Source organism: Actinopolymorpha sp. B9G3 (genome assembly GCF_040120725.1).
In the GTDB taxonomy this organism is placed as follows: domain Bacteria; phylum Actinomycetota; class Actinomycetes; order Propionibacteriales; family Actinopolymorphaceae; genus Thermasporomyces.
The window spans coordinates 57,371-115,041 of record NZ_JBEEAB010000001.1 but is presented as its reverse complement, the minus strand read 5'-3'; the positions used below and the strand labels follow the sequence as shown (position 1 = coordinate 115,041).

Here is a 57,671-nt window from a genome sequence, read left to right as displayed (position 1 = left end):
GCACCTCGTCGAACCGCCGCCACACCCGCAGGAACGTCTCCTGCAGCAGGTCGCGGCCCAGCTCGCGGTCGCCGATCCGGCCGAGCAGGTAGGCGTGCACGCTCGCGTGGTACGCCTCGAAGATCTCGGTGAAGGACTCCTCGGCTTCAGTGCTCCGCGTCATCCCCGGCCACCGAGATGTCGCCGTACTTGGCGGTCGCCAGCAGCTGGACGACCGGGATCAGTTCTTTCGGCGCCGCGAGCGAGCCGACCAGGCTGATCGAGGTGACCTTGTCCCGGAGCAGGCCGGCGGGTACGTCGTCGTCGATCCGGAACGACCCGACCAGCAGGAGCCCGAGCGGCTCGTCGACGAGTTCGAAGAACCCTCGGCCGAACGTCTCGTCGCCGAGGAAGCACCGTGGCGACCCGTCGTACCACACCAGCTGGCCGGCTCCGGCGAGCAATGGCGCCAGCACGGACTCGCTCTCGCGTGGGACGATCACCTCTCCGGTGTAGTAGATCTGCTGGAAGCCCACTGCGGTGACCTGCCCGGTGACGATCGTCTGTCCGGTGACGACGAGAACGTCATCGGGTGACCCGCCCTGGTTGGCGAGGGTGCTCCCGCTCAGGGTCTGCTGGCCGGTGAGCGGTCTGAGCTGCTGCCCCTCGGCGTACCGGTAGTAGTGGACCATCCCCGTCATCCGGGTCAGGCCGGCGCCGAGAACCGACTCGCTTCCCCGGGGCGCGAGGACCGTGCCGATGACGATGACCTCGCGGTAGCCGATCCGGGTGAGGGGACTGGTGATGAGCAGCCCGCCTATCACCACGAGGACCTCGTTGTCGCCGCCCGGGTCGGCGAGGGCGTCGCCGCCGAGCGTCATCGTGCCGGTGTGGACCCGCACGTGCGCGCCGGTGGGGACCGGTACGACCGCGCCGACGTTCTGCATCGAGATCCGGGCGAGTGCGTGGGCGAGGTTCTCCGGCACCACGACGGCGCCGACGTTCGCGATCCGGTCGATGCCGGCCAGGTCCTCTTCCCAGGTCGTGTGCGAGAGGTCGAGGACCGGGACGTTCTCCACCACTCCGGTCGCCTGCAGGTCTGTCATGGCGCTCTTCCCTTCACCGTCTGCTCCCCAGAGCGTCGTACGCAAGGAACGTGTCGTACGCAAGGAATTTGTCGTACGCAAGAGGAAGACGGACGGACCGCTCAGGTGTTGGGAAATCGCTGCCGATTTCTGCGATCGATCCGGCCGGGACCACCGTCCGCCGGATCCGTATGACCGGTGAAGCCCATGATCCTGAAGGAAAAGTCGGCCATAGATTGGCAAAGTCCTCATGATCACGATCATGATCACCGTCATGATCACCGGGGAGGTGACGTTCGCGCGGGGGTTGTCGGAGGGGCGCGTTAGTCTTGGTACTTCACCCCGGTCCGCACTGCGAATCGGGGCGTTCGTGTTGCCCCGTCGCCTTTGTCACTGTCCCTCGACATGGCCGTCGCGGGCCACCACTTCTGTTTCTGGAAGGGATCCATGGGCCTCACCGGACTCATCGAACTCGTCGTCGCCGACCCCGCGATCGCGGCCGCGGTCGAAGCGGCACGGGCGAGTGCGGCGGCACCACTCGACCTCACCGCGCCCAAGGCGGTGCAGCCGTTCGCGGTGGCCGCCCTCGCCGCGCCGACCGACACCGGTGGCGCGGACCGCCCCGTCCTCGCGGTCACCGCGACCGGACGCGAGGCCGAGGATCTCACCGCCACATTGCAGAGCCTGCTCGGCGACGACAGCGCGGTGGCCTACTACCCGGCCTGGGAAACGCTTCCGCACGAGCGGCTCTCGCCGCGCTCGGACACCGTGGGTCGGCGGCTCGCGGTGCTGCGCCGGCTGGTCCACCCCGATGCGGAGAACCCACGACCCAAGGTCGTCGTCGCGCCGGTACGCAGCGTGCTGCAGCCGCAGGTCAAAGGCCTGGCCGACCTCGAGCCGGTGTCACTCCACGTGGGCGAGGAGCGTGACCTCGACGAGGTCGTACGCCGGTTGGCCGCGGCCGCCTACCACCGCGTCGACCTGGTGGAGAGGCGCGGCGAGTTCGCGGTGCGGGGCGGGATCGTCGACGTGTTCCCACCGACCGAGGAACATCCGTTGCGGGTGGAGTTCTTCGGCGACGAGATCGAGGAGATCCGGTCGTTCAAGGTGGCCGACCAGCGGTCGCTCGGCACCGCCGACCATGGCCTCTACGCACCCCCATGTCGCGAGCTGCTGCTCACCGCCGACGTCCGCGAGCGGGCGGCCAAGCTCGCCGTCGCGCATCCGGAGCTCGCGGAGCTGTTCGAGAAGCTCGCGCACGGGCACGCGGTCGAAGGGATGGAGTCGCTGGCCCCCGTCCTGGTCGACGAGATGGAACTGCTCCTCGACCTGATGCCCGCCGGCACCCACACGGTCGTGTGCGATCCCGAGCGGGTCCGCAGCCGGTCCCATGACCTGGTGGCGACGAGCCAGGAGTTCCTCGACGCCAGCTGGGCGGCCGCCGCCGGCGGGGGAGAGGCGCCGATCGACCTGGGCGCAGCCGCCTACCGCAGCCTCGCCGACGTACGCCGGCACGCTCTCGCCGCCGGGCTCGCCTGGTGGAGCCTGTCACCGTTCGCGGCCGAGCCCGACAACGCGACGCCCGCCGCACCGCTGCGTACCGAAGCCGGCGAGTTGGTGCAGGTCGACGTCGACGTCGAGCTGGGAGCGGTCGAGTCGCGCACGGTCAGCGCGCAGGCGGCCGACGCCTACCACGGCAACACCGACGCGATGATCACCGACGTACGCCGGTGGATCGCCGACGGCTGGCGGGTCGTCTTCGTCACCGAGGGGCACGGTCCGGCGGAGCGCCTGGTGGAGGTCCTGCGTGGCCAGGACCTGCCCGCCCGGCTCGACGAGCACCTCGAGCAGCTTCCCGAGCCGTCGCTCGTGCACGTCACCCGCGGCCGCGTCGACCACGGTTTCGTCGCACCCGAGGCGCGGCTCGCCGTCCTGGCCGAGGCCGACCTGCTGGGTCGAGGGGGCGCGTCCACCAAGGACATGCGTCGCATGCCCACGCGCCGCCGCCGCACGATCGACCCGCTGGAGCTGAGTCCCGGCGACTACGTCGTCCACGACCAGCACGGGGTCGGCCGGTACGTCGAGATGATGGAACGCACGGTCGGCACCGGCCAGCAGCGCACCACGCGCGAGTACCTCGTGATCGAGTACGCACCCTCCAAGCGCGGCCACCCCGGCGACCGGCTGTTCGTCCCCACCGACCAGCTCGACCTGGTGACCCGCTACGTCGGGGGCGAGCAGCCGAGCCTCGACAAGATGGGCGGCTCGGACTGGGCCAAGCGCAAGGGTCGCGCACGCCGCGCCGTCAAGGAGATCGCCGCCGAGCTGATCAAACTCTACGCCGCTCGGCAGGCGACGAAGGGTCACGCGTTCGGTCCCGACTCGCCGTGGCAGCGTGAGCTGGAGGACGCGTTCCCCTACGTCGAGACCCCCGACCAGCTCGGCACCATCGACGACGTGAAGCAGGACATGGAGAAGTCGATCCCGATGGACCGGTTGATCTGTGGCGACGTCGGCTACGGCAAGACCGAGATCGCCGTGCGGGCGGCGTTCAAGGCGGTGCAGGACGGCAAGCAGGTGGCGATCCTCGTGCCCACCACTCTGCTTGTCCAGCAGCACTACTCCACGTTCGCGGAGCGGTTCGCGCCGTTCCCGGTGACGGTGCGCGCGCTGTCGCGGTTCCAGACCGACCGCGAAGCGAAGGAGACCCTGACCGGTATCGCGACCGGCGCGATCGACGTCGTGATCGGTACGCACCGCCTGCTCGGCAACGAGGTGTCGTTCAAGGACGTCGGCCTGATCGTCGTCGACGAGGAGCAGCGGTTCGGCGTCGAGCACAAGGAGAAGCTGAAGGCGTTGCGGGCGAGCGTCGACGTCCTCACGATGTCGGCGACCCCGATTCCGCGCACGCTCGAGATGGCGATCACCGGCATCCGCGAGATGTCGACCATCATGACGCCGCCGGAGGAACGCCACCCGGTGCTGACGTTCGTGGGTGGCTACGACGAACGCCAGGTGGTCGCGGCGATCCGGCGCGAGCTGCTCCGCGAGGGACAGGTGTTCTTCGTCCACAACCGGGTCAACACGATCGAGAAGGCGGCGGCCCGGATCCGTCAGCTGGTGCCCGAGGCCCGCGTCGTCGTCGGGCACGGCCAGATGCGCGAGCACCAGCTCGAACAGGTGATGGTCGACTTCTGGGAGAAGCGCGCCGACGTGCTCGTCTGCACCACGATCGTCGAAGCGGGGTTGGACATCTCCAACGCCAACACCCTCATCATGGAGCGCTCGGATCTCTTCGGTCTCTCGCAGCTGCACCAGATGCGCGGCCGGGTGGGTCGCGGGCGGGAGCGGGCCTATGCGTACTTCCTCTATCCGCCGGAGAAGCCGCTGACCGAGACCGCGCACGAGCGGCTCGCCACCCTGGCACAGAACACCGAACTCGGCGCTGGCATGGCCGTCGCGATGAAGGACCTCGAGATCCGTGGTGCCGGCAACCTGCTCGGTGGTGAGCAGTCCGGCCACATCGCCGACGTCGGCTTCGATCTCTACGTACGCCTGGTCGGCGAGGCGGTGGCCGACTTCCGTGGCGAGGGGGCCGTGGAGGAGGCCGAGGTCAAGGTCGAGCTGCCGATCGACGCGCACCTGCCGCACGACTACGTCGACAGCCAGCGGCTGCGGCTGGAGATGTACCAACGGCTCGCGGCGGTCCGCAGCCTCGACGAGGTGGAGCAGGTGGCGGAGGAGCTCATCGACCGCTACGGCGCGATCATGCCGAAGCCGGTGGAGAACCTTCTCGAGGTCGCGAGATTCCGGCTGCTCGCCAGGGAGGCCGGCCTCACCGACGTCACGTTGCAGGGCAACCAGATCCGGTTCGCGCCGGTGGAACTGCGGGAGAGCCAGGAGCTGCGGTTGAACCGTCTCTATCCCCGCACGGTGGTGAAACGGCAGGTCAGGACCATCCTCGTGCCGCGACCGGCGACGGCACCGATCGGCGGCCAGCCGCTGCGTGACCTCGAGCTGTTGCGCTGGGCCCGCGATCTCATCGAGGCCGTCGTGCTCGACTCCCGGGCACCGAGCACCTCGTCGTCGACACCCGCCTGACGGCCCCCGTACGCACCCTGCCGAGCAGAGATACGCAGGGGCACGGGCGACCACAAGTCTGGTGATCCCAGGGCTATTAGTCACAGACTGTTATCAGATGGGCCACATGGGCGATCGGCTAGGGTAACGACAGCTTTGGGCTGTGTGCGGGGGAGACCCGTCGAATATCCGCTGACCACCGGGAGTGCCTATGCTGCCCGATTCGTCACCGACCAACGGTGGCTCGTCCCGCGACGACCTGGGGTCGTCACGGCCCGGCCGCCACCGCGGTTCCCGTCGCCAGCGACGCGAGGTCAGCCAGCCGAGCCGATCCACAGCAGTCACGACGCACCGCCAGTCCGACCAGGGCGGGCAACCGCAGAGTCAACGCCGTGCACTCCCCGTGGCCGCCGCTGCTGCCGGAGTCCTGGGCATCGGTGCCGCGGCCGCCGGAGCCGGGTGGTTCCTCTTTCTTCCCCAAGGGCAGGCGCCCACCGCTGCCGGGTCGCTCGACGCCCCGGCGAGTTCCAGTCTGTCCCGGGGCGCCGGCGTACCCTCCGACACGAGTGACACGACCCGGTTGACCAGCAGCGAGCAGAACTGGCTTGGCGCGCCCGACTCGGCCACGCCGGGCAACCAGACGGCCACCGCCGATGCGTCCTCGTCGCCGGCACCGCGACCGTCGCCGGCACGGACGTTGCCGGAGGCAGAGGAAGAGGCCGCGCGCCAGACGCTGCCGCGGTCGACACCGACGATCACGCCGACAACGGAGCCGACGTCGGAGCCCACGTCGTCGCCGTCGCCCACGACGAACTCGCCCGACCCCACCACTCCGGCGCCCACGCCGACTGAGACGTCTGAGCCGGACCCCACGACGCCGAGTCCGTCGCCGACATCTGGCCTGCCGTTGCCGTTGCCCGATCTTCCATTGCCCGACCTTCCGTTACCGATAGAACTGCCGCTGCCGTAGGAGAGGGGCCGCGGCCCGGCGCCAGAGATGCGCCCGGCCGCGGCTCCTTCCACGCGCGGCGGGTGGCGGGAAAGGGGAGTGTCCATGCCACCCGAGCATCCACGCGACAGCCACCAACCCGACGGCGATGGCCGGCGGACCTGGCCACCGCCGACCGGCCGGCCGTACGGGGGAGGACGCGGGAACGACCCGGAACCGCAGTGGCGTGCGGCCGGTGGCGCAGGATGGTCGCAGCCTCCGTCGCCCGTCGACCGGCCGGAGTGGTCACCACCGCGGCCGGAGGAACCACCCACGTGGCCGCCGCGACCCAGTAGCGGCCCATTGTGGGACCAACCGCAGGCAGACAGTGGCCCCTCGTGGGACCGCCCTGGGGCAGACAGCCGGCCTTCGTGGGACCAACCGCAGGCAGACAGCCGGCCCTCGTGGGACCAGCCGCGACCGGCATGGGATCAGCCGCGACCGGCGTGGGATCGGGGACACTCCAGTGAGCCCAGGTCCTGGGAAGAGCTGAGCAACCAGGCGGCTGCCGACGATCCCCGAAGCGGCCAGGGCGCCGATCGGGGCGGGTGGCCGCCCCGCCGACCGGCGGGGTGGGGCGTCCCGGACGACCTGGATCCGGGCTGGAGCGCCCCGAGCGACCGGCAACACTGGGAGTCGCCGCACGACCCGCCTCGAGCTACGTGGCGTTCGTCGGACGAGGCCCCGGGGTGGGACGACGCCGAGTTGGACGACCGCACTCAGTGGCAGCTCCCAGCCCGATCCCCTGCGTGGCAGAACGACGAGCACCTGTGGGACGCACCAGACGACCGCGACCCCCCGATCTACTGGGAGCCGGACGACACCGACACCCACGCCGAGAACCGCGACGGTGCGAACCCTCGCCGTCATCGCCGCAAGAGGCCGCGGCGCGGGGCGTTGGCCGCCGCCGTGACGGTCGCTGTCGTCGGCATGGTCGGCGTGGTGTCGACGACGGGGTGGTACCTCGTCTCCCAGCAACGGCAGTCACGCACCGCCACCGAGAACCCGGACTCCGTGGGAGACCGCGGCCGTGCTCGAGAGGCCCGCATACCGTCAGAGACTGCCTCGGCCACGCCGACGGCCACTGCGACCGCCACCTCCACACCGACCGCTACCCGGAAGCCCTCGAGGACGCCGACTCCCACGCCGCGACCGACCAGGACCGAGGCGCCGGAGCCGAAGCGCACCACAGCCCCGCCTGAGCGCACGCCGTCGCCGAAACCGTCGCCCACGCAGACCGAGGCACCTGCCCCACCACCGTCGAAGCAGGCGACGTACGAGAACGAGGTCGTCCGCCTCACCAACGTCGAGCGGGCCGAGGAAGGGTGCGGGCCGCTACGCGCCGACGACCGGCTGCGTACCGCTGCCCGGGGGCACTCGAAGGACATGGCCGAGCGCGGGTACTTCGACCACACGTCGCCCGAAGGCACCACACCCTGGGACCGCATGCGGGCCGCGGGATACGACGCTCCGGGCGGTGAGAACATCGCGATGGGCTACCCCACGCCCGAGTCGGTCGTCGACGCCTGGATGGACAGTCGGGGTCACCGGGAGAACATCCTCAACTGCCGGTTCGAGGCCATCGGGGTCGGCGTCTACTTCGGGAACGAGCGGGGGCCCTGGGCGACGCAGAACTTCGGCTACCGCTGACTCAGCCGATCGGACGGGTCGTCGCGGCGATCTGGGGTACTGGCGGCCGTGAGGACCTTCGCGAAGCAGCGACTCAGCGGTTCGTCGCGATGGAGTCCGAACGTGCCGATCGGCGCGTAGCCGCTCGACTCGTAGAGCCCGATCGCCTCCGGCTGGAGCGCGCCCGTCTCCAGTACGAGGCGTCTGACGCCGGCCGCTCGGGCGGTGCGTTCGATCCCGGCCAGCAGTGTGCGCGAATGTCCACGACCACGTGCCGACGGTACGACGTACATCCTCTTGATCTCGGCGTCCCCGTCGCACAGGTCCGGGTCCCGGGTATCCCGGATCCGCCACCCTCCGCACCCGGCGGGGCGACCGTCGAGGTAGCCCACGAGGAAGAGGCCGCTCGGCGGCTGGAACTCCGCCGGATCGACCGGGGTCTTGTCGGTGTCGCCGTACCACTCGACGTACCACCGCTGGAGCTCGTCGATCAGGGTCGTGGCGTGGGGATGGTCATAGGCGAGCGTACGGACGTCCACGGCCGCCCAATCTAGCTCGGCGGACTGGCGGTCCACGGGGAGCGGTGGGCGTTCGACGGCCCGTATGGTCTGATGTCTGCTTGCGACCAGCCCACCACCGGGCACCGTCTCTTCGTGGAGGTTCACTCGTTCATGTCCACCGTCCCCCTACTGACCCTGAACAACGGTGTGCAGATCCCGCAGCTCGGCTTCGGCGTCTGGCAGGTCCCGAACGTCGACGCCGTGGCCGCCGTGAAGACCGCCATCGAGGTGGGCTACCGCAGCATCGACACCGCCGCGATCTACGGCAACGAGGAGGGGACGGGGCAGGCGATCGCCGAGTGCGACGTTCCCCGTGAGGACCTGTTCGTCACCACGAAGCTGTGGAACGCCGAGCAGGGGTACGACTCGACGATGGTGGCGTTCGAGGAGAGCCTGCGCAAGCTGCGGCTGGGCTACGTAGACCTGTACCTGATCCACTGGCCGGCGGCGGGCCAGGACAAGTACGTCGACACCTGGCGGGCGTTCGCGAAGCTGTACGCCGACGGGAGGATCAAGGCCATCGGGGTGTCGAACTTCCAGGCGTCGCACCTGCAGCGGCTCTTCGACGAGACCGGCACGGTCCCTACCGTCAACCAGATCGAGCTCCATCCCTATCTCGTGCAGGCCGACATGCGGGAGTTCGACGCGAAGTACGACATCCGCACCGAGGCGTGGAGCCCGCTCGCGCAGGGCGGCACGGTCCTCGCCGACCCGGTGATCACCGGACTGGCGGAGCGCTACGGCCGGACGCCGGCGCAGGTGATTCTGCGGTGGCATCTGCAGCTGGGGAACGTCGTCATCCCGAAGTCCGTCACCCCGTCGCGGATCGCGGAGAACTTCGCGGTGTTCGACTTCGAGCTCAGCTCAGACGACGTGGCCGCCATCACCGCCCTGGACAGGGGTGAGCGGACCGGGCCCGACCCGGACGTGTTCGGGGCCTGAGCCTCTGAAGGGCGCCGGCGCGCGTGCAAGGCGTCCGCGCGCGCCTTTCTACGCCGCCATTCCTGCGACGCCACACAGCTACATGGCCATCTAGGTCGCACCGATGAGCAGCCAGAGACCGCCCAGGGCGAACAGTGCCGCTGCGGAGTAGCGGATCGCCCGCTCGGGCAGGCGTACGGCGAGGTGGTGGCCGATCGCGATGGCGATCGCGTCGGCGATGACCATGCCGACGGTGGAGCCCACCCAGATCCCGAACCACTGGTGCTGGGTGGCGAGGGTGACCGTGGCGAGCATCGTCTTGTCGCCGAGTTCGGCGAGGAAGAAGGCTGTGGTCACGGCGATGACCGCGGACCGCCCGGTCCGGCGGGTGCGGGCTTGGTCGGACTCGTGCAGGACGTCGCCACGAAGTGTCCACGCCGCGAAGCCGAGGAACGCGAGGCCGGCGACCAGGGAGATCCAGGTCGCCGGCAGCGCGGCACCGAGCCCGTGCCCGACTCCGACGGAGACCGCGTGGACCGCCGTGGTGGCAATGCAGATGCCCGCGAGCACCGGTGCGGGGCGGTAGCGGGTCGCGAAGAGCATGGCCATCAGCTGGGACTTGTCGCCGAGTTCGGCGACGAAGATCACGGCGAAGCCGATGGCGAAACTGGTAACGAGAGCGTCCATGCCGGCGGTGCCACTCCTCGATGCTTCAGCGGTCTGGTCGTACCGCCGGATCGAGGGGTTGCGTGACCTCGACCCGGCGACATCGCCTTGGGTCGAAGGTCTCGCCCGCCTTGGTGGAAGGCCGCCGGGCCGGGCATCGCTCGCGGTGCGCGACGCCAGTGTGTCGACCACGGTGTTGAGGGCTACTCCCCTTCGCAGGCTCAAGGGTGCCCCGCCAGCCGCTGATTGTCAATCAGTTGCGCAAATGAGAGAACTACCTCGCGCCGTTCGAGGCGATCGTGCGCGAGGCCGGCGCCTGCGGCGTGATCATTCCGGCCCGCGAACGGGGTCGTCCCGGCGTACGGAAGAATTCAGCGCACCATGACCGCGCAGGTGCAGCGATGACTGATCAGGCGGGGCGTTCGACCGATCCGACCGGGCCCCAGCTCAGGGCCGCCGCGGACACGTTCGACCTGCTCTCGGCGCCGACCCGGCTGCACCTGGTCTGGCTGTTGGCCCGCCACGAGTACGACGTGGGAACCCTCGCCGAGCACACCGGTGCCACCGTGGCGGCCGTGAGCCAGCATCTGGCGAAACTCCGGCTGGCCGGTCTGGTCACCGCCCGCAAGGATGGCCGCCGACACATCTATGCCGTGGAAGACCCGCACGTGCTCACCCTCGTCGACCAGATCTTCTCCCACATCGCGCCAGACGGGTCTCTCGCGCCCGACCCACCGACCCCGACCCACCCCAGTCGGCGCCCGAGGCGCTGATACCGCCGGCTTCCGGTCAACCCCTCCGGGCGCTACGAGCGCCGCCCTGCGTACGATCGGGTGCGGCGTCAGCCGACACGAAACGCACCGCCAGCGCCCGCCCGACCCGGGGCGGAGCCAAGTCGGCGCCCGGCCGGGCGGCTGGGCAGGACGTGCTCCGCCGCGAAGACGTGCCCGCAAGAAATGAGGTCCCGTGCTCGCCCTGAGGCGTACTCCTCGACTCGCCGTACTTGCCGCTGTCGTCGCCGCCGGACTCACGCTCACCGGCTGTGGATCGCTGTCCAATCCCAGCGCGGCGGCTCAGGTCGGCGGCGAGACCATCTCGGTGTCGTTCCTGCAGAAGCAGCTCGAGGAGATCCTCGACCACTCGGCACGCGCCAGCGATGTTCCGGGCGGGCAGGTCAACCCGAGCACGGCCGAGCTCGCCGAGAACCAGCGCGCCCTCCTCCAGCAGCTGATCAACGACAGCCTGATCACGGAGACCGCCGACCGGCTCGGTGTCACGGCCAGTCGGGCCGACATCGACAAGGTGGAGGACGAGATCCGGGCCCAGCAGGTGTTCATCCCCGGCGACATGCGCGAGGAGTTCGCCCGGTGGGTGGCACTTCGCCGCGAGCTCAACGCCAGCCTGCTCGGCAAGACGCCAGCGAGCCAGGCTGACCAGGCCAAGGCCGACCAGCTTCTCGGCGAGCAGATGCGCCGGACCTCGCGTGAGGTCGGTGTGACGGTCAATCCGAGATACGGCAGGTGGGACGGCGCGCAGCTGCTGCCGGGCGGCCAGCTGGTCGAACCCAGCGAGACGGAGCAGCCGCAGCTCCCGCCGGCCGGGCCCTGACCAGCGGTTGACGAACGGGCCCCGTGACTGTGACGCCGCCGTGGCTGGGACCCCCGTGACTGGGACCCTCGCATCGGGACGGCTGCATCGTGACGGCTGAAGGTTCCGATCCGACACCGGCGGGACGTCTCACGCTGCTGCTGACCAGCCCTCGGGTGGCGCCGGGCCTGTTGTCCTGGCCGGCCTGGGAGCGGCTGCGCCGGGCCGACCGCGTACTCACCGACGATCCGGATCATCCGCAGCGCCCGCCGCTGGATGCCGCCGGGATCGCGGTGGAGCACGCATTCGTCCCTGCACATGGCGCCGGCGACCCGGTGCCCGCCGCGGCCGCGCCGGCCCCGGCGCTCGCCCGATGGCTCCTCGACGAGGCCGCGTCCGGAGTCGAGCTGGTCTGGCTGGCCCCTGACGACGGCGCCGGCGAGCTCGGGCGCGCACTCGCCCACCTGCTCGCCGAACGCGCCGATGCGGGCGCCTCGGTCGTGCCTGAGCTCGAGGTCGTTCCTGCGTCGTACGACCTGCCCGGTGCCCGGCTCCTCGACCTGGTCGCCGTCATGGACCAGCTGCGCGCCCACTGTCCGTGGGTGCGGGAACAGACCCACCGGTCGCTCGTCCGTTATCTCGTCGAGGAGTCGTACGAAACCGTCGAGGCGATCGAGACGGGTGACCGTACGCACCTGCGGGAGGAACTCGGCGACCTGCTGTTCCAGGTGGTGTTCCACGCCCGACTGGCCGAGGAGGGCGCCGCGGGCGAGGGCGGGGCCGACGACGGCGAGCGAGGGGAGACGTGGACGATCGACGACGTGGCCGGTGACCTGGTGGAGAAGCTGATCCGCCGGAACCCGCACGTGTTCGGCGAGACGCGGCGAGAAACCGGCCCTGGCGATGTCGCCGAGATCGAGAACGTCTGGGACCAGCTCAAGGCCGAGGAGAAGCGGCGAACCTCCGCGGTGGAGGGCGTCCCCCTCGCCCTGCCGGCCCTGACGCTGGCCGACAAGCTTCTGGGGCGTACGCAGCGAACCGGGCTGGCCATTCAGGGCCCGCGCGTCACAGCAGCCGAGGCGACCGGGGAGCCGCTCACCGCCGAACGGCTGGGCGAGCTGCTGTTCGCACTTGTCGAGCAGGCACGGGCGGCCGGTGTCGATCCCGAGCAGGCGTTGCGGGACGCCTGCCGCCGGTTCGTCGCGGCCGTCGAAGTTGCCGAAGCGCCGCCGGCCGCAGGGTCGGGCGAGGCTTCCGAAGGCGCTGGAGGCGGCGACGCCCCTGGGCCATAGCGGCGGGGTGGCGCAACTGCCCGTGTGCGAGCCCGTGCGCGATGCGGTTTCGAAGCGGTGATGGTGCGGGTCGGTTCGTCCAGCCTCGAGGTGGCGCCGTTAGGCTCGAGCCCGTCAATCCAGTAGCGCAGCACCGGGGGCGCGAGCGCTCACATCCGTACCGCAATCAGGACGTACCTGGAGGAACCCACGTGGCCACGATCGATGCCGTGACCGCCCGCGAGATTCTGGACTCGCGTGGCAACCCCACCGTCGAGGTCGAGGTTGGTCTCGACGACGGCACCATCGCGCGGGCGGCGGTCCCGTCAGGTGCGTCGACCGGTGCGTTCGAGGCGGTCGAACTGCGCGACGGTGACGAGGCGCGTTACGGCGGCAAGGGCGTCGAGCGGGCCGTGACCGGCATCGTCGACGAGATCGCCCCGGAGCTGGTCGGCTACGAAGCGAGCGAGCAGCGGTTGGTCGACGCTCGGCTGCTCGACCTCGACGGCACCCCCAACAAGGCCCGGCTCGGCGCCAATGCGCTGCTCGGTGTCTCGCTCGCGGTCGCGCGCGCGGCTGCGGACTCGGCCGATCTGCCGCTCTTCCGCTACATCGGCGGCCCGAACGCCCACCTGCTGCCGGTGCCCATGCTCAACATCGTCAACGGCGGCGCGCACGCGGACAACGACGTCGACTTCCAGGAGTTCATGATCGCGCCGATCGGCGCGGCGACCTTCGCGGAGGCGCTGCGCTGGGGCGCCGAGACCTACCATGCGCTGAAGTCCGTGCTCAAGGGGCAGGGACTGTCGACCGGACTCGGCGACGAGGGCGGCTTCGCGCCCAACCTGCCGTCGAACCGGGCCGCGCTCGACCTGATCGGTCAGGCGGTCGAGAAGGCGGGTTTCTCCTTCGGCTCCGACATCACGGTGGCGATCGACGCGGCGGCGACGGAGTTCTACGACGCGGAGAAGGCGAAGTACGTCTTCGAGGGCGGGGAGAGGTCGGCCGCGGAGATGGCGGCGTACTACTCCGAGCTGCTCGCCGCGTACCCCCTCGTCTCCCTCGAGGACCCGCTGGCCGAGGACGACTGGGCAGGGTGGGGCGAACTCACCAGGGCGGTGGGCGCCAAGGTGCAGCTCGTCGGCGACGATCTCTTCGTCACCAACCCGGAACGGATCGCCCGAGGGATCGTGGAGAGCTCCGCCAACTCCGTCCTCATCAAGGTCAACCAGATCGGCACGCTGACCGAGACGCTCGACGCGGTGGAAATGGCGCACCGGTCCGGGTTCACCACGATGATCAGTCACCGGTCCGGCGAGACCGAGGACACCACGATTGCCGACCTGGTGGTCGCGACGAACTCCGGCCAGATCAAGACCGGCGCGCCGGCGCGGAGCGAGCGGGTCGCGAAGTACAACCAGCTGCTGCGGATCGAGGAGGAGCTGGACGACGCCGCGCGGTACGCCGGGCGGCTGGCCTTCCCGAGGTTCGCGGGGGCAGAGGACAGCTGACCTCGCTCTGCTGCCGGGTCACTGAGCTCGTGGCGACGGGCCAGCGTTGACGGGTCGGTGTTGACGGGTCGGCGTTGACGGGTCGGTGTTGACGGGTCAGGCACGGGTCGTACGCACTGACAGAAGGGGCGGAGGTCTCGTGGGCGAGGGGCGCAGGGACCGTGGTCCCCGACCGGGTGGCGGTGGGCCGCGCCGCGGTCGTCGCACCCCTGCCTCGCCGGGACGCGGCGCACGGGGCGGCACCGGTCCGGCTCGCGCACCGCGGCGGGCGAGCGCCCCGGGCAGTCCAGGTCGTGCTGAGGCCGACGCGGATCGGGCCGGACGCGGACCCGCCCGGCCGACCGGCGGGCGACCGGCGGCTGGTCGTGGTGGCGACCGGCAGCAGCGGAAGGACGCGGAAGCCGCCGAGACACCGTCGAGACGGACTGGACTCACCGGCCGCGCCGCGATCCTGGCGCTGGTGCTGGCCGCGTTGATCGTGTCGTACGCCTCCAGCCTGCGGGCCTGGTCCGAGCAGCAGTCCAGGCTGACCGAGCTACGCGCCGAAGCCGCCGAACGCAGGGAACGCGTGGCCGAACTCGAAGGCGAACTCGAACGCTGGCGCGACCCTGCCTATGTCGAGGCGCAGGCCCGGGAACGGTTCGGTTGGGTGATGCCGGGCGAGATCGGATATGTCGTGGTGGGGGCGGACGAGCGGGCTCCGGCAGACCAGTCGGGGACGAAGCCGTCGGGAGACGACGAGCGTCCGGCGTGGTGGAGCGCCCTGTGGGGCAGCGTCGAACGGGCCGGGAACCCACCGCGGCCGAGTTCGACCGCCACCCGTCCCGAACCCGCCGCCACGATCGACCCAGGCCCGGCCGAACCGCCCGCCGACCGATGACGGTGGGACGGTGGCGAGGCAGGCCCCAACTGATCCCATGAGCACCGAGCAGCACGGCCAGCGGGAGCGACCCGACGAGGCCGACGTGGCCGCGGTCAGCCGGCAGCTGGGGCGGCCCGCGCGTGGGGTCCGCGGCGTCGCCCACCGCTGTCGCTGCGGTCTGCCGGATGTCGTGGAGACCGAGCCGCGCCTACCGGACGGCACTCCGTTCCCCACGACGTTCTACCTCACCTGCCCGCGGTTGGCGTCCGCGATCGGGCGGCTCGAGGCGAGTGGACTGATGCGCGAGTGGACGCAGCGCCTGCGCACCGATCCGGAGCTCGCGGCAGCCTACGCCCGCGCACACCAGCGCTACGTCGACCACCGGACGGCGATCGACGACGTACCCGAGATCGCCGGCGTCTCGGCCGGTGGCATGCCCGACCGGGTGAAGTGCCTGCACGCCCTGGTGGCGCACGCCCTCGCCGCCGGACCGGGGGTCAACCCCCTCGGCGACGAGGCGCTCGCGCTGTTGCCGGACTGGGCGGCCGACGGCCCCTGCGTGGGCGTCGGCCGGACCCCGGACTGACCTCAGGGGTACGTGTACCTGCAGGACACCGAGGTTTCCGCGGGGTTGCGGCCGGAGTCTGACGTGGCGACGCAGCCTGGTGCGGGGCCAGGGCCTGGTGCCAGGGCATGGCCGAAGCCTAGATACTGAGCTGTGCGGGCCGCTCGCGGGAAAATGTAAGGATTCGGCGCACCTGGATCCACGAGGCGTAGTCCCGGCGGGTGAGCCTCACCAGCTATCCCATCGACCAGACCGGAAGGCGAGTGTCCACGTGCGAGTTGCGGCCATCGACTGCGGGACGAACTCCATCCGGTTGCTGATCGCGGATGTCGACGCCGGGTCGGCCGAATCCGGCTCCGGGCGGCTCGTCGACGTCGAACGCCGGCTGGAGATCGTCCGGCTGGGCCAGGGTGTCGACCGGACCGGGCGCTTCGCGGCGGAGGCATTGGCGCGCACGTTCGACGCCTGCCGGCGCTACGCCACGCTCATCGACTCCTCGGGCGCCGAACAGGTCCGGTTCGTCGCCACCTCGGCCACCCGGGACGCAGCGAACCGGGAGGAGTTCATGACGGGTGTGCGGGACCTGCTCGGCGTCGAACCCGAGGTCATCTCGGGCGAGGAGGAAGCGCGGCTGTCCTTCGCCGGTGCTACGAGGGAGCTCGCCGGCCGGGGATTCCCCACACCACACCTCGTGGTCGACATCGGCGGAGGCTCGACCGAGTTCGTTCTCGGCGGTACTGGTGACCTGCCGACCGTGGCCGGACCGCAGGCCGCCATCTCGGTCGATCTGGGATGCGTACGCCTGACCGAGCGGTGCCTTCCGAGCGACCCACCGGCGGACGCCGAGATCGCGGCAGCGCGCGCGGAGGTCGACCGGCAGCTCGACAAGGCGGGGTTGACAGTGCCATTCGAGGAGGCCCGCACGCTGGTCGGCCTCGCCGGCACGGTGACCACGGTCGCCGCGATGGCCCTCGATCTGTCGTCGTACGATCCTGACCGCCTCCACCACGCGCGGATCCCGGCGACGGCCGTGCACGCGGCGTGCGCGCGGCTGCTCGCCATGGACCACGATGAGCGGCGGCGCCTGCCGTACATGCATCCCGGCCGGGTGGACGTGATCGGCGGTGGCTCGCTGATCCTCGACGGCATCGCCGCCCGGGTCGCGCCCTTCCTCGACCACGCCGAGGTCGTCGTCAGCGAACACGACATCCTGGACGGCATCGCGTGGTCCTGCGAAGGCCCCGAGGAGTTGATCCCGTGCGCGTTCTGATCTCGGTGGACATGGAGGGCATCGCCGGTGTGGTCGACGGGACGGACGTGCGGCCGGGGGAGCGGGAGTACGAACGCAACCGGCACCTCATGACGGCGGAGGCCAACGCGGCGATCCGTGGGGTTCTGTCCCATGCCCCAGAGGCGGAGATTCTTGTCAGCGACGCGCACGCGCAGTTTCGCAACCTGCTGCCCGAAGTTCTCGACCGGCGCGCCCGGTTGCTGCGCGGCAAGCCGAAGCCCGGCGGCATGATGGCGGGAATCGAGTCCGGTGTCGACGTGTGCCTGTTCGTGGGTTACCACGGCCGGGCGGGCACGCCGGTGTCGGTGCTCGCCCACACGGTGAGCAGCGCGGTGATCGCCGAGGTCCGCGTCGACGGTGCGACCCTCGGCGAGATCGGCCTGAACGCCGCCCTCGCGGCCCACCATGACGCTGTTCCCGTGCTCGTGACCGGCGACGACACGGTGGCCGCTGAGGCGGCGGCGGTGGTCCCCGGCATCCACACGGTCGAGGTCAAGCGTGCGCTCGGCGCACACGCGGCAGACTCCCTGCATCCGGAGGAGGCGTGCGTGCGCATCGAAGCGGCGGTTCCAGGCGCGATCGAAGCCCGGGAGTCGGTGACGCCGCCGCGTTACGACCGTGCCGTGTCTCTCGAGGTCGATGTCCTCACGCCGGCGATGGCGGACCTCGCGTTGCTGGTGCCCGGCATGGAACGCACGACCGGGACGACCTTGCGCTACGGTGCGCCGGACTTTCCCACGGCGCACCGGCTGGTCTCGCTGATCGCCGTCCTGGGGCGTGCCGCATGACCGGTCGGTACGCCGTGAGGGGACGTACGGCGTGACGGAGGAGCGGCCGCATCCGGTGACTGAGGCGGCCTACGCCAGTCCGGTGCCGCCGGGAACCGGCTGGCCGGACGATCCGGCCGCATCGGACACGCCGGTCGCGCAGCGTGCCGCCGACGTGGTGCGCCTTGCGCGGTCGGCCACCGACCTGCACGAACTCACCGCCCGGCAGTCGGTGTGCCGCGCGTGCCCGCGACTCGTCGAGTGGCGCGAGCAGGTGGCGCGCGAGCGCCGCCGGGCCTACGCGGACGAGCCGTACTGGGGCCGCCCCGTGCCCGGCTGGGGCGATGACGCGCCGCGGATTCTCATCGTCGGTCTCGCGCCGGCGGCGCACGGCGGCAACCGGACCGGGCGGATCTTCACCGGCGACCGTTCGGGGGACTGGCTCTTCGCGTCGCTGCACCGGGTAGGCCTGGCGGCGTCGCCGACGAGCACGTCGGCCGGCGACGATCAGCGGCTGCTCGGCGTCCGCGTCGTCGCGGCGGTTCGGTGCGCGCCGCCTGCCAACAAGCCCTTGCCGGTCGAGCGGGACGCCTGCTTTCCCTGGCTGGCCCGAGAGGTGGAGTTGGGCGCGCCGACGGTCAGTGCCGTGGTGGCGTTGGGGTCCTACGCCTGGGACTCCGCGCTACGGGCGCACGCGGCCGTGGGATACGTCGTACCGAGACCGAAGCCGAAGTTCGGCCACGGCGCCGAGGTCGAGCTGCCGCGGGGTGCCGAGGGGGAGCGGTTGCGCGAGGCCGGGACGGTTCTCCTGATCGGCTCCTACCATCCGAGCCAGCAGAACACCTTCACCGGCAAACTCACCGAGACGATGCTCGATGGCGTTTTCACGCGTGCCAAGACGTACGCCGGGTTGTAAGGGCGGGAAGGGCGTACCGCTTGGATACAGGGCAACGCGATGATGTGCGCGGAAGAAGGCGATGGGGTGCATACAGGGAGGTAGGCGGCATGGTGACGTTCGACGATGTGGCGAGCTTGGTCGCGGAGTTGCCCGAGACGGCGGAATTCGAACGTCACGGCAACCGAACCTGGTCGGTCGGCGGCAAGGCGTTCGCGTGGGAGCGGCCGTTCAGCAAGGCGGACCTGAAGCGGTTCGGTGACGCGGAGCCGCCCGACGGTCCCATTCTCGCTGTTCGGGTCGAGGATCTCAGCGAGAAGGAAGCGGTGCTCGCCGCGCAGACCGACGCGTTCTTCACGATCCCCCATTTCGACGGGTACTCCGCGGTTCTGGTCCAGTTGTCCAAGGTGTCGGAGGCGGCCCTGCGGAACGCCCTGCTCGATGGCTGGTTGGTCTTCGCGCCGCCGGAGCTGGCAGCCACTCAGGTGCCACCGGAGACTGGTTGATCCGTGCGCGGTCGATCGACCAGACTTCGGGGATGATCGGACGATGGCACGGCCTGGTGATCGACTGTCCGGATCCTGACCAGCTCGCGACGTTCTATGCCGAACTACTCGGGATGATCCGCGTACAGGACGAAGGAGACTGGGTGGTCATTGGTGACGCGGCGGACCGGCCCGGACTGGCTTTCCAGGGCACCGACGACTATCGACCTCCGCGCTGGCCAGATCCCTTGTATCCGAAGCACATGCACCTCGATGTGCGGGTGGACGATCTCGACGAAGGCGAGCGGAAGGTGCTTGCCTTGGGTGCGGTCTGCCAGTACCGACACGAGACCTGCAGGGTCTACCTGGACCCGGCCGACCACCCGTTCTGTCTCATCACTCAGTAGCCGTGCGCACCGCTCTGCTGAGGGCTCGGGCCATACGCAGAGAATCCTTCATGAACACGGGTCAGTGGCCGAGAAGGCCGGCGATACGGAGGACGGCGTCGAGGGCAGGGAGGACCCGGGCGGGTTCCATCCGGCCCTGCCAGTAGACCAGCAGGTCGGTGCCGTGCAGGCTCCAGTTCGGCGCCATGCCAGCCAGATGTGCCCGCACCATCGCGGGGCCGATGATCTTGCGGACAGCCTCGGGATGCGTACTCCTGACCCGGTAGTCACTGTCGAACTCGGCGATGCCGACCTCGGTGTCGTCCGGTCCGGTGAGCCAACGCCACATCCGCGAGCCTGAGCCGCGTGCGGCGACCTCGATGCCGGGATAGGTGTACGGCAGATGGATGACACACGCGACGAAGTCATGGCTGTCCGTCGTGACCTGGGTCTGGCCGTTGACGTAGCTGGTGTTGCTGGTCTGGTACGTGTACTCCGCCACGCTCACCGGCCGGTCGCGGTAGACGCCGGTGAAGAGGCAGCGGATGCCGCGGGGGTTCGCCCCGGGAAGCCGGACCGTCCAGGGGACTTCGACGCTTCCGGCGTACGTCGTCCAGCCGATCGAGGTGGCCCACTGCGCGAGGGACTCGAGGCGGCGCTGTTCGCGACCCTGCGCGAGCATGACGAGGGGCACCGTCAGCGTGATCAGGACGGCGATGAGGGCGATGATGATGACGGCGATGATCGCGCCCACGAGACAACCCTCCCCCCTCGCTCCTTCGAGCTTAGATCCTCGTGCGGGGGATCGTCGGGGATCGAAAGGCCCGACCCAAATGATGCTTGTGAAAACTTTCACGAAGCGCTAACGTGGGTGACATCGAAGAGCTAAGCCCAGGAGGTGAATGGGACGTGCACACCAAAGCCGTCCTCATCGCCGGTGGCGGCTATGTCGGATTGTATGCCGCACTTCGGCTCCAGAAGGCCCTGCGCCGCGACCTCGCGAAAGGCACCGTCTCGATCACGGTCGTCGATCCCCGGTCGTACATGACCTACCAGCCATTCCTCCCCGAAGCCGCGGCCGGAAACCTCGAACCACGCCACGTGGTCGTCGCCCTCCGGCGTCTGCTGCCGCGGGTCAAGGTGATCACCGGCCGGATCGCAGCGATCGACCACGCCAGCCACACGGCTCGGATCGAACCCTGCGCCGGCACGCCCTACGACGTGCACTACGACGAGCTCGTGGTCGCCCTCGGGTCGGTCGCCAGGACACTCCCCATCCCGGGTCTCGCGGAGCACGCCATCGGCTTCAAACAGGTCGAGGAGGCGATCCAACTCCGTAACCACGTGCTCGACCGGCTCGACATCGCCGAGTCGACCACCGACGAACGGATCCGCCGGCGGGCACTCACCTTCGTCTTCGTCGGCGGAGGGTACGCAGGAGTCGAGGCGATGGCCGAGCTCGAGGACATGGCCCGCTACGCGACCCGCTACTACGAGCGCGTCAAGTCGAGCGACATGCGCTGGGTCCTCGTCGAGGCCGCCGACCGGATTCTCCCCGAGGTCGGCGCGGATCTCGGCCGCTACACCGTCGATCGACTTCGCGAACGCGCGATCGACGTCAAGCTGAACACCCTGCTCGAGTCGTGCGTCGACGGGCACGTCGTGCTCTCCGACGGCAGCCGGTTCGAGTCCGACACCCTCGTCTGGACGGCAGGTGTCAAGGCCAACCCGGTCCTCGCCGCGTCCGACCTCCCGCTCGACGACAAGGGTCGGATCAGGGCGGCGGCCAACCTGCGAGTGGTGGGCCTGCCCGATGTCTGGGCGGCCGGCGACGCGGCGGCCGTGCCCGACCTCTCCGGTCCCGAGGGTGCGCTCTGCAGTCCGTCCGCCCAACACGCGGTGCGGCAGGCGAAGGTCCTGGGTGACAACCTCGTCCGGGCACTTCGCGGCAAGCCCCTTCGCGACTACCGGCACAGCCACGCCGGTTCGGTCGCGAGCCTCGGCCTGCACAAGGGCGTCGCCCAGGTTTATGGCGTGAAGCTCAAGGGCTGGCCGGCATGGTTCATGCACCGCACTTACCACGTGAGCCGGATGCCCACGCTCAACCGCAAGATCCGGATCATCTCCGACTGGACGCTCGCGCTGTTCTTCCGCCGCGAGATCGTGTCGCTCGGAAACCTGCAGCGGCCGCGGGAGGAGTTCGTCCGCAGCGCCATGCCCCGCCAGGTGTCGCACACCGATGCCGTAGAGCAGGGTGCCGTAGAGCTGGCGGCGGTCGAGAGGCAGGCGGCGAAGCGTTGAGGCGGCCGGACGCGGGCCGCACACCGGAGATAACCTCGGACTGCACGGCGCCGCCGCCTACCACGCGGGTGTCGTACAGATAGTGGGGGGAAGTCGTGGTCGGTCCTGTCGTCGCCGAACGTCTGCATGACGCCTTGCAACGGCTGTTCGGTCGGGAGGCGCCGGTCCGGATCCACGCGTGGGACGGATCGATCGCCGGCCCCCTCGACGCGCCGGCCGTCCGGGTCCACAGCCGCCGGGCTCTGCGTCGACTGCTGTGGCGCCCGGACGAGCTCGGCCTCGTCCGCGCCTACGTCGCCGGTGAGGTGGACGTCGACGGCGATCTGCTCGACGCCCTGGAGCGGCTGGCGCCATTTGGTCGTTCGATCGGCCGGCGGCCGGATCTCACGCCGGCCGACCGCAGTGAGCTGCTACGCACCGCGGTGCTTCTCGGCGCGGTGGGCCCGCATCCGAAGCCGCCGCCGGAGGAGATCAGCGGAGCCGAACGTCGGCACTCGATCGTCCGCGACAAGACGCTGAGTGGTGCGCACGACGGGCCGCTCGGCGCCGCCCTGCGGGCGCAGGTGTTCGGTTCCACGCTCGTCCATTCCAGCGCCTACTGGACCGATCCGGCGGGCACTCTCGACGATGCGCAGCGCGCGGGCCTCGACCTGGCGTGCCGCAAGCTCGGCTTGACAGAGCCGGGTCCGGCCGGCGCTGACGGAGCGCGGGTGCTCGACGTGGGCTGTGGCTGGGGTTCGTTCCTGCTGTACGCCGCCGAGCACTACGGCGTCACCGGCGTCGGTATCACACTCGCGGCCGACCAGGTGGAGCTCGCCACCAAGCGGGCAGTGGATGCGGGGCTCGCCGACCGGGTGGAGTTCCGACTCGCCGACTGGCACGAACTCGACGACGGGCCCTATGACGCGATCATCGCAAGCGGCCTCGCGGAGTACGTCGGGTCGGCGCGGCTCGCGGAGTACGCCCGGACCCTCCGTGGACTCCTGCGCCCGGGCGGCCGGGCGCTGCTGCACCAGGTCAGCCAGCGCGGCGGCGACGAGGTGGTGCCGGAGCGGTCGTTCATCGATGCGTACGTGTTCCCCGGCGCGGAGATCCTGACGCTCGGCACGATTGTCGACACCTTCGAACGCGCTGGCCTGGAGATCAGGGACCTGGAGTCGTTCCGGGAGCACTACGCCCGGACGTTGCGGTCCTGGGTAGCCAACCTCGAAGCCGGATGGGACTCCTGCACGTGGCAGCTGTCACCGGGGCGGGCCCGGGTCTGGCACCTCTACCTCGCGGTGTCGGCGCTCGCCTTCGAGCTGGCCCGGATCAGCGTGCACCAGCTGGTTGCCGTTCGTACGCACGGAGACGGCCGCTCGGACTTCCCGCCCACCCGCACGAGCTGGACCCTCCCCGTCTCGCCGGAATGACCGCACAGTCGGCCGATCAGTTCAGGGCGCCGAGAACGAGGCCCCGGCGGATCGAACGCTGCGCGATGATGTAGGTGAGGACCGGCGGAATCGCGGCCATCAACAGGCCGGTCACCAGCAGAGGCGTATCGCCCCCGAAGCGCTGTACCGTCGTCGCCACCCCGAGCGTCACCGTCGCCTTCTCCTCCGACTGCAGGAACACCAGGGGAGTGAGCAGGTCGTTCCACCACGCGGTGACGGCGAAGATGGTGATCGTGACGATGCCGGGGACGCTCATCGGGATCACGATCCTGCGCATGATCTGGAAGTAGCCCGCGCCGTCGACCCTCGCCGCCTCGAGGAGTTCGCGGGGGAGGCTCCGCATGAACGCCGACAGCAGGAACAGCGAACCAGGCAAGGCGGTCGTGGCCCACAACAGGATCACCGACGCCGGATGGTCGATCAGGCCCAGCCGGGCGAAGAGGACGTAGTCGGGGATGATGAACGTCACCCCAGGGATCGCCAGGCTGGAGATGAACGCCATGAAGAGCAGCCGCCGCCCGGGGAACTCCAGCTTGGCGAAGGCGAAGGCCGCCGGCACCGCCGCGACGACGCAGATCACCCACGCGAGGGCGATGTAGCTCACCGAGTTGGCGTACAACCGGACGATGTCGAACCTCGCGAACATCGCGGCGAAGTTCTCGACGTAGGTCACCGTCGCCGGCAACGACAGCGGGTCGCGGATGTAGTCCGCCTGGCTCTTCAGGCTGGTGGCGAGCATGAAGAACAACGGGTAGATCGCGAAGACCGCGACGATGGTGAGCAGTCCGGTGATCGTGCTTCGTCCAACCAGCCGCGTGGTCCTGCCGACCGACCCGCCGCCGACCGGTGTCGCGCTGCGACCGCTCACCTCACCCGCCCTACCTCTCCACCGAGTAGCGCTCGAAGTTGCGGATCTGCAACCACGCGATCGACACGACCAGCGCGAGCAGGACGACCGAGAGCGCCGAGGCGTAGCCGAGTTCGCCGTTCTCGAAGGCGCTGAGGTAGATCTGGTAGTCCAGCGGCGTCGTCGAGCGCCCCGGCCCTCCGCCGGTGATCGTGTAGACGAACGAGAACAGCCCGATGAAGACATAGACCGTATTGGTGACGAGGAAGTACGTGATGGCGGGCGCCTGCATCGGCAGCACGATCCGGAAGAGCCGGCTCCACCAGCCCGCGCCGTCGATCTGGGCGGCCTCGATGACCTCCCCCGGCATCGCCGACAGTCCGGCGAGGAAGATCAGGATGCCCTGGCCGAGCGTCTGCCAGTAGAACGCGGCGATGAGCACGAGGAACGCGGTCACGGTCGACGCGAGCCAGTCGACGGCCAGGGCGTCGAGCCCCACCCGTGTCAAGGCGGTGTTGACGACGCCTTCCGGGGCGAAGAGGCTGCGCATCAACAAGCCGACGATCACCGCGGACAGGATCGTCGGCAGGTAGAAGACCGAACGGAAGAACTGGGCTCCGGGCGTTCCCTCGTGCAACAACACCGACACCGACAACGTGATGACGAGAATGAACGGGATGGAAAGAAAGAAGACGAGGTTCGTACGCAGGTACTCCCAGATGTCACCGGACCCGAACAGCTGCTGGTAGTTCTGCGTACCCACCCAGGTGGTGACGATCCCGTTCCACTCGGTGAAGCTGTGGTAGATCGCGGTCGCGAGTGGATACCACATGAGCAAGGCGACGAGGACGACTGCCGGGATGACCGACACGATCCCGATCACGGCCTCGCGTCTCTTGAGCCCGTGGCGTGGTCGCTGGCGCACCGGTGCCATGGTGCGTTGCCTGCTTCGCAGATCGACGTCGGCGGGCATGCGCAAAGGTCGTGTCTAGTTCTTCGCGGCGATCTCGTCGCGCTTCGCGTCGGTACGGGTGAGGAACTCGGCCGCGGAGATCTTGCCACCCCACGCGAGTTGTGCCTGCGCGAGGATCTCGTCGACGAGTTCGGTCGGCCAGATGTTGTCGGCGTAGAAGACGAACTTCTCGTTCACCCAGCGATACTGCTGCTGGTACAGCGGATCGGAGTAGATCTCGGTCGGGTCGAGTCCCACCGCGTTCGGGATGGGCGTGGTTTCCCCGCCGGCGATGCGCTGCTGCTGTTCCTCGGCGCTGACCAGGTGCTTGATCAGGCGTACGGCCTCGTCCTTGTTCTTCGAGTAGTTCGTCACCACGAGGGCCCCGCCCGGTCCGCCGATGCCGGTGCCGGTCACCGAGACCGACGAGCTGACATCGGGCAGCGTGGTCATCACGATGTTGTCGCCGAGTGTCGAACGCAGGTCGGGAATCGCCCACGCTCCCTCGACGACAGCGGCTGCCTTGCCCGCGGCCAGCCGGCTCTGCGCCTGACCGCCGTCCATGGTCGGCGCGCCCGGAACGGTGTAGTCGAGGAGTTGCAGCCACTTCGTCACGACGTCCTCGATGGCGGGATCGGCGAAGTCCCGGTCACCGGCACCGAGTTCGTGCAGCCCCGCCTCGCCGCCGACGACCTGCGCGATCCAGTAGAAGAGCGTGAACGCCGTCGAGTTGTACTTTCCGAGGGCCAGGGGGGTGACGCCGGTGCGCTTGATCCGGTCGAGCAGGTCGATCCAGGCGTCCCAGCTCATGGGGGTGTCGCCGATCTCCGTGCCCACCTTGGCGAGCACCCGGCGGTCGAAGTAGAGCGCGCAGATGCCGTCGTTGCCGGAGGGTACGCCGTAGATCGTGCCCTTGCCCGGCTCGAATCCTTCGGTGACGGCGGCCCAGCCGGTCAGCTGGTCGCGTTCGGCGGCGGTGAAGTACTCGTCGAGCGGTTCGAGGTAGTCCTTGACGCCGAACGTGTAGGCGCCTGACCACAGCGACGCGACGTCCGGTCCGTTGCGGGCCACCCCGGCGGCGCGGAACTTCGTGAACATCGGGAGGTCGCCGGGCAGGTCGCTCACCTTCGCGGCCAGCTTGGTGTCCTTGCTGAACCGCTGGGTCGAACGGACGACCCAGAACTCCCCGCGCTTCTTCGTCTTCTCGGTGTCGGAGGAGGTGGCGTAGACGGCGTTCCAGAACGCCAGGCCCTCCTCGTCGCCGCCGCTCGCGCCCCCGCCACAGCCCGCCGCGCCGAGACTCGCGAGGCCGGCGGCGCCGAGCCCGAGTCCGCCCAGCCTGAGGGCGTGGCGGCGCGAGTACACCGGCGGAGAGGTTCTGGTCGGGCGGGCCATCCCCGGGGGACGCGTGGTCAGGAGCGGAGTGTCCGAGGACGAGTGGGGCGCGCGGGTCATGAGGTCGCCGACTTTCACTCAGTGAAGGAGACTGTTACTGTGTAGCAGGGGACCATTAACCACCCGAGCGCTTCGTTCCGTCAAGAGTCCGGCGTACGCCCCTGTGTGGGTGGTCGCGAGACCACCGTGGGAGCTCGCTCCAGTCACTGGGTAACGTGCGGACTCGCGAACGAAGCCGACCTTCGCGAAGCGAAGCGAGCAGGACCTGGAGGAGCCGGTGGCCGAGAGCCTCCAGGGCATCGACCGGCTGGTCCGGATCTTCGAGGCGGTAGCGGCCGGACCGGCATCGCTGTCCAGGATCGCTGCCGAATCCGGGTTGAGCGACGCCACGGCGTTGCGCTACCTCGCGAGCCTCGTGTCCCACGGCTTCCTCGAGCGCGACCCGGTGAGCCGGCACTACCGCATCGGTATGCGGATGTTCCTGCTCGGGCGCAGCGCCATCGGCGGCCGCGACTTCATGGCCGTCGCCACGTCGGTGATGGCTCGGCTGGTCCAGGAGGTCGACGAGACCGTCAACCTCGGCGCCCGCGCCGGCGAGGACCTGGTGATCGTCCACGCGCTCGAGAGCTCGCAGCCGATCCGCAAGGGCGCCGCCGTGGGGGAGAAGGACGACTGGCACGCCTCGGGGCTCGGCAAGGCCATCCTCGCGACGTTGCCGCAGGTCGAGATCGAGAAGCTCCTCGACCACCACGGCATGCCCGAGCTGACCCCACGGACCCTCACCTCGGCCGACGACCTGCTGCGCGACCTCGCCCGGGCCCGCGCGCGGGGGTTCGGCGTGGACGACGAGGAGTCCGTCGAGGGCCTGCGCTGCGTCGCCGTCCCGATCCGCGACGCGAGTGGTTCCGCGCGCTATGCGATGAGTGTCAGCGCGCCGAGCTACCGCCTCCCGCACGGCCGCCTGAACGACGTGGGTGGTGCGCTGCGCGCACATGTGCAGGTGCTCGAGGCCATGCTCGACTACCACCCCGACCATGACCGAACGAAGTGAGGTCATGCATCAGCACGGACCGAACGAAGTGAGGTCATGCATCAGCACGGGCCGAACGAAGTGAGGTCATGAACCAGGACAGGACCAGTCGCCGAGGTGACCGATGAGCCGCACCAAGACCCAGCCCCTGCGAGTCGGTATCGCCGGCGCCGCGCGTGGCGCCGGATTCGTCGCCGGCCTCCGGTCGGTGGCCGACGAGGCGTTGCTCCACGCGGTCTACGATCCCGATCGCGACGCCCGCAAGCGGTTCGCGGCCGAGCACGGGGTCGAGGTGGAGTGCGAGAGCTATGCCCACCTGCTCGACCACGCCGACCTCGTGGTTGTCTCATCGCCGCAGCACCACCACGTGCCGCAGGCCGTCGCCGCCCTCGACGCCGGCATCCACGTGCTGTCGGAGGTCCCGGCCGCGGTGTCGCTGGAGCAGGCGTACGACCTGCTGGCCGCCTGCCGCCGCAGCTCCGCCCGCTACATGCTTGCCGAGAACTACTGCTACATCCGTTCCAACCTGGTCGTCCGCGAGATGGCGCGACGGGGCGTGTTCGGTGAGCTGTACTACGGCGAGGGCGAGTACCTCCACGAGCTGAAGGGACTCTCCCGCCACGCCGACGGCCGGCCGACCTGGCGCTACTACTGGCAGCACGGCCGCGCCGGCCATCCGTACCCGACCCACAGTCTCGGCCCGTTGTTGCAGTGGTTCGGCGATCGGGTCACCGCGGTGAGCTGCGTCGGCACGGGTCGGCACACCGCGCCCGAGTTCGAGCTCGACGACACCGTGCTCCTGTTGTGCCGCACGTCGCGCGGTGCGCTGTTGCGGATCCGGTACGACACACTGTCGAACCGTCCGCACCTCATGGACTACTACTCCGTCCAGGGCACCGAGGGCGGGTACGAAGCGGCCCGGGCGGCGGGTGAGCAACCGCGCGTCCACGTCCAGGGGCGGAGCCTGGCCGGGAGCTGGGAGCCGCTGGACACCTATGCCGAGGAGTTCCTCCCCGACCGCTATCGGCAGCCGCCACCGGGTGCGGTCGGGCACTGGGGCGCCGACGCGTGGCCGATCGTGGAGTTCGTCAAGGCGGTACAGGGTGGGACCGACGTACCTGTCGACATCTACGCTGCCCTCGAGATGTCGCTGCCGGGTGTCGTCTCCGAGCGCTCGTATGCGGAGAACGGCGCCTGGCTCCATGTTCCGGACCCGCGCATGATCACAGCGGGGATCGGCACCGAGCCCGGTCGGGAGGCCCCCCTTGCCTGAGACGCAGTTGCACATGGTGTGGCCCGCCGGTCGCGTTCTCGCGGAGGACGCGCTGGGACTACCCGAGGGGTACGCCCTCGAGCCGGCCGGATCCGACCACCTGCCCGCGTTCCGCGAACTGATGGCCAAGGTCGCCCTCGGGCAGTGGAACGACGAGAACCTCGCGCGGGTCCGCGCCACCGTCGTACCGTCGGGGTGGCAGGTCGTCCGCCACCAGGCGACCGGTGCGCTGGTCGCGACCGGCATGGCGCAACTGAACCCGATCGCCGACCTGTATCCCGAGGGCCACGAGGTCGGCTGGATCGCCGCGCACCCGGACCACGGCGGTCGGGGACTGGGCCGCGTGATCACGGCCGCCGCGGTCGCCCGACTGCTCGACGTCGGCGCCACTGAGATCTATCTGCGCACCGACGACTACCGGTTACCCGCGATCAAGGCCTACCTGCGGCTCGGATTCGTACCCCACCTGTGGGCGGACGGCATGGTCGAACGCTGGCGGACGGTGTGCGACCGGCTGGACTGGCCCTTCGAGCCGCCCACCTGGCCCGGCGGGGATCAGCGACACTAGTCTCAGCTCGCAAGCGGCCCGGCCCCCGTAGCCCAACTGGTCGAGGCGGCCCACTTAAAATGGGTGTCAGTTCTGTGGGTTCGAATCCCACCGGGGGCACGCATTCTTCGTCGAGGCGAACCGCGGTGTCGTGGGTTGTCCCGCGTGGCGTCTCACAGTCGCCGCCCCAGATGTGCGGGCACATGAGACGAGTCCCGGTCCCAGGGACTGAGCGCATCCGAATCGCCTGGTTTGGTACGAGCTAGAGTTTTTGTGCAGTCGCGGCAACTCACAGCTTCGCTGTTTTCCGGATCGGCAGGCTCGCCTGTCTCGTCAGTGTCGCCCGGGGGAGGAGGACGGTGCAGCCGCTAGAGCGCGGTGATCCGGACCGGATCGGCGACCACCAGCTTCTGGCCCGGCTGGGTGAAGGCGGGATGGGCGTCGTCTACCTCGGACAGACGCTCGGTGGCCGCAAGGTCGCGGTCAAGGTCATCCGGCGACGGTTCGCCGACGACACGGAGTACCGCGCACGGTTCCGCCGCGAGGTGAGGGCCGCCGGCGCGGTGAGCGGTCTGTTCACCGCTCCTGTGCTCGATGCCGGACCAGACGACCGGCCGCCGTGGCTGGTGACCTCGTACCTCCCCGGGATGTCGTTGTGGGACGCGGTCGTACGGTTCGGTGCGGTACCTCCGGATCCCGTACGCCTGTTGGCGATCGGTCTGACCGAGGCCCTCGTGGGGATCCATGCGGCCGGCGTGGTCCACCGCGACCTGAAACCGGGCAACGTGATGCTGACCGCCGGTGGGCCCCGGGTGATCGACTTCGGCATCGCCCGGCCGACGGATGCCACCGCCATCACGCAGGCCGGCATGGTGGTCGGCTCGATCGGCTTCATGTCGCCCGAGCAGGCTTCTGCCGGTGCGATCGGCCCGGCCAGCGACGTCTTCGCCCTCGGTTCGGTCCTGGTGTACGCCGCGACCGGGAGGGAGCCGTTCGGGACCGGGTCCCCGGCGGCCACGTGGGGCCGGGTCGCTCGTGCGGAGGCCGATCTCCGCGGCCTCGAGCACCATCCTCTGTTCGAAGGGATCGCTGCCTGCCTGCGGCTTCGGCCGGAGGAACGACCGTCTGCCGCCGACCTGCTGGCCCGGTGGGTACGCCTGGGCCACGGCACGGAGTCGTTGCAGGGAACGGGTTGGCTGCCACCGGCCCTGGCGCAGGAGGTCGACCGGCGGGCCGGTGAAGCTCTCGACCTTCCCTCGCTGCTCCGCCCGGTTGGACACGGCGACGGGCCCGGACACGGCGACGGGCCCGGACACGGCGACGGGCCCGGACACGGCGACGGGCCCGGACACGGCGAGGTGCTCGGACACGGCGCTGTGCGCGCGCCTGGTCGGGACGCGGCCGCCGCGGCTGCCGCGGCCATGGGTGCGGCAACCGCCGAGCCGGTGGGACCGAACGTCGCCGATCTGGATTCGGGTGCCGGTCCGGATGCCCCTGACGCGCGCGCACCCAGGTCGGCACGCCCGAGCCGGCGGGTGCTGGTCAGCGCGGGTGCCGGTGTCGCCGGCCTGCTCGCCACTCCCGCGCTCGTCGCGCTGTGGCGGAACCGGGACCCCAACGGCTGGGGCGGCTTGGGATCGCCGTCGCGGACCGGTTCGCCCTCGGGTTCGGCATCAATTCCGCCGTCCGGCGAGTCGTCCGGCGCGAGGTCCCGAACGCCATCAAGCCGGCCGTCGACGGAGCAACCTCCGACGCCGACCGGCCCACCGCCCAAGGCTGACCTGCGGTGGAGGATCCCGGTGGCCGGCCCGGACTCGGACTCGTACCCGAACCTCGGCGTCGCGCGCGGGATGGTGCTGGTGTGGAACGACTCGCACGTACGCGGGATCGATCCGCACACGGGCGGGGTCCGGTGGAGGCGCGTCGCGAACGAGACGCTCGGCGGGATCGCCGGTGGTGTGGCGTACGTGATCGGTTCAGAGAGTTCATCGGCGTGGCAGGTCTCCGCGATCAACGCCACCTCCAACGCGACGCGGTGGGTGTACAAACCGTCGACGGGTGAGTACCTGTGGCACGGCCCGGCGGTGACCGGATCGGTGGTCTGCTTCGGCGGCGACCGGATCCGGGCTCTGGGCGTACGCGACGGGAGGCCGCGATGGACGGTCGACGTCAGTGCGGACAACGGCCTCGCGGCGGGTGACGGACTCGTGGCCGCGGTCGGCGCTGGGCTTGTCGGGGTGGACGCCCGCGCCGGCCGGAGGAGATGGACCTACGCCGTGGACGACGGGCTCTACCCGCACATCGCGTACGGCCACGTCTTCCTCTGCGACGGGTCGGGCACGTTGCACGCGGTCCGCGCGGACAACGGGCAGGCTGCCTGGCAGCGGCCGAACTCCCACAGCAGTCTCGGGCTCCAGTTCGGGGCCGGGATGCTGTATCTCGGCACCACCGACGGCAATGTCTTCGCTCTCGATGCCGCCACCGGATCGCAGGTCTGGTCGCGCCGACTGGGCAAGGGCGAGGGAGCCGCGTTCCGCCAGGCGAACGCGCTCCGTCTGTCGGGAGACAGGCTGTACGCCGCGTGCCCGAACCAGACGGTCTACGCGCTCGACGCGGCCAACGGCCTTGTGCTGTGGACGTACGCCATCGATCCGACGCTCAGCTCCGGTCCGGTGAGCACCGCCGGGCTGGTGTTCGTCGGCACGAGCGGACAGGTGCATGCTCTCGTTCCACCGACTGGAGGTGACAGTGGAGCCACTCGAGCCAGGTGATCCGCGTGCGATCGGACAGTGCCGGATCCAGGCCCGGATCGCCACCGGCGGCATGGCCAACGTCTACCTGGGCAGGTCGGCCGGCGGGCGCGCCGTGGCGGTCAAGGTGATGCACGACGACTTCGCCGGCCAGCAGGACTACACCGACCGGTTCCGGCGGGAGGTTGCTGCGTTGCGGGCGGTGGGTGGGGGACACAACCCGGCCGTGCTCGAGGCGGATCCCGATGCCGCGGAGCCGTGGCTCGCGACCGAGTTCGTACCGTCGGTGACGTTGCGGGATGCCGTACGCATGTGCGGCCCGCTGACCGCCCAGTCGGTCTGGCCGCTGGCCGCCGGTGTCGCCGAGGCGATGTCGGCGATCCACCGCGCCGGGTTCGTCCACCTGGATCTCACACCGGCCAACGTGATGCTCACCCGGGACGGGCCGCGGGTCATCGACTTCGGGATCGCCCGCGAGCTCGACCCGGACGGTTTCGCCGTCACCGGCACTCCGGCCGGTTCGCAGGGTTTCATGTCACCGGAGCAGTTGGCTGGCGGACAGGTCGGCCCGGCGAGCGACGTCTTCTCCTTCGCAGCGATGGTGACGTACGCCTGCACCGGCACCGCCCCCGGTGTCGGCGCCGGACCCGCGGGAGCCGACGGGATCAGCGACGACGCCTTGCGAAGCTTGGTCGCGGACTGCCTGCGCGACGATCCATCGACCCGCCCGACGGTGCCCGAGCTGATCGCTGCGCTGGGTTCGTTGACGCGGGACGGCCAGATCTCCGACCGGCTGTGGCTTCCGCCCGCGGTGACGGCCGGCATCGACAGGAGTGCCGACGAGGCTGCCAACCCGCCAGCTGCCGTACGACCCGGTGGCGTACGCCCAGTCGCCGTACCCCCGGGAGACGCGCGGCAGGACGACCTCCCGCCAGCAGCCCAGATGCCAACGCCCGACGGCGAGAGGCCCACAAGGCGCTGGATCGCCCGATCGCCGGTGCTGGTCGGCGTCGCGGCCGCCATCGCAGCGGCCGTCGTGACAGCCGCGGCGGTCGGCATCCGAACCTCGGTGTCGTCCGAACCGCGGGAACCGTCGGACTCCCTCGCGTCCACCTCAGAACCGGGCGCTCCGCGATCGACCACGAAGGCGTCGCCATCGACGCCGAGCCCCACGGGTTCACCGACCCCTACAGAGTCGCCGACGCCGAGTGCCTCCCGTACGCCGCGCATCCTGGAGTTCCGGTTCACCGGGGACGGCACGCTCACGAATCTGACCTACATCGTGAACGGCCGTTCCAAGACGGTGAAGGACGTCGAGCTTCCGTGGCGGGTTTCCATCGACCTGCCCCAGGCGCCGGAGCAGTTCGAGTGGCAGCTCGCGTACCAGGTGGCGGGGAACATGGAATATCGCGTCCTGCAGGACGGGGCGGACGCCGGGAGCGGGTGGAGCACCGGGGGCGAGGGAACGGCCGGCGGCACCCTCGTCTATCGCCCGACGGCACCGAAAGCGGGTGGCTAGTGACGGGCGGGTGACGGTGGACATTATCGGCACTTTGGTGGCTCAGTTCGTACGCCAGGAGAGTAGAGCAGGTCGAGGAGGGAAGCTGTGACGTCGGTATCCAGGCCAGGGGGCCCGGCAGCCACGCCATCGTCGAGGTCGAGCAAGGTCAACCTGCTGCCCAAGGATCTCGGCAGCCTCGCCCGCAGCCTCCCGCCGGCTGAGCCGGGCACGCTGTTCGTCCTCGGATCCAACGGTGGGATGAGTGTCGCGCCCGACGCCGGTTTCCCGGTGGTGTTCGGGCGTAACGAGCCGGACGTGCACGTCTGCGTCGGAGCGGACGATCCTCATGTGAGCCGGCGCCACGGTTACCTCACGTTCGAGGGTTCGCAGTGGGTGCTGACGAACGTCGGCAGGCTGCCCATCCGGTTCCCGGGGTCGCGGCTGGTGCTCGGCGGTGACCGGGCCGAGCTGCCGGTGGCCTACACGCCGCTGTTCATCGTCGCCCCGCAGCAGGAGCACCTGCTGGAGGTACGCATCGCCGCGAAGGTGCCGCCACCGAGCGCGGACGGTGGGTACGAAGCCGACACGCGCCGCCGCGACGTCTGGTCGCTGAGTCCGGTCGAACGCCTGGTGCTCGTGTGTCTCAGCCAGCGGTACCTTCGGGACGAACCCCAGCCGCAGCCGCTGACCTGGGCCCAGGTCGCCGACGAGCTGAGCGACCTGCGGCCTGCGGAGAAGTGGACCTGGCGTCGGGCCGCCCACATCGTCGTGAACGTACGCAAGAGGCTGAGCGGCCGAGTGCGCGGCCTGCTGGAGGAAGAGGTACCCCCGCCGGTGGGCAACACCCTCAACCACAACCTGATCATGGAGCTTCTGGTCACCACGACCATCGGCAAGGCGGATCTGCTCCTGCTCGACGAAGAGTCGGCAGAGTAGTCCCGGTGGGACGGTGGTCGGGATCCGCCCGCGGGAGTCGTGGGATTCGCCACCGCATCTCCGGTCGGCTGCGCTCCGCCGGACGACCTCTCGTCATCGTGTGCCTCGCCGTCGCGGCCACGCAGGCGGCGTGGGGCGTCGTCGTCCCCGTCCTGCCGTTGTACGCCGAGGAGTTCGGCGCGAACGCCACCCAACTCGGCTTGCTGATCGCCCTGTTCGGCGTGGGTCGGCTGGTCGTCAACATCCCGGCGGGGATCCTGTGCGAGCGCCTCGATCCGCGCCGCCTTCTGTTGTGGTCGGTGGTGGCGGTCGTCCTGCTCCAGGTCGCGACGGCGTTCGCCCCGACACTCGACGTCCTTCTCGGACTGCGGTTCGCGGCGGGTCTCGCGGGCGGGATGGCGATCACCTCCGGAATGACGCTCGTCGTCCATCTGACGAGGCTCGCCGACCGTGGGTCCGCGATGTCGCTGCTGCAGGGGTTCCAACTGATCGGCGGCGCGTTCGGACCCGCCCTCGGTGGGCTGGTGGCCACACTCTGGGGCTATCGCGCGCCGTTTCTCGCCTGCGGGGTGATGGCCGCGCTGGTGGTGACGTTCGGTTGGCGGACGCTGTTGCGGACCGCCTCGCCGGGACGCACACCGTCCGACCCGCCCGCGAGTGCCGACGCGGACCGCGCGGTGCGTCCGCAGGCCCGTTCGGCCGTACGACGGCTTCTCACCGATCGGAGCTACCTGGCGATCTGTGGTGTCGGTTTCTCGATCTTCCTCAACCGCTTCGCGGGAACGCAGTCCCTCGTTCCGATCATCGCCTACACCGTCGTCGGACTCAGCGTCGGGCAGTTCGGCGGGCTGCTGGGCATCGTGACCTTCGTCAACCTGATCATGGTGACGATCGCGGGCCGGCTGTCGGACCGGATCGGCCGGAAGCGGGTGATCGTTCCGGGGCTGGCGATGGTCGGTCTTGCCCTCCCGGCGTACGCGGTGACGTCGGATCCGCTGTGGTTCGCCTCCGTCGTCCTCGTCACCGGTGTCGCCCTCGGCTTCTCCGGCCCGACACCGGCCGCGTACATGGCGGATGTGGCGCCGGCCGACGGACGCGGACCCGCCGTCGGGATCTACCGCACCGCGGGAGACCTTGCCGCCGTCGTCGGGCCGATCGGCCTGGGGTGGATCGTCGACCACGTGGGATACCGGTCAGCGGTCCTGGTCCTCGCCACGGTGACTCTCCTGGCCGTCGGCGTGTTCGCCGGCATCGCCCGCGAGACGGTTTCCCGCCCACCGGTACGCTCCGGAGGCGAACCGCCCCCGGTGGGAACCCCGGGGATGGACGAATCGTCGTCAAGGTGACGACAGGGGCTTTGCCGATTCATTACCATGTCGCGCACACCACTGGATCCGCCCTGGGCGGAGGAGGACACCACCGATGCAGAGCAGGAACCCGGTCTTTTCGCGGCGCGATGCGTTCCGGTCGTCGGCCGGCTACGCCGCGGAAGCGTCGACCATGACCTCAGAACAACTCCAGGAGATGTACAACGCGCCCGCGCGGGATGGCCTCGGCACCCGTCGCGACCGGATGACGATCGACGACGTCGTCGCCCGGACGGCGATGACGCTCGGCACGCTGATCATCGTGGCCGGAGCGACGTGGTACCTCGCCGAACCGCTACAGCCCGCGCACTTCGGTTGGCTGATCGGCGCCGCGCTCGTCGGGCTAGGGCTCGGGTTCGTCATCGGGCTCAAGCACATCACCAACCCCGCCGTGATCCTGTCGTACGCGGCGATCGAGGGTGTCTTCGTCGGCCTGGTCAGCAAGGTGCTGACGGCCTACGTCGGCGGTGACGCCGGGATCGTGGCGCAGGCCGTGCTCGGCACGCTCTGTGCGTCGGCCGGGATGCTGGCCGTCTACAAGTTCCGGATCATCCGGGTCACGCCGAAGTTCCAGCGCTTCGTCATCGCCGCGACGATGGGCTTCTTCCTCATCGTGATGGTCAACCTGCTGCTGGGGATGTTCGGCATCAACCTCGGAGTCAGCGGCTTCGGCGGCATCGGGCTGATCTTCGCGGTCATCGGCGTCGCCCTCGCCTGCTTCAACCTGCTGCTCGACTTCGACTACGTCGAGAAGGGCATCGCGCAGGGTGCGCCGAGCAAGGACGCCTGGTTCGCGGCGTTCGGGCTGACCGTCACGCTCGTGTGGCTCTACATCGAGATCCTGCGGATCCTCGCCATCTTGCGCGGCGGCGACTGACACCGCCGACGAGGACGACAACCGAGACGTCAGAGGGTCGCCGGCCACGCGGTCGGCGGCCCTCTGTCATGTGTGCATGACCGACGGCTGCGGTGGCGGTCGCCCTCGCCCAGGGCTTGCGCGAATGACCACGCTGAGCATGCCTGTGGACGTCCGACAGGCGTCGGCACGTGTCCCGGGTACCACGGGCATGCTCAGCGTGGTCATTCGCAGTCCGGCACCCACGGTTTGTCACGTGGCGAATCGTGAGGAACGGCGGTGGTATCGAGGGACTCAACCAGAGACGGACGGGCCCACTCGGTCGATCCGGATCCGGATCAGGCACCGCCCCTCCCGCCGCATCGCCGCGCGATAGTCGTCCCAGTCCGGGTGCTCACCAGCAACGGTGCGGTAGTAGTCGACGAGGTGGTCCATCGCCTCTGGCAGCGACACGATGTCGGCCGTGCCCTCGATCTGGATCCACGGCCCGAAGAATCCTTCGGTGAAGACGCACAACGCCGCGCGTGGATCGCGACGCAGGTTGCGCACCTTGTACGCCGGCTCGCGGGTGCTCACCGTCGCATAGCCGTCGGCGTCGAGGCCGGCAAGGATCGGAGAGAGCTGCGGCATACCGTCAGCGCGGAACGTACTCAACACGCCGCGATGATGGTCACGCAGGAACGCCCGGGCCTCGTCGACGTTCATCTCGCGATCGGCTGTCGGTGAGGGGTCAGGCGAAGTTGCGCTGCGCGCGGCGAAGGTCGTGCTCGTGCACGATCGCCGTGGCGTGTCCGTGGGCGATGCCGTACTCGTTGCGGAGCCAACTGACCCGGTCTTCGAACCTCAGGAACGAAGGGCCACTTTCTAAGGCACTGATCCACTCGGGAAGTTCGCGCCCGGTTGCGCGTGGGAGCCGGGCGAGGAGGTTTTTATGGGTCTCTTCGGAGTGGTTCAGAGCCATGACGGCCTCCCGGGGTTTCGGGTTCACAGTAGGTCCATGCCCACGAGACTGCCTGACGAACGCACGGGAAACAACCCCCTCCGCCCAACCCGGCGAATCGGGCGCTTGCGACACGCCGACATCCAGGCAGAAACCCTGCCGTTACGAGCCGGACGCCTCCACGACACGCGCGGGGAAGCCGCCGCGGGCGACGGGGCCCCAGCGTTCGATCTCGATCTCGATGAGGCACTTGCCCTGACGCTGCATGGCGGCGCGGTATTCGTCCCAGTCGGAATGCTCGCCGCTGATGCACCGGAAGTACTCCACCAGCGGCTCGATCGCCTCCGGCAGGTCGAGCACCTTCGCGGTTCCGTCGACCTGGACGTACGGATCGGACCAGCCGGCCGACATCACGCAGATGCTGACCTGGGGGTTGCGACGGGCATTGACGGCCTTGGCGCGTTCGGGATAGGTCGACACCACGATCTTGTCGTCGCGGTTGAGTCCGCAGGTGACGGGGGACAGCTGGGGGCGGCCGTCGCGGCGCACGGTCGCGAGCGTGCCCTGATGGCGCGTACGCAGGAAGTCCAGCAGCTCGGCCCGGTCGGGCGTGGTGGCGGTGGCAATCGATGGGCTCATGACCAGGGAGTTTAGAACCCTCGGCGAGCCGGCAAATGACCACGCTGAGCATGCCTGTGGGACCCAGGCAGCTCAGCTGGCCTTGTCGGGCTCCCGCTGGCATGCTCAGCGTGGTCATTTGCACCCCGCAGCGGAGCCGGTGGCGGGTGGATCGCCTTTCGTCGTCGGGTCGCCGTCCGGGTCAGGACAGACGTTCGAGGATGACGGCCATGCCCTGGCCGCCGCCGACGCACATGGTCTCCAGACCGATCTGCTTGTCGCGCCACTGCAGGCCGTTGAGCAGCGTCGTCATGATGCGGGCGCCAGTCATGCCGAACGGATGCCCGAGCGCGATCGCGCCCCCGTGCACGTTGAGCTTGTCCCATCCGATGCCGAGGTCCTCGGCGGACGGGATGACCTGGGCGGCGAACGCTTCGTTGATCTCCACCAGGTCGATGTCGTCGATCGTCATGCCGGCGCGGGTCAGGGCGCGCCTGCTGGCCTCGACCGGGCCGAGCCCCATGATCTCCGGCGAGAGCGCGGAGGCGGCGGTGGCGACGATTCGGGCCAGCGGGGTGATGCCGCGCCGCTCGGCGGTGTCGGCCGCCATGATGACCACCGCGGCGGCACCGTCGTTGAGCGGGCAGCAGTTGCCGGCGGTGATGGTGCCGTTCTGTCGAAAGACCGGCTGCAGCCCGGCGACCTTCTCCAGCGTGGTGCCGAACCGCGGGCCGTCGTCGGCGTCGACGAGCGTGCCGTCGGCCAGGGCGTACGGCGTGATCTCGCGGGCGAAGAAGCCGGCCTTCACCGCCTCCTCGGCGAGGTTCTGCGAACGCACCCCGAACTCGTCCTGGATCGCCCGGCCCACTCCACGCGACGTGGCGAGGTTCTCGGCGGTCTGGCCCATCGCGACGTAGATGTCCGGGAGTTGGCCGTCGTCGCGCGGGTCGTGCCAGGTGGCGTTGGTTTCGGCGTACTCCGCCGTGCGCGCCCTCGCGGTGGCGAACAGCGGGTTCTGGGTCTCCACCGGGTCCACGCCGGCGCTGCCGAATCCGCTGTAGCGCGACACGCACTCCACCCCGGCCGAGACGAAGACCTCGCCCTCACCAGCCTTGATGGCGTGGAACGCCATCCGCGCGGTCTGCGCACTCGAGGCGCAGAACCGGTTGACCGTCACCGCCGGCACCGTGTCGAGACCGAGTTGGACGGCGACCCGCCGGGCCATGTTGCCGCCGTGTTCGTCGCGCGGCTCTGCACAGCCGAGGTAGATGTCGTCGATGGCGGTGGGTTCCAGCTGCGGAACCTTGGCCAGTGCGGCCTGGATGGCGAACGCCGCCAGGTCGTCGGGCCGGACGCCGGTCAGCGAGCCCTTGCCCGCGCGACCGATGGGAGTGCGGGCGGTGGCGACGATGACAGCGTCGGACATGAGCGTGGTCCCTCCGTGAGCCGCGGCGACAGTCTCAACCGCCGGATAGTTACCGCTTGGTAATGTCGAGGCTAGTACGCCGGCCGCCGTCATGGGTAGGAGTCGGCGCCCCCGACACGGTGAGATAGCGGGCGTGCAACTGCCCGCAGGCCGCTTCGAGCGAATCGCCGAACTGTTGCCGTTTCGTCGTTCGTACGCCGGCGGCGGCGAGCACCGCCAGGAACCGCCGGATCTGCGCGGGTTTGGGCCGCCGGAACTCCGGCGTCACACCGGCCGCGGGGTTGTAGGCGATCACGTTGACGCAGAACAGTTCGGGCCTGGCGAGCTTCCCCACGAGGTGGGCCAGTGCCCGGGCGTGGTCCTCGCTGTCGTTGTGGTTGTCGATCAGGAGGTAGGCGAGATAGGCCTTCCGCCGCGTCGCGGTGACATGCCCGTCGAGGATCTCCAGGCACCGGGCGAGCGGATACCTGCGTTGCAAGGGGATCATGTCCGCCCGTTCGTCGTCGTACGGCGAATGCACCGACAGCGTCACGTTGACCTGCGGGTGGTCGTCCACCAGGCGTTGCAGGCCCGGTGCGAAACCGACGGTCGACACCGTGATCCGGCGCGGGCTCATGGCGTGGAAGTCCTTGTGCTGCAGCAGATCCAGAGCGGTGAAGGTGTGCGGGTTGGCCAGCGCCTCACCCATCCCCATGAACGACACGCTGTCAACCCCGCCTTGCCGATGTGCGAAATGGAGTACCTGGTCGCAGATCTCGTCGGCCGCGAGGTTGCGGACAAGGCCGACCGCGCCGGTGGCGCAGAACGTGCAGCCGAGTCCGCACCCCACCTGCGTCGACACGCACAGGGAGGTCCAGCCCGTGCTGTAGCGCGAGTACACCGTCTCGATCCGCGCACCCCGGCGGCTCTCGAACAACACCTTCTCGACCTGATCGCCTTGCTGCGTGGCGATCGGGGTGAGTCCCAGCAACGAAGGTCCGAACTCGGCCGTGAGGCGTTCCCGCAGGCGGGCCGGGAGTTCGGCCATCCGGGCGGGTTCGGTGATGCCGCGCCGGTAGACGGCGCGGAGGATCTGCTTCAGCCGGTACGAAGGCTCTCCGGAGTCGGCGAGGAACTCCTGCAGGGCGGCGTACCGGGTCCGCGACAGAGCCGGTAGCACGTGAACGCACGCATCAGTGGGGCCTCCAGACAGGGGGCGAACGAACGTATCCAGGTCGGGAAAGGCCCATGCGAACGGCACATGACGCGCCCACGTCGAGACAGGCGCGGCTCAGAGGCCGAAGGCGCCGGGAGAACGACGGGCACGAGGAAGGACCGGTCGGAGGTGCCGGTCAGCGCGTCACATGCGAGCCATTGTGGTGGTGCGTGGCCTTCGAGGTCAAACGCGTTGCCGGCCCTGCGTCCCCACCTTGGTCGGGGCCGGCGTCTCGTGATCATGCGTAGCAGACCGGTGGTCTGGGCGGGTCGAAACCACTGGCTTCCCGCGCTTGATCATGGCCGAGGCCGGCTGAACGGGTCCGCGTAGTAGTTCGGGTCCGCCAGTCGCTGGCCCGGCGTGGCCCACGGTGGACCATCCGTTCAGGTCGCCCACGCCATTCGGTGCTCTGGTCAGTCGGCCCAGCCGAATTCCACCGCGACCAGGACGGTGAGCTCGATCTCCCCCGCCTCCACCGGTGCCGATGCCGAAGCAGCCAGCGCCACGGCATCGGCCGCCGCGAACTTCGCCGACCTTCTGGCCACGGAAGACCGGCCAGATTCCTCGTGGACGGCGAGCACGGCACCCAGCGGCCGGTCGGCGAGCCGGGCAAGCTGCTCCGCGCGGTGGCGGGCGTCGGCCATCGCCAGGTCGCGCGCCCGGTCGGCGTACGCCTGCTCGTCGCTGATCGTCAGCCCGGACCCCTCCACCTGCGCGTCGTCACCGCCGGCGGCCAGGATGCGTTCGAGAATCTCACCGGCGGAGTCGACGTCGCGTACCCACACCCGGAGCCGCTGGACGGCCTGGTGCTGCACCGGCGCGCCCTGGCGCCTCCGGTACGACGACAGCTGCATGCCATGGGTCTGTCGATCGGAGGAGGCAACGCCTGCGGCCGCGGCGGCAGTGACCATCGACTCCATCGACGCACTCGCCTTGCTCATCGCCTCGCCTGCGGAGGGTGCCGTCACCTGCGCGGCGAGAGCGAACGTCGCGATGTCCGGGACGGCCTGAACGACGCCACGGCCGACCACGGCGACACCCGTGAAGGGCGGGCCGTAGCCGGCGATGTCCGCGTTCATCGCACGATTATCGCCGTTCGAGGACGATGACAGGGATCTGGCGGTCGGTCTTCTTCTGGTACTCGTCGTAGTCGGGCCAGATCGCCGCCATCGTCGCCCACAGGCGCGGCTTCTCCTCAGGGGCGGCGTCCCGCGCCCGCGCCTGGAAGTGTTCGTTGCCTACCTGGACCTCGACGTCGGGATGGGCGCGCAGGTTGAGGTACCACTCCGGAGGAGTGTCCGAGCCTCCCTTGGACGCGACCACCAGATAGTCGTCGCCGTCGCGGCCGTAGATGAGGGGAGTACGCCGGCGCTGTCCGGTCTTGCGTCCGGTCACGGTGAGAAGAAGCGTCGGAGCGTCCCTGTACCAGATGTGGCCCTTCTCGCCATCGGAGTCGAGGTACTCCTTGGTGTGGGCGGCCACCCAGTCGGTCGGGCTGTCGGTGGGGGCGCCAGCGGCGTCGTCGTTCACGCTCATGTGCCGTTCTCCTCTTTTGGCGAAAAGGTCCCGCCGCCTTCAGCGGCCGGGACATCCTCCACGTCAACGTCACCGGGGCCAGGCTTCATCCCACCGTGTTCGGTGGTGACAGGTTCGGTGGTGACAAATCGCGACGGTCAGGCGGTCTCGCGCTCGGTGGAGAAGATGCTGTCGACAGGTGCCGCCCCGGTCTGCCGGCGCTGTCGCAGCAGCGCCCACCGCCCGCGGGGCCCGGACTCGGCACCAGCGACATCGGCGGCCGCGACCTCGGTGCCGGGATCGCGGGCGGCGCGGATCGCGGCGAAGGAGATCGGGAGGATCTGCCCGTCGCCGAGGGAGACGTCGCCCTCCTCGTCCTCCGGCCAGTGGCCGAGCGCCGCGGCGAGCGAGGGGAGGAGCGCGACGGCCGCACTCGCGTAGCCGGTTGCCGACGGGTGGAAGCGGTCCGGTCCGAACAGCTCCCTGGGGGCCGCGGCGAACTCCGGTCCGAGCAGTGACCCGAGCGAGACCGTGCGCGCGCCTGCCTCGACGCAGGCGATCGTCTGGGCCGCCGCCAACCGCTGGCTCCACCGCCGGGCGAGCTGGCGGAGTGGGAACGCCAGCGGCTCGACCGTGCCCAGGTCGGGACAGGTGCCGACGACGACCTCGCAGCCGGCGTCACGCAGCCGGCGTACGCCCTGGACGAGCAGGCGTACCGACTCCGAAGGAAGGGTGCGGTGGGTGACGTCGTTGGCGCCGATGATCACGAGAGCGACATGCGGCTTGGCGGCGAGTGCCAGGCCGACCTGGCGGTCGAGGTCGTCGGTCTCTGCGCCGGACACCGCGACGACCCGCAGGTCGACCGGACGTGCGGACAGAGCGGCCAAGCCGGTCGCCAGGAGTCCGCCGGGTGTCTCGTCGGCGGTCGCGACGCCGAAGCCGCACGCGGTGGAGTCGCCGAGAACCGCGAACGAGATCGGGTCCGCACTGCCCTCGCCGTAACGTCCGTCGGCGAAGGGCGGATGGCCCACCGGTGCACCAATGGTGCGCTTCGCGAGCATTGCCTCGGCCACGAGGACGGCGACGAGGGTGCCACCGAGAAGACCCGCTCCGCCTCCACCGACCGCCGCCGCGGCGGCCAGCTTGCGTGCAGCTCGAGCCTTACCCACTGGGTCCTCCTTTTCATGGCCTTACTGACCTGGTCGCTGGCCGGGCGCTTCGGTTACGAGGTTGTGTCGAGCCGGACAGTCTCCTGAAACCCCTGGAGGCTCAACGAACCGGGGCCTTGCCGGGATTCCGGCGGCACGCTACGCCACTGGCTGGTGACAGCAGGCGGCGAACGCACATGGCGAATCCGCCACATCCGTACCGAAACAAGGACTCCCCGACGTACTTCCCTCCTGTCCTATTGTCAGTCCTGGCAGCGCGCTCAGGTTGCGGGACGCGCCGGATCGACGCCGCGGCGACCGGACCGAGCAGCCCGACATTAGAGTGCAGGCGTGCAATACCACGACTCGCTGCTGTCCCTCGTCGGCAATACCCCGTTGCTCCGGTTGACCCGATGTGCGGAGGATGTCGCGGGCCTGCTGCTCGCGAAGGTCGAGTACTTCAATCCCGGTGGCAGCGTGAAGGACCGGATCGCGCTTCGCATGGTCGAGGCGGCCGAACGCGAGGGTGCGCTGCGGTCCGGCGGCACGATCGTCGAGCCGACCAGCGGCAACACCGGCGTCGGCCTCGCGATCGTCGCCCAGCAGAAGGGCTACCACTGCGTTTTCGTCTGCCCTGACAAGGTGAGTGAGGACAAGCGCAACGTCCTGTCGGCCTACGGCGCCGAGGTCGTGGTCTGCCCCACCGCCGTACCCCCTGATCATCCGGACTCCTACTACTCCGTCTCCGACCGCCTGGTGAAGGAGATCAACGGCGCGTGGAAGCCTGACCAGTACTCCAACGCGAACAATCCCCTCTCGCACTACGAACAGACCGGGCCGGAGCTCTGGGAGCAGACCGACGGCCGGATCACCCACTTCGTCGCGGGCATCGGGACCGGCGGGACGATCTCCGGCGTCGGCCGGTACCTCAAGGAGGTCAGCGACGGCCGGGTCCAGATCGTCGGCGCTGACCCCGAGGGGTCGGTCTATTCCGGCGGAACCGGACGCCCCTACCTCGTGGAGGGTGTGGGCGAGGACTTCTGGCCGAGGACGTACGACACCGGCATCTGCGACCGGGTGATCGCCGTATCCGACGACGACTCGTTCGCCATGACGCGCCGGCTCGCCCGCGAGGAGGCACTGCTCGTCGGCGGGTCGTCCGGCATGGCGGTGGCGGCCGCCGTGCAGGTCGCGCGGGAGGCGGGCCCGGACGGCGTGGTCGTCGTGCTGCTGCCTGACGGTGGGCGCGGCTACCTGTCGAAGGTCTTCGACGACGACTGGCTCGCGCACTACGGTTTCCTCGACACCGAGAGCACCGAGACGGTCGGCGAGGTGCTCCGCCGCAAGACCGGCGCGATGCCGCCCCTTGTCCACACCCACCCGAACGAGACGATCGCCGAGGCGATCGACATCCTCCGCGAGTACGCCGTATCGCAGATGCCGGTCGTCCGCGCCGAGCCGCCGGTGATGGCGGCCGAGGTGGCCGGTTCGGTGCACGAGCGGCACCTGCTCGAGGCCCTGTTCTCCGGCCAGGCACGCCTGGCAGACGCGGTCGAGCAACACATGTCGCCGCCGCTGCCGTCGTTGGGTGCGGGAGAGCCGGTGTCGACCGCGGTCAGCCTGCTCGAGAACGCCGACGCGCTGCTGGTACTCGATGACGGCAAGCCGGTCGGCGTTCTCACCCGCCAGGACCTGCTGAGCTACCTCGCCGGCGGGGCGTGACGGTTGAGCCTCACGCGTCCAGGACGGCTCTGAGTGCCTTCCAGCGGGCGATCTCGCAGCCGTTGCGCTTGTCGTACGACGCGGAAACTCGCTGTCCGCGCCAGGTGCCCTCGACCGTGGCGCGAGCGGGTCCGCCGTAGATCTGGGTGCACATGGCGTCGGCGGGTACGGGGGCGAAGGGGTGTTTCGCCGCCTCGATCGCGCTGATCGCGGCGTCGGGCCGCGGATGCGTACCGCCGGGTGGGTCCTCGGTGAGTTCCCAGGTCCGTGGGGGCGCGTCCGGGTTGGCCCACACGGTGATCCGGAGCCGGGTGCGTGCGGTGCTCGCGGTGCTCATGGACCTATCCAACCGCCCGGCGACTGGGCGAAACGAGTCGGCGGGTCGGGTCGGGGTGACCGGGTTCCTGCGGCCCACAGGACAACGCGATGTCGACGCGCTTTACAGGGTGTGGGCGTCGGGCTAATCTACAACCAAATGGTTGTAGATGAGTTGTCTGACGAGTCCGTGGACCACCTCTTCCACGCGCTGGCCGACACCACCCGCCGGGACATCCTCCACCGCTGCGTCCGTGGCCAGCCGTCGGTGTCGCGCCTGGCAGAGGCCTACCCGATGAGCTTCGCCGCGGTACAGAAACACGTCGCGGTGCTGGAGCGGGCCGGTCTGGTCACCAAGCAGCGCAGCGGACGGGAGCAGCGCGTACGGACCAACCCCGATGCCGTACGCCGGGCGCGGCACGCCCTCGACCAGCTCGAGACCGCCTGGCGTGGGCGGGTCGATCGGATGTCCCGGTTGCTCGCGCGGGACACCGCACCGGAAGAGAGCATGCCGACCACGGGAGAAGACAGGTGAGTGTCACCCGCGTCGAGAAGGACTTCGACAGCCTCACCCTGACCCTGGTCGCCGACTTCGACGCCCCGATCGAACGAGTGTGGCGGCTGTGGGCCGACCCGCGGAAGCTGGAGCTTTGGTGGGGCCCGCCGAGCTGGCCGGCGACGGTGGAGGAGCACGATCTGAGCCCCGGCGGTGAGGTCACCTACGTCATGACAGGCCCCGAGGGCGAGAGGTCCCGCGGCTGGTGGCGCGTCAGCTCGGTCGACCCGCCGAGGTCCTTGGAGTTCATCGATGGGTTCGCCGACCACGACGGGACACCGGTCGCCGACATACCGACCACCACCGTGCGGATGGAGCTCACCGAGCACGACGGCGGCACCCGGATGCGGGTGCGCTCGGTCTTCGACTCCCGGGAGCAGATGGAGTACGTCGTGCGCGCGGGCGCGCCAGAGGCCTTTGCCCAGGCGGTCGGTCAGATGGACGCCCTCCTCACCAGCTGACCCGGCGGGCCGGCCACGCCAACCGGCGGGCCGGCATATCGAACCTGTTCACACAACCGAAGGAAGCACACGATGGCCAAGATCATCTCCACCCTGTTCATTTCGCTCGACGGTGTGGTCGAGCCCGATGAGAGCTGGCATTTCCCGTACTTCGACGAGGCGATGGGTGCGGCCGTGGACGAGGACTACCGCACTGCCGACACGTTGCTGCTGGGCCGGGTCACCTATGACAGCTTCGCGGGGGCCTGGCCCGACCGTGAGGCGGCGGGCGGCGAGGACGCGGTGTTCGCGAAGATCATCGGCGACCTGCGCAAGGTGGTCGCGTCGCGGCAGCGGCTCGAGCTCGGGTGGCGGAATGTCGAGCTGATCGACGGCGACCTCGTGGCGGCGGCGGGGGCTCTCAAGGCCGACCCGTCGGTCAAGGGTGTGCTCATCCCGGGCTCGGTCTCGGTGGTTCGCCAGCTCTTGGCGGCCGGGCTGATCGACGAGCTGCGGCTGCTGGTGCACCCGGTCGCGGCGCGGCGCGGGTTGAAGTTGTTCGACGACGGCGAGCCGGCCTACCACCTGCGGCTGCTGAAGAGCGAGGCCTTCCCGACCGGCGTCGTACGGCTGATCTACGCGCCCACCCAGGCACCCGGAGCGGAGTGAAGCAAAGTCGCTCGGTGCCGCCAGGGCTCCCTCCAGAAGGGCGCCTGGTGGCGCCGGTCGCGACTTCTCACGGCCGTCGTGCGGGTCATGTGCGGGCTCTTTTACCCCCATTCGGGCTCGGGCGTCACTTCGACGAAACAGGGGATTCATAGCGTCACCGGCACTGGGGACCAGGATGCCCATATGCCGGGAGGACCACGTGACGAGCCTCGACACCAAAACTGTGCCGCCGAAGGCGGCCAAACCCAAGGGTCGCTGGATCGACCACTGGGAGCCCGAGGACGAAACCTTCTGGATGACGACCGGCCGCAGGGTGGCGACCCGGAACCTCATCTTCTCGATCTTCGCCGAACACCTCGGCTTCTCCGTCTGGCTGCTGTGGAGCGTCGTGGTCGTCAGCCTGCCGGCCGCGGGGTTCAACTTCACCGTCGACCAGTTGTTCTGGCTGGTGGCGCTGCCGAACCTGATCGGCTCGACGCTGCGACTGCCGTACACGTTCGCGGTGCCGAAGTTCGGCGGTCGCAACTGGACGGTCGTGAGCGCGCTGCTCCTCGCCATCCCGACCACGCTCCTCGTGATCGCGGTGAGCAACCCGGCGACGCCGTTCTGGATGTTCCTCATCGTCGCGGCCACCGCTGGCTTCGGCGGCGGCAACTTCGCCTCGTCGATGACCAACATCTCGTTCTTCTACCCCGAGCGCAGCAAGGGGCTCGGTCTCGGTCTCAACGCCGCCGGTGGCAACCTCGGGACCAGCACCGTCCAGTTCGGTGTGCCGATGGTGGTCGCGATCGGTGGTGGGCTGTCCCTTGCGAACGCCGGTCTGATGTGGATGCCGCTCATCGCAGCTGCGGCGATCGGCGCCTGGTTGTTCATGGACAACCTCACAGTGTCCAAGGCGCCGGTCCAGGGCCAGCTGGGTGCGTGCAAACGCCCGCACACCTGGGTGATGGCGTTCCTCTATATCGGGACGTTCGGCTCGTTCGTCGGCTACACGGCGGCCTACCCGCTGCTCGCCAAGACCGTGTTCCCGGAGTCGACCGCGCTGAAGTACGCCTTCCTCGGCGCGATGCTCGGCTCTCTGATCCGGCCGGTTGGCGGCTGGCTCGCTGACCGGATCGGTGGCGCCCGAGTCACGCTCTGGGTCTTCGTCGCCATGGTGGGCGGCATGCTGGTGCTGTTGACGGCCGTGAACTCACATTCGATCGGGCTGTTCATGGCTGCGTTCGCCGTGCTGTTCGGCGCAAGCGGGGTGGGCAACGGCTCGACGTACCGGATGATTCCCGCGATCTTCCGGAACTACGGTGAGCGCGACCGGGCGGCGGGCATCCCGAACGCACTCAAGATCAGTCTGACCGAGGCAGGCGCGGCGATCGGGATCATCTCCGCGGTCGGTGCGTTCGGCGGCTTCCTGATCCCGCGGGCGTACGGCATGTCGCTCGCGTCGACCGGATCCGTGGCCACGGCAGTCATTGCGTATGCGATCTTCTACGCGGTCTGCTTCGCGGTGACCTGGTGGTTCTACCTACGCCGGCAGCTGCTGGTGTCGGTGGCGCCGAGCCTCGCGAAAGCCTCGGTCTGACGGGAGTACGCAAGGACGCGTGATTCTCGCGCCGCCTGACCGGCCTCGGGCCCGGTCAGGCGGCGCTGTCGTCTCTGGCCTGGCCGATCGGTGCCGCGATCGGTGCCGCGCTCGGTGACGATGCACGCCTCGATGCAGGGCGAATTCACCGTGTTTCGCGGGGAATGATCACGCATGCGTGATCATTCCGACACCCAGGTGGTTCCCCAGCAGGTCAGGCGTGAAGTGAGGGGTCGTTAGCAGTCCGGAAACAGAAGGGAAGCAGGCTCGAAACCGCCCCAGCGCACGCTCGACGATATGTCCCGAGCCGCGACGCACTGCCCATACTGCGCACTGCAGTGTGGCATGTACCTGGCGAACGGCGCGGCTTCAGGCACGGTGCAGGTGACGCCGCGCCCCGCCGGCAGTAACCGCGGCGGGCTGTGTCAGAAGGGCTGGACCTCGGCCGAACTCCTCACCTCCACCCACCGGCTCACCACCCCACTCATCCGCTGGCGGCGCGGCGATCCTCTCGAACCGGCTTCGTGGGACGAGGCGTTGTCGTTCATCGCGACCAACCTCCGCCGGCTCCAGGGCGACCACGACACGGACACGGTGGCCGTCCTCGGTGGCGGTGGGCTGACCAACGAGAAGGCGTACGCGCTCGGGAAGTTCGCCCGCGTCGTCCTACGAACGAAGAACATCGACTACAACGGCCGGTTCTGCATGTCGTCGGCCGCCGCCGCCGGGAACAAGGCGTTCGGCCTCGACCGCGGGCTGCCGTTCCCGGTGAGCGACATTGCCGAGGCGGGCACGGTCATGCTGGCCGGCGCCAACGTCGCCGAGACGATGCCGCCGTTCCTGCAGTACCTCAGCGCCCAGAAGGAGAACGGCGGCCACCTGATCGTCGTCGATCCGCGGGTCACCGAAACCGCTCGCCAGGCCGATCTGCACCTGCAGATCACACCCGGCACGGACCTGGCGCTCGCCCTGGGCATGCTGCACATCGCGATCATGGAGGGGTACGTCGACCGGGCGTACGTCGCCAACCGGACGAGCGGGTTCGACGCCGTACGACCGATCGTCATGAGCTACTGGCCCGAGCGGGTCGAACGCGTGACCGGCGTACCGGTGAGCCAGCAGCGCGAGGCCGTCCGCCTCCTCGCCGAGGTCGACCGGGCGCTGATCCTCACCGCCCGCGGCGCCGAGCAGCACGCGAAGGGTGTCGACACGGTGAGCGCGTTCGTCAACCTCGCGTTGGCCCTCGGCCTTCCGGGTATGCCTGGCAGCGGCTACGGCTGTCTCACCGGGCAGGGCAATGGCCAGGGCGGTCGCGAGCACGGGCAGAAGGCCGACCAACTGCCGGGCTACCGGATGATCGACGACCCGGCCGCCCGCGCCCATGTCGCGGCGGTGTGGGGCGTGGATCCGACCACGATCCCGGGCAAGGGGCCGAGTGCGTTCGAGTTGATGGACTCCCTCGGCGGCGACCAGGACGGCCCGCGGGCGTTGCTGGTCTTCGGCACCAATCCGGTCGTGTCCGCACCCGCGGCCGCGCGGGTCGAGCAGCGGTTCCGGGAGCTTGACCTGCTCGTCGTCGCCGACCTGGTGCTGTCCGAGACGGCGGCGCTTGCCGACGTGGTGCTGCCCACCGCGCAGTGGGCCGAAGAGGACGGCACCATGACCAACCTCGAAGGGCGGGTGATCCGCCGCCGACGGCTCCGCCCGCCGCCGGGCGAGGTCCGCACCGACCTGGAGATTCTTGCCGGCCTCGCGGACCGGCTGGGATGTGGTGGGGCGATCAACCCGGACCCGGAGCGGACGTTCGCCGAGCTCGGGCGGGCGAGTGCCGGGGGAGTGGCGGACTACTCCGGCATCACCTACGCCCAGCTGGACGCCTCGGACGGTGTCTTCTGGCCGTGTCCCGGCCCGGGGCATCCCGGGACGCCGCGGCTGTTCCTCGACAGGTTCGCGACGCCGGACGGCCGGGCGCGCTTCGTCCCCGTCGAACACCGAGCGGCCGTCGAGGACATCGACGCCGACTATCCCGTCTACCTCACCACCGGCCGGGTGCTCGCGCAGTACCAGAGCGGCGCGCAGACCCGGCGGATCGACGCCCTGCATACGGCCGCGCCTGGCGCGTTCGTCGAGTTGCACCCCGATCTCGCCGAGCGGTACGGCATCGCCGACGGCGACGACGTCCGGGTGACGAGCCGCCGTGGTACGGCGACCGCACCCGCGCGGGTGACCGAGACGATCCGTGCCGACACGGTGTTCATGCCGTTCCACTGGGGTGGTGCCGGCCGGGCGAACACCCTCACCAACCCGGCGCTCGACCCCACGTCGCGGATGCCGGAGTTCAAGGTCTGTGCCGTACGCCTGGAACGCGTGGCCGGCCGTACGCAACGAGAAGCAGGCGCTGCCGCCGACGCCGGCGCCTTCGAGAAGCTCACGACAGCGGAGGTGCACGGGTGAGCGAGCGGAGCGAGCGAACCGGTGAGCACAGCACGCGGGTTCGCAGCGAAGCAAGAAACCGCGTGAGCGTTGTGGTGGTCGGCAACGGCATGGCCGGTGCGAGGTTCGCAGCGGAGCTGCGGTCCCGCGAGCCGCGCCGTCCGGTCGTGGTGTTCGGTACCGAGCCGGGTCGGGCGTACAACCGGATCCTGCTCTCCAACCTCCTTGCCGGAAAGGTGGGCGAGGAGGACCTCGCCCTGGCCGAGCCGCCCGGGGCGCTCGACCTCCGGACCGGCGTCGACGTCGACGCGATCGACCCGGAGGCGAAGACCGTGCATTCCTCCGACGGCACGACGACGCGGTACGACACCCTCGTCCTGGCGACCGGCAGCCGCGCCATCGTTCCCCCGATCGACGGGCTCTGGAAGGACCCCGAGACCCTGATCGACGGGGCCGAGACGTTCCGCACGCTCGCCGACTGCCGGCGGATCCTCGCCGAGGCGGAGCAGGCGCGCAAGGTGGTCGTCCTCGGCGGCGGCCTGCTCGGGCTGGAGGCCGCCCGTGGGCTCGCGCAGCGCGGTCTGGAGATCGAGGTGGTCCACGCCCGCGGCCACCTGATGGACCGCCAGATCGACCCGGACGCGAGCCGAATCCTCATCTCGACCCTCGCCGAACTCGGGGTGTCCGTACGCCTCGACGCGGTGACCGAGGAGGTCATCGCTACCGAACCCGGTGGTGGCGGCCGGCTGCGCGGCGTGCGCCTGGAGGACGGTACGGAGATCGAAGCCGACCTGCTGGTGATCGCCTGTGGCGTACGACCGAACCCCGACCTCGCCGCGAAGGCAGGCCTGCTGGTCAACCACGGCATCGTGGTCGACGACCGGATGCGCACGTCGGACCCGTCGATCTACGCGATCGGCGAGTGCGCGGAACATCGCGGCAAGGTCTACGGCCTGGTCCAGCCGGCGTGGGAACAGGCCAGGGTGGCAGCGGAGGTCATCGGCGGCGGCGGTGCGCACTACACCGGCTCGCGCCTGGTCACCAGGCTGAAGGCGTCCGGGGTGGACCTCGCCTCGATGGGTGATCCGCACGTCGACGCGGACGGCGCGGAGGTGGTGACCTTCGCCGACCCGACCAGGCGTACGTACCAGAAGGTCGTCATCCGCGACCAGCGCGTCGTCGCGGCGATCCTGCTCGGCGACAGTCCCACTGTCGGGACGCTTACGCAGGCGTTCGACCGGGAGACACCGGTGCCGAGCGACCCGCGGTCGTTGCTGTTCACGCGCGGCGGTGGGCAGGCGGCCGAGCCGGGCATGGTCTCCGCGGCCACCACACTGTGCCGCTGCAACGGGGTGACCGCCGGGGCGATCGTCCGGGCCTGGATGGGCGGCGCCCGCACGCCGACCGAGGTCGTTGGGGCGACCCGCGCGAGTACCGGATGCGGGAGTTGCCGGGACACCATCGCGAGCTACGTCACCGCTCTCGCGGCCGATGCCCAGCAGGGTGGCTCGGACTCCGCCGCGTCGGCACCGCAACCGGAAGGGGTCGTCGCATGACCGGGCGGAGTGAGGACATGCATCAGGACAGCATGGGTCCGGCACGGCGGAAGCTGGTCGTCATCGGCAACGGCATGGTGGGTCAGCGGTTCGTCGAGGCCCTCCGCGCACGCGACGAGGAGGGCACCTGGCAGGTCACGGTGCTCGCCGAGGAGAGCCGTCCGGCGTATGACCGGGTGGGGCTGTCCGCCTACTTCGAGGGGACCACGCCGCAGGAGCTTTCCCTTGTCCCTGAGGGGTTCTACGACGACGATCCGGCCGTCACGCTGCGGCTCGGCGAGCCGGCGGTCGGGATCGACCGCGAGCGCCGCGTGGTGGCGACGGCGGTGGGGGAGTATTCCTACGACGCCCTGGTGCTCGCCACCGGCTCGTACCCGTTCGTCCCTCCGGTGCCGGGGCACGACCTGCCGGGTTGCTTCGTCTATCGCACGATCGACGATCTGATCGCCTTGGAGTCCTACGCCGCCGGGCGCCGGGTCGGGGCGGTCGTCGGTGGCGGGCTGCTCGGTCTGGAGGCCGCGAACGCCCTACGCCTGTTGGGACTGCGTACACACGTGGTGGAGTTCGCGCCCTGGCTGATGCCGACGCAGCTCGACGAGGCGGGTGGTGCGATCCTGCGCCGGCACGTCGAGGCGCTCGGTCTCGACGTACACACCGCGACGAAGACCGAGCGCATCGAAGCCGGTGCCGACGGCTCAGTCGCCCGCATGGTGTTCTCGGGCGAACAGAGCGGGAGCGACGACGACGTGGACGCCTCGCCCGCGATCGACGTCGACATGGTGATCTTCGCGGCCGGCATACGCCCACGCGACAACCTCGCCCGTGAGTGTGGTCTCGCGATGGGCGAGCGCGGTGGCGTGGTGGTCGACGAGACCTGCCGAACCTCCGACGACTCGATCTACGCGATCGGCGAGGTCGCCTGTGTCGGCGGGCGGGTCTACGGCCTCATCGCACCCGGCAACGCCATGGCGGACGTCGTGGCGCAACGTCTCCTCGACACCGACGGGAGCTGCGAAGCGAAGGTCGAACGCATCGACACCTCGACCAAGCTCAAGCTGCTCGGCATCGACGTCGCGAGCTTCGGCAACACGACCGGGGAGCTGGATGTCGTCTACTCCGACCCCGCCCATGGCATCTACGCCAAGCTCGCCTTGACAGACGACGCGCAGACCCTGCTGGGCGGAATGCTGGTCGGTGACGCCTCTGCCTACGCGACGCTTCGGGCAAGTGTCAACAGTCCCTTGCCGGGCAAGCTCGCCGACTTCCTGGGCTCGGGTGAGGTCAACGGAACCCTGCCTGGTACCGCGCAGGTCTGCTCGTGCCATGCCGTGACCAAGGACGAGATCCTCACCGCGGTCGGCGACGGTTGTGCGGACGTGCCCGCCTTGAAGGAGTGTACGAAGGCGGGTACCGGGTGCGGCTCCTGCGTTGTCCTGCTGAAGTCCCTGCTCGCAGAGGCCGGAGTCGAACAGTCCAAGGCGATGTGCGAGCACTTCGACTACTCGCGCCAGGAGCTGTTCGACATCATCAAGGTGCGTGGCCTGCGGACGTTCTCGGAGACCGTGGCGACGCACGGCCGGGGGCGCGGTTGCGATATCTGCAAGCCGGCGATCGCATCCATCCTTGCCAGCTTGGGAAACGGACACATTCTCGACGGCGAGCAGGCCGCGCTGCAGGACACCAACGACCACTTCCTCGCCAACCTGCAACGCAACGGGACGTACTCGGTGGTGCCGAGAATTCCCGGCGGCGAGGTCACACCGGACAAGCTCATCGTCATCGGCGAGGTCGCCCGCGACTTCGGCCTCTACACGAAGATCACCGGTGGGCAACGGATCGACCTGTTCGGCGCGCGGGTCGAGCAGCTGCCGAAGATCTGGAAGCGGCTCGTCGACGCCGGCTTCGAGTCAGGGCACGCCTACGGCAAGGCCCTGCGTACCGTGAAATCCTGCGTAGGAACGACCTGGTGCCGTTACGGTGTGCAGGATTCGGTGGGACTCGCCGTCGCACTGGAGCTGCGCTACCGGGGTCTGCGTTCGCCGCACAAGGTCAAGGCAGCAGTGTCCGGGTGCGCACGCGAGTGTGCCGAGGCCCGGAGCAAGGACGTCGGCGTCATCGCCACCGAGAACGGCTGGAATCTCTTCGTGGGCGGCAACGGCGGCTTCAAACCGCGGCACGCGGACCTGTTCGCCACCGACGTCGACACCGAGACACTGCTGCGCTACATCGACCGGTTCCTGATGTTCTACGTCCGTACGGCCGACCGCCTGCAACGCACGGCGACCTGGATCGAGAACATGGACGGCGGCCTCGACCACCTGCGCGAGGTCATCATCGACGACTCCCTCGGCATCTGCGCGGAGCTGGAGGAGGCGATGGAACGCCATGTCGAGAACTACGTCGACGAATGGCGCGCGACCATCGAGGACCCGGACAAGCTCCGCCGGTTCGTTTCGTTCGTCAATGCGCCCGACACCCCGGACCCGTCGATCCAGTTCGTGAGCGAACGCGGGCAGCCGATCCCGTCCGACTCGCCCACCCTCATCGCCGGACCCACGCTGAACATCGGTGCGACCAACGCAGAGCACGCCCCGACCAACGGAGGGCGTGGCCCGGCCGGCCGCGTCGAGACGTCCGCAACAGGAGGTTGACAGATGACCGCAGTACTCGGAAACGGGACGCAGAGCCTTGTCCGGCAGTGGGTTCCCGTGTGCAGGTACGACGACCTGATCCCCGAACGCGGTGTCGCGGCACTCGTGGGTGAGGTCCAGGTCGCGATCTTCCGTACGTACGAGGGGGAGGTGTACGCCGTCGGCAACGCTGATCCGTTCTCTGGTGCGTGCGTCATGTCGCGCGGCATCGTCGGCAGCGCGGGCACGACGCCGACCGTGGCGTCGCCGATGTTCAAGCAGGCGTTCGATCTGCGGACCGGCCAGTGCCTGGCCGAGCCCGGCGTCGCCATCCCGGCGTATCCGGTCTCGTGCGAGGGCGGCATCATCAGTATCGCCGTCGAGGGTCCGTCGTGACCACGACCGACCCGGTGGCACCGGTGGCGGGCTCGATCGGGCCGCAGGGCGGTTCGCAGGGCGCCCCCGGCGGCGCGTCGGATGCCGTACCCCATGGTGGGTCCAAGGGTGGCAGGGATGGGCTGAACGAGCTGCCCCCGCTCACGGGGTTCACCGTCGGGGTCACCGCCGCCCGACGACGGGAGGAGCTGGTCGCGCTCCTGGAGCGCCGAGGTGCACGTGTGGTGGAGGCACCCGCGATCCGGATCGTCCCGCTGTCGGACGACCAGGCGCTGCAGAAGGCGACCCGCGCCTGCGTGGTCGGTGGGCTGGACGTCGCTGTCGCGACCACAGGGATCGGCTTCCGCGGCTGGATGGAGGCGGCCGAGAGCGCGGGTCTCGCCGACCGGCTGTACGCCACGCTGACCGACTGCAGGTTGCTCGCCCGTGGGCCCAAGGCACAGGGGGCGATCCGCGCCGCCGGCCTCGCCGAAGAGTGGTCACCCGCATCGGAATGCCTGAGCGAGGTGCTGGAACACCTGCTGGCGGGTGGCGTACGCGGGCTGCGGATCGCGGTGCAGCTTCACGGTGAACCCCTGCCGGACTTCGTGGCGGCGCTGCGGGCCGCCGGCGCGACGGTGATCGAGGTGCCCATCTACCGCTGGGTCCTACCGGAGGACGTGTCCCCGCTGGTACGACTGGTCGAGCTGATCAAGCTGGGCTACGTCGACGCCGTGACCTTCACGAGCGCTCCGGCGACGGCCGCGCTGCTCGAGGTGGCCGGCGCGGACCGGAACGCCGTCCTCGACGCGTTCCGCGGAGACGTGCTCGCGGCCTGCGTAGGGCCTGTTGCCGCCGGACCGCTCCTCCGCCATGACATCCCGATCGTGCAGCCTGCGCGCGCCCGGCTGGGCGGCCTCGTCCGGGCACTGACCGACCGGCTGCCCACCCACCGGACGCGTACCGTCGATGTCGCGGGGCACACTCTGGAGATCCGCGGCCATGCGGTGGTGGTCGACGGCGCGATGAGGACGCTCGCCCCGGCGCCGATGACGTTGCTGCGGGTCCTCGCCGAGCGCCCCGGATGGGTCGTGTCGCGGGCCGAGCTGTTACGTGCTCTGCCGCGAAGCGCGGACGGGCACGCCGTCGAGATGGCGATCGCGCGGCTGCGGGCAGGACTGGGGGACTCGCGGATCATTCGTACGGTGACCAAGCGGGGTTACCGACTCGCGGTCGAAACCGCGGAGGTCTCCTGAGCGGAGCGGTCGACGTCGACCGTGCCTGCCAGCACGAGGTCTGCGCGGGTGCGCGTGGCCGCGATCAGCTCGGCGTTGCGTTCGTCGCTGCCGAGTGCCCAGGCGCGGGCGTCGTCCGGTGACTTGCCGTACGCCTGGTGCCGGGCGATCAGTCGTTCATGACGTACGTCGGCCGGCGGGTCGAGAAACCACACCTCGTCGAGGAGGGTACGCACGGACGACCAGGGCTCGGCGGTCATGAGCAGGTAGTTGCCCTCGGTCACGACCAGTCCGACGTCGTGGTGGACCCCGATCGCCCCCGCGATGGGTTCCTCGATCTCCCGGTGGAACCGAGGCGCGTAGACGAGTTCCTCGCGCTCGTCCCGTAGCCGTCGGAGCAGGGCGACGTAACCGGCCGCGTCGAACGTGTCGGGCGCACCCTTGCGGTCGCGGCGATCCAGGCGGTCGAGCTCGGCGTTGGCGAGATGGAATCCGTCCATCGGGACGTAGTGCGCGGCGTGCTCGCCACCTCGTTCGACCAGCGCCGTGACGAGGCCGGTCGCGAGCGTGGACTTCCCCGCACCGGGCGCGCCGACGATGCCG

Annotated in this window: 53 protein-coding genes and 1 tRNA gene (2 of these 54 running past the window's edge); 35 read left to right on the top strand and 19 right to left on the bottom strand. The window is 69.7% G+C overall.

Going from position 1 to position 57,671, the window contains the following annotated elements; genetic code table 11:
• Positions 1–163: the start of an RNA polymerase sigma factor gene (locus ABNF93_RS00515; protein ID WP_349325459.1), read on the bottom strand. The gene continues 398 nt to the left of window position 1, outside the view; 163 of the gene's 561 nt are visible here — the first part of the coding sequence; it begins with the start codon at positions 161–163; the stop codon falls past the left edge of the window.
• Entirely contained in the window at positions 147–1,085 is a 939-nt protein-coding gene (locus tag ABNF93_RS00510) for a hypothetical protein (RefSeq protein ID WP_349325458.1), read from the bottom strand. The genes ABNF93_RS00515 and ABNF93_RS00510 overlap by 17 nt, the downstream gene beginning before the upstream one ends.
• A 426-nt stretch (positions 1,086–1,511) precedes the next feature.
• On the opposite strand from ABNF93_RS00510, the gene mfd reads away from it, so the two are divergent.
• A complete protein-coding gene (gene mfd, locus ABNF93_RS00505; RefSeq protein ID WP_349325965.1) occupies positions 1,512–5,165 on the top strand; it encodes a transcription-repair coupling factor in 3,654 nt (1,217 codons plus the stop codon).
• A gap of 363 nt (positions 5,166–5,528) precedes the next feature.
• Here mfd and ABNF93_RS00500 read toward each other — a convergent pair whose 3' ends face one another.
• Positions 5,529–6,017 carry a hypothetical protein gene (locus tag ABNF93_RS00500; protein WP_349325457.1) on the bottom strand — a complete coding sequence of 163 codons (489 nt, stop codon included), beginning with the start codon at positions 6,015–6,017 and terminating at the stop codon, positions 5,529–5,531.
• Positions 6,018–6,837: 820 nt separating this feature from the next.
• Between ABNF93_RS00500 and ABNF93_RS00495 the strand changes: the two genes are divergently transcribed.
• Positions 6,838–7,782: a CAP domain-containing protein gene (locus ABNF93_RS00495; RefSeq protein WP_349325456.1), complete on the top strand. Its 945-nt coding sequence runs from the start codon at positions 6,838–6,840 to the stop codon at positions 7,780–7,782.
• Here ABNF93_RS00495 and ABNF93_RS00490 read toward each other — a convergent pair.
• The gene (locus ABNF93_RS00490; RefSeq protein WP_349325455.1) at positions 7,773–8,300 is read right to left on the bottom strand and encodes a GNAT family N-acetyltransferase; all 528 of its coding nucleotides are present in this window, start codon (positions 8,298–8,300) and stop codon (positions 7,773–7,775) included. The two genes, ABNF93_RS00495 and ABNF93_RS00490, sit on opposite strands and share 10 nt — an antisense overlap.
• Positions 8,301–8,432: 132 nt before the next feature.
• Here ABNF93_RS00490 and ABNF93_RS00485 point away from each other — a divergent pair, with 132 nt between their 5' ends.
• Positions 8,433–9,263, top strand: a complete 831-nt coding sequence (locus ABNF93_RS00485; protein WP_349325454.1) for an aldo/keto reductase — start codon at positions 8,433–8,435, stop codon at positions 9,261–9,263.
• 90 nt (positions 9,264–9,353) lie between these two features.
• Here ABNF93_RS00485 and ABNF93_RS00480 read toward each other — a convergent pair whose 3' ends face one another.
• Positions 9,354–9,929: a TMEM165/GDT1 family protein gene (locus ABNF93_RS00480; RefSeq protein WP_349325453.1), complete on the bottom strand. Its 576-nt coding sequence runs from the start codon at positions 9,927–9,929 to the stop codon at positions 9,354–9,356.
• A 380-nt stretch (positions 9,930–10,309) separates the two neighbouring features.
• Between ABNF93_RS00480 and ABNF93_RS00475 the strand changes: the two genes are divergently transcribed.
• The 11 genes from ABNF93_RS00475 to ABNF93_RS00425 all read left to right on the top strand — a co-directional run bounded on the left by ABNF93_RS00475 (position 10,310) and on the right by ABNF93_RS00425 (position 19,549).
• Positions 10,310–10,681: an ArsR/SmtB family transcription factor gene (locus tag ABNF93_RS00475; RefSeq protein ID WP_349325452.1), complete on the top strand. Its 372-nt coding sequence runs from the start codon at positions 10,310–10,312 to the stop codon at positions 10,679–10,681.
• Between the two features lie 193 nt (positions 10,682–10,874).
• Positions 10,875–11,516 carry a SurA N-terminal domain-containing protein gene (locus ABNF93_RS00470; RefSeq protein WP_349325451.1) on the top strand — a complete coding sequence of 214 codons (642 nt, stop codon included), beginning with the start codon at positions 10,875–10,877 and terminating at the stop codon, positions 11,514–11,516.
• 89 nt (positions 11,517–11,605) lie between these two features.
• The gene (locus ABNF93_RS00465; RefSeq protein ID WP_349325450.1) at positions 11,606–12,787 is read left to right on the top strand and encodes a nucleoside triphosphate pyrophosphohydrolase; all 1,182 of its coding nucleotides are present in this window, start codon (positions 11,606–11,608) and stop codon (positions 12,785–12,787) included.
• A gap of 191 nt (positions 12,788–12,978) precedes the next feature.
• Positions 12,979–14,277: a phosphopyruvate hydratase gene (gene eno / locus ABNF93_RS00460; protein ID WP_349325449.1), complete on the top strand. Its 1,299-nt coding sequence runs from the start codon at positions 12,979–12,981 to the stop codon at positions 14,275–14,277.
• A gap of 460 nt (positions 14,278–14,737) precedes the next feature.
• Positions 14,738–15,157, top strand: a complete 420-nt coding sequence (locus ABNF93_RS00455; RefSeq protein ID WP_349325448.1) for an FtsB family cell division protein — start codon at positions 14,738–14,740, stop codon at positions 15,155–15,157.
• 37 nt (positions 15,158–15,194) lie between these two features.
• On the top strand, positions 15,195–15,725 hold the full coding sequence (locus ABNF93_RS00450) for a DUF501 domain-containing protein (RefSeq protein WP_349325447.1): 531 nt from the start codon (positions 15,195–15,197) through the stop codon (positions 15,723–15,725).
• A gap of 250 nt (positions 15,726–15,975) precedes the next feature.
• A complete protein-coding gene (locus tag ABNF93_RS00445; protein ID WP_349325446.1) occupies positions 15,976–16,974 on the top strand; it encodes a Ppx/GppA phosphatase family protein in 999 nt (332 codons plus the stop codon).
• On the top strand, positions 16,962–17,783 hold the full coding sequence (locus ABNF93_RS00440; protein WP_349325445.1) for a M55 family metallopeptidase: 822 nt from the start codon (positions 16,962–16,964) through the stop codon (positions 17,781–17,783). Before ABNF93_RS00445 ends, ABNF93_RS00440 begins: the two co-directional genes overlap by 13 nt.
• 55 nt (positions 17,784–17,838) lie before the next feature.
• Positions 17,839–18,678, top strand: a complete 840-nt coding sequence (locus tag ABNF93_RS00435; RefSeq protein WP_349325444.1) for a uracil-DNA glycosylase — start codon at positions 17,839–17,841, stop codon at positions 18,676–18,678.
• Positions 18,679–18,767: 89 nt separating this feature from the next.
• Positions 18,768–19,163 (top strand): MmcQ/YjbR family DNA-binding protein, encoded by a 396-nt coding sequence (locus tag ABNF93_RS00430; protein ID WP_349325443.1) that lies wholly within the window; start codon positions 18,768–18,770, stop codon positions 19,161–19,163.
• Positions 19,164–19,195: 32 nt separating this feature from the next.
• Positions 19,196–19,549, top strand: a complete 354-nt coding sequence (locus ABNF93_RS00425; RefSeq protein WP_349325442.1) for a VOC family protein — start codon at positions 19,196–19,198, stop codon at positions 19,547–19,549.
• A gap of 61 nt (positions 19,550–19,610) precedes the next feature.
• On the opposite strand, the gene ABNF93_RS00420 is transcribed toward ABNF93_RS00425, so the two are convergent.
• Complete coding sequence (locus ABNF93_RS00420; RefSeq protein ID WP_349325441.1) at positions 19,611–20,282, bottom strand: hypothetical protein; 672 nt, start codon at positions 20,280–20,282, stop codon at positions 19,611–19,613.
• A gap of 113 nt (positions 20,283–20,395) precedes the next feature.
• On the opposite strand from ABNF93_RS00420, the gene ABNF93_RS00415 reads away from it, so the two are divergent.
• Both ABNF93_RS00415 and ABNF93_RS00410 read left to right on the top strand, forming a co-directional pair.
• Complete coding sequence (locus ABNF93_RS00415) at positions 20,396–21,829, top strand: NAD(P)/FAD-dependent oxidoreductase (protein ID WP_349325440.1); 1,434 nt, start codon at positions 20,396–20,398, stop codon at positions 21,827–21,829.
• A 95-nt stretch (positions 21,830–21,924) separates the two neighbouring features.
• On the top strand, positions 21,925–23,241 hold the full coding sequence (locus ABNF93_RS00410) for a class I SAM-dependent methyltransferase (protein ID WP_349325439.1): 1,317 nt from the start codon (positions 21,925–21,927) through the stop codon (positions 23,239–23,241).
• Positions 23,242–23,257: 16 nt separating this feature from the next.
• Here the strand turns inward: ABNF93_RS00410 and ABNF93_RS00405 are convergent, their stop codons facing one another.
• From ABNF93_RS00405 to ABNF93_RS00395, 3 genes are all read right to left on the bottom strand, one after another.
• Entirely contained in the window at positions 23,258–24,130 is an 873-nt protein-coding gene (locus tag ABNF93_RS00405) for a carbohydrate ABC transporter permease (protein ID WP_349325438.1), read from the bottom strand.
• A gap of 10 nt (positions 24,131–24,140) precedes the next feature.
• The gene (locus ABNF93_RS00400; protein ID WP_349325437.1) at positions 24,141–25,034 is read right to left on the bottom strand and encodes a carbohydrate ABC transporter permease; all 894 of its coding nucleotides are present in this window, start codon (positions 25,032–25,034) and stop codon (positions 24,141–24,143) included.
• 63 nt (positions 25,035–25,097) lie between these two features.
• Complete coding sequence (locus tag ABNF93_RS00395) at positions 25,098–26,426, bottom strand: ABC transporter substrate-binding protein (RefSeq protein WP_349325436.1); 1,329 nt, start codon at positions 26,424–26,426, stop codon at positions 25,098–25,100.
• A 307-nt stretch (positions 26,427–26,733) separates the two neighbouring features.
• Between ABNF93_RS00395 and ABNF93_RS00390 the strand changes: the two genes are divergently transcribed.
• From ABNF93_RS00390 to ABNF93_RS00350, 9 genes are all read left to right on the top strand, one after another.
• Positions 26,734–27,507, top strand: coding sequence for an IclR family transcriptional regulator (locus tag ABNF93_RS00390; protein ID WP_349325435.1), 774 nt, complete (start codon positions 26,734–26,736; stop codon positions 27,505–27,507).
• 103 nt (positions 27,508–27,610) lie between these two features.
• A complete protein-coding gene (locus ABNF93_RS00385) occupies positions 27,611–28,759 on the top strand; it encodes a Gfo/Idh/MocA family protein (protein ID WP_349325434.1) in 1,149 nt (382 codons plus the stop codon).
• Positions 28,752–29,327, top strand: coding sequence for a GNAT family N-acetyltransferase (locus ABNF93_RS00380; protein ID WP_349325433.1), 576 nt, complete (start codon positions 28,752–28,754; stop codon positions 29,325–29,327). Before ABNF93_RS00385 ends, ABNF93_RS00380 begins: the two co-directional genes overlap by 8 nt.
• A gap of 21 nt (positions 29,328–29,348) precedes the next feature.
• Positions 29,349–29,426 (top strand) — tRNA-Leu (locus ABNF93_RS00375).
• 239 nt (positions 29,427–29,665) lie between these two features.
• A complete protein-coding gene (locus ABNF93_RS00370) occupies positions 29,666–32,077 on the top strand; it encodes a serine/threonine-protein kinase (protein ID WP_349325432.1) in 2,412 nt (803 codons plus the stop codon).
• Positions 32,049–33,575: a serine/threonine-protein kinase gene (locus tag ABNF93_RS00365; RefSeq protein WP_349325431.1), complete on the top strand. Its 1,527-nt coding sequence runs from the start codon at positions 32,049–32,051 to the stop codon at positions 33,573–33,575. Before ABNF93_RS00370 ends, ABNF93_RS00365 begins: the two co-directional genes overlap by 29 nt.
• An 87-nt stretch (positions 33,576–33,662) precedes the next feature.
• Positions 33,663–34,493: an FHA domain-containing protein gene (locus ABNF93_RS00360; RefSeq protein WP_349325430.1), complete on the top strand. Its 831-nt coding sequence runs from the start codon at positions 33,663–33,665 to the stop codon at positions 34,491–34,493.
• 5 nt (positions 34,494–34,498) lie between these two features.
• The gene (locus tag ABNF93_RS00355) at positions 34,499–35,839 is read left to right on the top strand and encodes an MFS transporter (RefSeq protein ID WP_349325429.1); all 1,341 of its coding nucleotides are present in this window, start codon (positions 34,499–34,501) and stop codon (positions 35,837–35,839) included.
• Between the two features lie 76 nt (positions 35,840–35,915).
• Positions 35,916–36,737: a Bax inhibitor-1/YccA family protein gene (locus ABNF93_RS00350; protein ID WP_349325428.1), complete on the top strand. Its 822-nt coding sequence runs from the start codon at positions 35,916–35,918 to the stop codon at positions 36,735–36,737.
• A gap of 273 nt (positions 36,738–37,010) precedes the next feature.
• Here ABNF93_RS00350 and ABNF93_RS00345 read toward each other — a convergent pair whose 3' ends face one another.
• The 8 genes from ABNF93_RS00345 to ABNF93_RS00310 form a co-directional block, all read right to left on the bottom strand.
• Positions 37,011–37,421 (bottom strand): PPOX class F420-dependent oxidoreductase, encoded by a 411-nt coding sequence (locus tag ABNF93_RS00345; RefSeq protein WP_349325427.1) that lies wholly within the window; start codon positions 37,419–37,421, stop codon positions 37,011–37,013.
• Between the two features lie 25 nt (positions 37,422–37,446).
• Entirely contained in the window at positions 37,447–37,677 is a 231-nt protein-coding gene (locus ABNF93_RS00340) for a DUF4287 domain-containing protein (RefSeq protein ID WP_349325426.1), read from the bottom strand.
• 141 nt (positions 37,678–37,818) lie between these two features.
• Complete coding sequence (locus ABNF93_RS00335; protein ID WP_349325425.1) at positions 37,819–38,295, bottom strand: PPOX class F420-dependent oxidoreductase; 477 nt, start codon at positions 38,293–38,295, stop codon at positions 37,819–37,821.
• Between the two features lie 181 nt (positions 38,296–38,476).
• Entirely contained in the window at positions 38,477–39,700 is a 1,224-nt protein-coding gene (locus tag ABNF93_RS00330) for an acetyl-CoA C-acetyltransferase (RefSeq protein ID WP_349325964.1), read from the bottom strand.
• 49 nt (positions 39,701–39,749) lie between these two features.
• Positions 39,750–40,859 (bottom strand): radical SAM protein, encoded by a 1,110-nt coding sequence (locus ABNF93_RS00325; protein ID WP_349325424.1) that lies wholly within the window; start codon positions 40,857–40,859, stop codon positions 39,750–39,752.
• A gap of 449 nt (positions 40,860–41,308) precedes the next feature.
• The gene (locus ABNF93_RS00320) at positions 41,309–41,974 is read right to left on the bottom strand and encodes an SIMPL domain-containing protein (RefSeq protein WP_349325423.1); all 666 of its coding nucleotides are present in this window, start codon (positions 41,972–41,974) and stop codon (positions 41,309–41,311) included.
• Positions 41,975–41,981: 7 nt separating this feature from the next.
• Entirely contained in the window at positions 41,982–42,431 is a 450-nt protein-coding gene (locus ABNF93_RS00315) for a nitroreductase family deazaflavin-dependent oxidoreductase (protein ID WP_349325422.1), read from the bottom strand.
• A gap of 137 nt (positions 42,432–42,568) precedes the next feature.
• Positions 42,569–43,579, bottom strand: coding sequence for an SGNH/GDSL hydrolase family protein (locus tag ABNF93_RS00310; RefSeq protein ID WP_349325421.1), 1,011 nt, complete (start codon positions 43,577–43,579; stop codon positions 42,569–42,571).
• A gap of 330 nt (positions 43,580–43,909) precedes the next feature.
• Between ABNF93_RS00310 and ABNF93_RS00305 the strand changes: the two genes are divergently transcribed.
• Positions 43,910–45,280 carry a cystathionine beta-synthase gene (locus ABNF93_RS00305; protein WP_349325420.1) on the top strand — a complete coding sequence of 457 codons (1,371 nt, stop codon included), beginning with the start codon at positions 43,910–43,912 and terminating at the stop codon, positions 45,278–45,280.
• Between the two features lie 10 nt (positions 45,281–45,290).
• On the opposite strand, the gene ABNF93_RS00300 is transcribed toward ABNF93_RS00305, so the two are convergent.
• Positions 45,291–45,617, bottom strand: a complete 327-nt coding sequence (locus ABNF93_RS00300) for an SSI family serine proteinase inhibitor (RefSeq protein WP_349325419.1) — start codon at positions 45,615–45,617, stop codon at positions 45,291–45,293.
• Positions 45,618–45,770: 153 nt separating this feature from the next.
• Here ABNF93_RS00300 and ABNF93_RS00295 point away from each other — a divergent pair, with 153 nt between their 5' ends.
• From ABNF93_RS00295 to ABNF93_RS00255, 9 genes are all read left to right on the top strand, one after another.
• The gene (locus ABNF93_RS00295) at positions 45,771–46,130 is read left to right on the top strand and encodes an ArsR/SmtB family transcription factor (protein ID WP_349325418.1); all 360 of its coding nucleotides are present in this window, start codon (positions 45,771–45,773) and stop codon (positions 46,128–46,130) included.
• Positions 46,127–46,612 carry an SRPBCC family protein gene (locus ABNF93_RS00290; RefSeq protein WP_349325417.1) on the top strand — a complete coding sequence of 162 codons (486 nt, stop codon included), beginning with the start codon at positions 46,127–46,129 and terminating at the stop codon, positions 46,610–46,612. Before ABNF93_RS00295 ends, ABNF93_RS00290 begins: the two co-directional genes overlap by 4 nt.
• Before the next feature lie 72 nt (positions 46,613–46,684).
• Positions 46,685–47,260, top strand: coding sequence for a dihydrofolate reductase family protein (locus ABNF93_RS00285; protein ID WP_349325416.1), 576 nt, complete (start codon positions 46,685–46,687; stop codon positions 47,258–47,260).
• 199 nt (positions 47,261–47,459) lie between these two features.
• Positions 47,460–48,839, top strand: coding sequence for an MFS transporter (locus ABNF93_RS00280; protein ID WP_349325415.1), 1,380 nt, complete (start codon positions 47,460–47,462; stop codon positions 48,837–48,839).
• A gap of 297 nt (positions 48,840–49,136) precedes the next feature.
• Entirely contained in the window at positions 49,137–51,293 is a 2,157-nt protein-coding gene (locus ABNF93_RS00275) for a molybdopterin oxidoreductase family protein (RefSeq protein WP_349325414.1), read from the top strand.
• Positions 51,290–52,828 (top strand): FAD-dependent oxidoreductase, encoded by a 1,539-nt coding sequence (locus tag ABNF93_RS00270; RefSeq protein WP_349325413.1) that lies wholly within the window; start codon positions 51,290–51,292, stop codon positions 52,826–52,828. Before ABNF93_RS00275 ends, ABNF93_RS00270 begins: the two co-directional genes overlap by 4 nt.
• On the top strand, positions 52,825–55,479 hold the full coding sequence (nirB, locus tag ABNF93_RS00265; protein WP_349325412.1) for a nitrite reductase large subunit NirB: 2,655 nt from the start codon (positions 52,825–52,827) through the stop codon (positions 55,477–55,479). Before ABNF93_RS00270 ends, nirB begins: the two co-directional genes overlap by 4 nt.
• Positions 55,480–55,482: 3 nt before the next feature.
• Positions 55,483–55,854, top strand: coding sequence for a nitrite reductase small subunit NirD (gene nirD / locus ABNF93_RS00260; protein ID WP_349325411.1), 372 nt, complete (start codon positions 55,483–55,485; stop codon positions 55,852–55,854).
• Positions 55,851–57,089, top strand: a complete 1,239-nt coding sequence (locus ABNF93_RS00255; RefSeq protein ID WP_349325410.1) for a uroporphyrinogen-III synthase — start codon at positions 55,851–55,853, stop codon at positions 57,087–57,089. The genes nirD and ABNF93_RS00255 overlap by 4 nt, the downstream gene beginning before the upstream one ends.
• Here the strand turns inward: ABNF93_RS00255 and ABNF93_RS00250 are convergent.
• Positions 57,053–57,671: the 3' portion of a nucleoside/nucleotide kinase family protein gene (locus tag ABNF93_RS00250; protein ID WP_349325409.1), read on the bottom strand. It continues 188 nt past the right edge of the window; 619 of the gene's 807 nt are visible here — the last part of the coding sequence; its start codon lies beyond the right edge, outside the window; it ends in the stop codon at positions 57,053–57,055. The two genes, ABNF93_RS00255 and ABNF93_RS00250, sit on opposite strands and share 37 nt — an antisense overlap.

Coding starts and splice junctions, on each gene's coding strand:
- ABNF93_RS00510 (WP_349325458.1), bottom strand. CDS start 1,085: ATGACAGACCTGCAGGCGACCGGAGTGGTGGAGAACGTCCCGGTCCTC.
- mfd (WP_349325965.1), top strand. CDS start 1,512: ATGGGCCTCACCGGACTCATCGAACTCGTCGTCGCCGACCCCGCGATC.
- ABNF93_RS00485 (WP_349325454.1), top strand. CDS start 8,433: ATGTCCACCGTCCCCCTACTGACCCTGAACAACGGTGTGCAGATCCCG.
- ABNF93_RS00480 (WP_349325453.1), bottom strand. CDS start 9,929: ATGGACGCTCTCGTTACCAGTTTCGCCATCGGCTTCGCCGTGATCTTC.
- ABNF93_RS00475 (WP_349325452.1), top strand. CDS start 10,310: ATGACTGATCAGGCGGGGCGTTCGACCGATCCGACCGGGCCCCAGCTC.
- ABNF93_RS00450 (WP_349325447.1), top strand. CDS start 15,195: ATGAGCACCGAGCAGCACGGCCAGCGGGAGCGACCCGACGAGGCCGAC.
- ABNF93_RS00430 (WP_349325443.1), top strand. CDS start 18,768: ATGGTGACGTTCGACGATGTGGCGAGCTTGGTCGCGGAGTTGCCCGAG.
- ABNF93_RS00425 (WP_349325442.1), top strand. CDS start 19,196: ATGATCGGACGATGGCACGGCCTGGTGATCGACTGTCCGGATCCTGAC.
- ABNF93_RS00385 (WP_349325434.1), top strand. CDS start 27,611: ATGAGCCGCACCAAGACCCAGCCCCTGCGAGTCGGTATCGCCGGCGCC.
- ABNF93_RS00350 (WP_349325428.1), top strand. CDS start 35,916: ATGCAGAGCAGGAACCCGGTCTTTTCGCGGCGCGATGCGTTCCGGTCG.
- ABNF93_RS00345 (WP_349325427.1), bottom strand. CDS start 37,421: ATGAACGTCGACGAGGCCCGGGCGTTCCTGCGTGACCATCATCGCGGC.
- ABNF93_RS00340 (WP_349325426.1), bottom strand. CDS start 37,677: ATGGCTCTGAACCACTCCGAAGAGACCCATAAAAACCTCCTCGCCCGG.
- ABNF93_RS00335 (WP_349325425.1), bottom strand. CDS start 38,295: ATGAGCCCATCGATTGCCACCGCCACCACGCCCGACCGGGCCGAGCTG.
- ABNF93_RS00330 (WP_349325964.1), bottom strand. CDS start 39,700: ATGTCCGACGCTGTCATCGTCGCCACCGCCCGCACTCCCATCGGTCGC.
- ABNF93_RS00320 (WP_349325423.1), bottom strand. CDS start 41,974: ATGAACGCGGACATCGCCGGCTACGGCCCGCCCTTCACGGGTGTCGCC.
- ABNF93_RS00315 (WP_349325422.1), bottom strand. CDS start 42,431: ATGAGCGTGAACGACGACGCCGCTGGCGCCCCCACCGACAGCCCGACC.
- ABNF93_RS00300 (WP_349325419.1), bottom strand. CDS start 45,617: ATGAGCACCGCGAGCACCGCACGCACCCGGCTCCGGATCACCGTGTGG.
- ABNF93_RS00285 (WP_349325416.1), top strand. CDS start 46,685: ATGGCCAAGATCATCTCCACCCTGTTCATTTCGCTCGACGGTGTGGTC.
- ABNF93_RS00275 (WP_349325414.1), top strand. CDS start 49,137: ATGTCCCGAGCCGCGACGCACTGCCCATACTGCGCACTGCAGTGTGGC.
- nirB (WP_349325412.1), top strand. CDS start 52,825: ATGACCGGGCGGAGTGAGGACATGCATCAGGACAGCATGGGTCCGGCA.
- nirD (WP_349325411.1), top strand. CDS start 55,483: ATGACCGCAGTACTCGGAAACGGGACGCAGAGCCTTGTCCGGCAGTGG.